Source organism: Pseudovibrio sp. Ad37, from assembly GCF_001623075.1.
Taxonomy (GTDB): Bacteria; Pseudomonadota; Alphaproteobacteria; order Rhizobiales; family Stappiaceae; genus Pseudovibrio.
Window position 1 is genome coordinate 1 of the sequence record NZ_LMCF01000007.1, and the last position, 53,856, is coordinate 53,856.

Annotated in this window: 51 protein-coding genes; 18 read left to right on the forward strand and 33 right to left on the reverse strand. The window is 50.2% G+C overall.

From position 1 onward, the window contains the following. From PsAD37_RS01345 to ffh, 8 genes are all read right to left on the reverse strand, one after another. A partial coding sequence (locus PsAD37_RS01345; RefSeq protein ID WP_153039659.1) for a helix-turn-helix domain-containing protein occupies positions 1-700 on the reverse strand: 700 nt, incomplete at its 3' end. A 476-nt stretch (positions 701-1,176) separates the two neighbouring features. Further along, a complete protein-coding gene (locus tag PsAD37_RS01350) occupies positions 1,177-1,503 on the reverse strand; it encodes a hypothetical protein (protein WP_063294618.1) in 327 nt (108 codons plus the stop codon). 707 nt (positions 1,504-2,210) lie between these two features. Beyond that, positions 2,211-2,672: a 50S ribosomal protein L19 gene (gene rplS, locus PsAD37_RS01360; protein ID WP_063286463.1), complete on the reverse strand. Its 462-nt coding sequence runs from the start codon at positions 2,670-2,672 to the stop codon at positions 2,211-2,213. A gap of 203 nt (positions 2,673-2,875) precedes the next feature. After that, a complete protein-coding gene (gene trmD, locus PsAD37_RS01365) occupies positions 2,876-3,580 on the reverse strand; it encodes a tRNA (guanosine(37)-N1)-methyltransferase TrmD (protein WP_063294620.1) in 705 nt (234 codons plus the stop codon). A gap of 110 nt (positions 3,581-3,690) precedes the next feature. Beyond that, on the reverse strand, positions 3,691-4,254 hold the full coding sequence (rimM, locus tag PsAD37_RS01370; RefSeq protein WP_063294621.1) for a ribosome maturation factor RimM: 564 nt from the start codon (positions 4,252-4,254) through the stop codon (positions 3,691-3,693). Positions 4,255-4,290: 36 nt separating this feature from the next. Continuing rightward, positions 4,291-4,680 (reverse strand): 30S ribosomal protein S16, encoded by a 390-nt coding sequence (rpsP, locus tag PsAD37_RS01375; protein WP_063294622.1) that lies wholly within the window; start codon positions 4,678-4,680, stop codon positions 4,291-4,293. Positions 4,681-4,701: 21 nt separating this feature from the next. Next, positions 4,702-5,019 (reverse strand): chorismate mutase, encoded by a 318-nt coding sequence (locus PsAD37_RS01380; protein WP_084407626.1) that lies wholly within the window; start codon positions 5,017-5,019, stop codon positions 4,702-4,704. Then, positions 5,020-6,576, reverse strand: coding sequence for a signal recognition particle protein (gene ffh, locus PsAD37_RS01385; protein ID WP_063294623.1), 1,557 nt, complete (start codon positions 6,574-6,576; stop codon positions 5,020-5,022). A gap of 386 nt (positions 6,577-6,962) precedes the next feature. On the opposite strand from ffh, the gene PsAD37_RS01390 reads away from it, so the two are divergent. Beyond that, positions 6,963-7,961 (forward strand): carboxylesterase, encoded by a 999-nt coding sequence (locus tag PsAD37_RS01390; RefSeq protein ID WP_063294624.1) that lies wholly within the window; start codon positions 6,963-6,965, stop codon positions 7,959-7,961. Positions 7,962-8,102: 141 nt separating this feature from the next. Further along, complete coding sequence (locus PsAD37_RS01395) at positions 8,103-9,023, forward strand: carboxylesterase (RefSeq protein ID WP_208991624.1); 921 nt, start codon at positions 8,103-8,105, stop codon at positions 9,021-9,023. Between the two features lie 62 nt (positions 9,024-9,085). On the opposite strand, the gene PsAD37_RS01400 is transcribed toward PsAD37_RS01395, so the two are convergent. After that, positions 9,086-9,763 (reverse strand): YggS family pyridoxal phosphate-dependent enzyme, encoded by a 678-nt coding sequence (locus PsAD37_RS01400; RefSeq protein ID WP_063294626.1) that lies wholly within the window; start codon positions 9,761-9,763, stop codon positions 9,086-9,088. A gap of 212 nt (positions 9,764-9,975) precedes the next feature. Between PsAD37_RS01400 and leuS the strand changes: the two genes are divergently transcribed. From leuS to holA, 3 genes are read left to right on the forward strand one after another with little or no spacing between them, the layout of a single operon-like run. Beyond that, on the forward strand, positions 9,976-12,588 hold the full coding sequence (gene leuS, locus PsAD37_RS01405; protein ID WP_063294627.1) for a leucine--tRNA ligase: 2,613 nt from the start codon (positions 9,976-9,978) through the stop codon (positions 12,586-12,588). Beyond that, entirely contained in the window at positions 12,575-13,186 is a 612-nt protein-coding gene (gene lptE / locus PsAD37_RS01410) for an LPS assembly lipoprotein LptE (protein WP_057463224.1), read from the forward strand. Before leuS ends, lptE begins: the two co-directional genes overlap by 14 nt. 7 nt (positions 13,187-13,193) lie before the next feature. Then, positions 13,194-14,234: a DNA polymerase III subunit delta gene (gene holA / locus PsAD37_RS01415; protein WP_063294628.1), complete on the forward strand. Its 1,041-nt coding sequence runs from the start codon at positions 13,194-13,196 to the stop codon at positions 14,232-14,234. 534 nt (positions 14,235-14,768) lie between these two features. Here holA and PsAD37_RS01425 read toward each other — a convergent pair. The 5 genes from PsAD37_RS01425 to mnmE all read right to left on the reverse strand — a co-directional run bounded on the left by PsAD37_RS01425 (position 14,769) and on the right by mnmE (position 20,801). Beyond that, a complete protein-coding gene (locus PsAD37_RS01425; RefSeq protein WP_057463221.1) occupies positions 14,769-15,668 on the reverse strand; it encodes a ParB/RepB/Spo0J family partition protein in 900 nt (299 codons plus the stop codon). Positions 15,669-15,775: 107 nt separating this feature from the next. After that, positions 15,776-16,603 (reverse strand): ParA family protein, encoded by an 828-nt coding sequence (locus tag PsAD37_RS01430; protein ID WP_063286220.1) that lies wholly within the window; start codon positions 16,601-16,603, stop codon positions 15,776-15,778. An 11-nt stretch (positions 16,604-16,614) separates the two neighbouring features. Next, entirely contained in the window at positions 16,615-17,235 is a 621-nt protein-coding gene (gene rsmG, locus PsAD37_RS01435; RefSeq protein WP_063294649.1) for a 16S rRNA (guanine(527)-N(7))-methyltransferase RsmG, read from the reverse strand. A gap of 46 nt (positions 17,236-17,281) precedes the next feature. Beyond that, a complete protein-coding gene (mnmG, locus tag PsAD37_RS01440) occupies positions 17,282-19,165 on the reverse strand; it encodes a tRNA uridine-5-carboxymethylaminomethyl(34) synthesis enzyme MnmG (RefSeq protein ID WP_063294630.1) in 1,884 nt (627 codons plus the stop codon). 286 nt (positions 19,166-19,451) lie between these two features. Continuing rightward, a complete protein-coding gene (gene mnmE, locus PsAD37_RS01445) occupies positions 19,452-20,801 on the reverse strand; it encodes a tRNA uridine-5-carboxymethylaminomethyl(34) synthesis GTPase MnmE (protein WP_063294631.1) in 1,350 nt (449 codons plus the stop codon). A 95-nt stretch (positions 20,802-20,896) separates the two neighbouring features. On the opposite strand from mnmE, the gene PsAD37_RS01450 reads away from it, so the two are divergent. Continuing rightward, a complete protein-coding gene (locus tag PsAD37_RS01450) occupies positions 20,897-22,903 on the forward strand; it encodes a thioredoxin domain-containing protein (protein ID WP_063294632.1) in 2,007 nt (668 codons plus the stop codon). Positions 22,904-23,038: 135 nt separating this feature from the next. Here the strand turns inward: PsAD37_RS01450 and PsAD37_RS01455 are convergent, their stop codons facing one another. The 10 genes from PsAD37_RS01455 to hemE form a co-directional block, all read right to left on the reverse strand. Continuing rightward, a complete protein-coding gene (locus PsAD37_RS01455) occupies positions 23,039-23,629 on the reverse strand; it encodes a GNAT family N-acetyltransferase (RefSeq protein WP_063294633.1) in 591 nt (196 codons plus the stop codon). Continuing rightward, the gene (locus PsAD37_RS01460; protein WP_084407627.1) at positions 23,622-24,212 is read right to left on the reverse strand and encodes a GNAT family N-acetyltransferase; all 591 of its coding nucleotides are present in this window, start codon (positions 24,210-24,212) and stop codon (positions 23,622-23,624) included. The genes PsAD37_RS01455 and PsAD37_RS01460 overlap by 8 nt, the downstream gene beginning before the upstream one ends. Further along, positions 24,197-24,454 carry a GNAT family N-acetyltransferase gene (locus PsAD37_RS29465; RefSeq protein WP_208991625.1) on the reverse strand — a complete coding sequence of 86 codons (258 nt, stop codon included), beginning with the start codon at positions 24,452-24,454 and terminating at the stop codon, positions 24,197-24,199. The genes PsAD37_RS01460 and PsAD37_RS29465 overlap by 16 nt, the downstream gene beginning before the upstream one ends. Next, positions 24,405-24,668, reverse strand: a complete 264-nt coding sequence (locus PsAD37_RS29470) for a GNAT family N-acetyltransferase (protein ID WP_208991629.1) — start codon at positions 24,666-24,668, stop codon at positions 24,405-24,407. The genes PsAD37_RS29465 and PsAD37_RS29470 overlap by 50 nt, the downstream gene beginning before the upstream one ends. 3 nt (positions 24,669-24,671) lie before the next feature. Beyond that, entirely contained in the window at positions 24,672-24,785 is a 114-nt protein-coding gene (locus PsAD37_RS28985) for a GNAT family N-acetyltransferase (protein WP_244272465.1), read from the reverse strand. 13 nt (positions 24,786-24,798) lie between these two features. Continuing rightward, on the reverse strand, positions 24,799-25,362 hold the full coding sequence (locus PsAD37_RS01470) for a GNAT family N-acetyltransferase (protein ID WP_208991626.1): 564 nt from the start codon (positions 25,360-25,362) through the stop codon (positions 24,799-24,801). Next, positions 25,355-25,945: a GNAT family N-acetyltransferase gene (locus PsAD37_RS01475; protein ID WP_063294634.1), complete on the reverse strand. Its 591-nt coding sequence runs from the start codon at positions 25,943-25,945 to the stop codon at positions 25,355-25,357. Before PsAD37_RS01475 ends, PsAD37_RS01470 begins: the two co-directional genes overlap by 8 nt. Before the next feature lie 126 nt (positions 25,946-26,071). After that, positions 26,072-27,337, reverse strand: coding sequence for a transcription termination factor Rho (rho, locus tag PsAD37_RS01480; protein ID WP_057463213.1), 1,266 nt, complete (start codon positions 27,335-27,337; stop codon positions 26,072-26,074). A 267-nt stretch (positions 27,338-27,604) separates the two neighbouring features. Then, positions 27,605-28,033 carry a protoporphyrinogen oxidase HemJ gene (gene hemJ / locus PsAD37_RS01485; protein WP_057463212.1) on the reverse strand — a complete coding sequence of 143 codons (429 nt, stop codon included), beginning with the start codon at positions 28,031-28,033 and terminating at the stop codon, positions 27,605-27,607. A gap of 32 nt (positions 28,034-28,065) precedes the next feature. Further along, positions 28,066-29,094, reverse strand: a complete 1,029-nt coding sequence (hemE, locus tag PsAD37_RS01490) for a uroporphyrinogen decarboxylase (protein WP_063294635.1) — start codon at positions 29,092-29,094, stop codon at positions 28,066-28,068. Positions 29,095-29,521: 427 nt separating this feature from the next. Between hemE and PsAD37_RS01495 the strand changes: the two genes are divergently transcribed. From PsAD37_RS01495 to dnaQ, 5 genes are all read left to right on the forward strand, one after another. Further along, on the forward strand, positions 29,522-30,370 hold the full coding sequence (locus tag PsAD37_RS01495) for a pyruvate, water dikinase regulatory protein (protein ID WP_082596851.1): 849 nt from the start codon (positions 29,522-29,524) through the stop codon (positions 30,368-30,370). Positions 30,371-30,431: 61 nt separating this feature from the next. After that, on the forward strand, positions 30,432-31,028 hold the full coding sequence (locus tag PsAD37_RS01500) for a Maf family protein (RefSeq protein ID WP_057463210.1): 597 nt from the start codon (positions 30,432-30,434) through the stop codon (positions 31,026-31,028). After that, a complete protein-coding gene (locus PsAD37_RS01505; protein WP_063294636.1) occupies positions 31,025-31,858 on the forward strand; it encodes a shikimate dehydrogenase in 834 nt (277 codons plus the stop codon). Before PsAD37_RS01500 ends, PsAD37_RS01505 begins: the two co-directional genes overlap by 4 nt. Next, positions 31,859-32,458 (forward strand): dephospho-CoA kinase, encoded by a 600-nt coding sequence (gene coaE, locus PsAD37_RS01510; RefSeq protein ID WP_063294637.1) that lies wholly within the window; start codon positions 31,859-31,861, stop codon positions 32,456-32,458. It abuts the gene before it with no gap. Between the two features lie 2 nt (positions 32,459-32,460). Further along, the gene (gene dnaQ / locus PsAD37_RS01515; protein WP_063294638.1) at positions 32,461-33,168 is read left to right on the forward strand and encodes a DNA polymerase III subunit epsilon; all 708 of its coding nucleotides are present in this window, start codon (positions 32,461-32,463) and stop codon (positions 33,166-33,168) included. Between the two features lie 48 nt (positions 33,169-33,216). On the opposite strand, the gene PsAD37_RS01520 is transcribed toward dnaQ, so the two are convergent. Continuing rightward, a complete protein-coding gene (locus PsAD37_RS01520; RefSeq protein ID WP_057463206.1) occupies positions 33,217-34,203 on the reverse strand; it encodes a D-glycerate dehydrogenase in 987 nt (328 codons plus the stop codon). A 249-nt stretch (positions 34,204-34,452) separates the two neighbouring features. Between PsAD37_RS01520 and PsAD37_RS01525 the strand changes: the two genes are divergently transcribed. Continuing rightward, positions 34,453-35,001 (forward strand): SH3 domain-containing protein, encoded by a 549-nt coding sequence (locus tag PsAD37_RS01525; RefSeq protein ID WP_063294639.1) that lies wholly within the window; start codon positions 34,453-34,455, stop codon positions 34,999-35,001. An 83-nt stretch (positions 35,002-35,084) separates the two neighbouring features. Here PsAD37_RS01525 and fabI read toward each other — a convergent pair whose 3' ends face one another. The 3 genes from fabI to fabA all read right to left on the reverse strand — a co-directional run bounded on the left by fabI (position 35,085) and on the right by fabA (position 37,796). Beyond that, a complete protein-coding gene (fabI, locus tag PsAD37_RS01530; protein WP_063294640.1) occupies positions 35,085-35,912 on the reverse strand; it encodes an enoyl-ACP reductase FabI in 828 nt (275 codons plus the stop codon). Between the two features lie 56 nt (positions 35,913-35,968). Further along, positions 35,969-37,186: a beta-ketoacyl-ACP synthase I gene (fabB, locus tag PsAD37_RS01535; protein ID WP_063286233.1), complete on the reverse strand. Its 1,218-nt coding sequence runs from the start codon at positions 37,184-37,186 to the stop codon at positions 35,969-35,971. 94 nt (positions 37,187-37,280) lie between these two features. After that, complete coding sequence (fabA, locus tag PsAD37_RS01540) at positions 37,281-37,796, reverse strand: 3-hydroxyacyl-[acyl-carrier-protein] dehydratase FabA (protein WP_057463202.1); 516 nt, start codon at positions 37,794-37,796, stop codon at positions 37,281-37,283. Positions 37,797-38,169: 373 nt separating this feature from the next. Here fabA and irrA point away from each other — a divergent pair, with 373 nt between their 5' ends. Further along, positions 38,170-38,601 (forward strand): iron response transcriptional regulator IrrA, encoded by a 432-nt coding sequence (irrA, locus tag PsAD37_RS01545; RefSeq protein ID WP_057463201.1) that lies wholly within the window; start codon positions 38,170-38,172, stop codon positions 38,599-38,601. A gap of 16 nt (positions 38,602-38,617) precedes the next feature. On the opposite strand, the gene nth is transcribed toward irrA, so the two are convergent. Continuing rightward, the gene (gene nth / locus PsAD37_RS01550; RefSeq protein ID WP_063294641.1) at positions 38,618-39,337 is read right to left on the reverse strand and encodes an endonuclease III; all 720 of its coding nucleotides are present in this window, start codon (positions 39,335-39,337) and stop codon (positions 38,618-38,620) included. Between the two features lie 100 nt (positions 39,338-39,437). On the opposite strand from nth, the gene PsAD37_RS01555 reads away from it, so the two are divergent. Both PsAD37_RS01555 and PsAD37_RS01560 read left to right on the forward strand, forming a co-directional pair. Next, positions 39,438-39,947, forward strand: a complete 510-nt coding sequence (locus PsAD37_RS01555; protein WP_208985905.1) for a DUF2244 domain-containing protein — start codon at positions 39,438-39,440, stop codon at positions 39,945-39,947. Positions 39,948-40,054: 107 nt separating this feature from the next. Next, positions 40,055-40,966 (forward strand): bifunctional helix-turn-helix domain-containing protein/methylated-DNA--[protein]-cysteine S-methyltransferase, encoded by a 912-nt coding sequence (locus PsAD37_RS01560; RefSeq protein WP_063291214.1) that lies wholly within the window; start codon positions 40,055-40,057, stop codon positions 40,964-40,966. Between the two features lie 80 nt (positions 40,967-41,046). Here the strand turns inward: PsAD37_RS01560 and trpB are convergent, their stop codons facing one another. Together trpB and PsAD37_RS01570 are read right to left on the reverse strand one after the other, a co-directional pair. Next, the gene (trpB, locus tag PsAD37_RS01565) at positions 41,047-42,261 is read right to left on the reverse strand and encodes a tryptophan synthase subunit beta (RefSeq protein ID WP_063294642.1); all 1,215 of its coding nucleotides are present in this window, start codon (positions 42,259-42,261) and stop codon (positions 41,047-41,049) included. A 15-nt stretch (positions 42,262-42,276) separates the two neighbouring features. Further along, positions 42,277-42,993: a phosphoribosylanthranilate isomerase gene (locus PsAD37_RS01570; protein WP_063294643.1), complete on the reverse strand. Its 717-nt coding sequence runs from the start codon at positions 42,991-42,993 to the stop codon at positions 42,277-42,279. 41 nt (positions 42,994-43,034) lie between these two features. On the opposite strand from PsAD37_RS01570, the gene PsAD37_RS01575 reads away from it, so the two are divergent. Beyond that, a complete protein-coding gene (locus PsAD37_RS01575) occupies positions 43,035-43,382 on the forward strand; it encodes an SH3 domain-containing protein (protein WP_208991627.1) in 348 nt (115 codons plus the stop codon). 60 nt (positions 43,383-43,442) lie between these two features. Here PsAD37_RS01575 and PsAD37_RS01580 read toward each other — a convergent pair whose 3' ends face one another. Together PsAD37_RS01580 and PsAD37_RS01585 are read right to left on the reverse strand one after the other, a co-directional pair. After that, a complete protein-coding gene (locus tag PsAD37_RS01580; RefSeq protein ID WP_063294644.1) occupies positions 43,443-46,997 on the reverse strand; it encodes a hypothetical protein in 3,555 nt (1,184 codons plus the stop codon). Between the two features lie 251 nt (positions 46,998-47,248). Beyond that, positions 47,249-49,531 (reverse strand): NADP-dependent malic enzyme, encoded by a 2,283-nt coding sequence (locus PsAD37_RS01585; protein ID WP_063294645.1) that lies wholly within the window; start codon positions 49,529-49,531, stop codon positions 47,249-47,251. Positions 49,532-49,671: 140 nt separating this feature from the next. Between PsAD37_RS01585 and mutS the strand changes: the two genes are divergently transcribed. Together mutS and PsAD37_RS27375 are read left to right on the forward strand one after the other, a co-directional pair. Then, positions 49,672-52,410: a DNA mismatch repair protein MutS gene (mutS, locus tag PsAD37_RS01590; protein WP_063294646.1), complete on the forward strand. Its 2,739-nt coding sequence runs from the start codon at positions 49,672-49,674 to the stop codon at positions 52,408-52,410. Positions 52,411-53,156: 746 nt separating this feature from the next. Beyond that, positions 53,157-53,856: helix-turn-helix domain-containing protein (locus tag PsAD37_RS27375; RefSeq protein ID WP_153039659.1), on the forward strand; the 700-nt coding region annotated here is incomplete at its 3' end.

Consider the following 53,856-nt stretch of genomic DNA (forward strand, 5'->3'; position numbering starts at 1 on the left):
CATGGATCAGGCGGACACCAAGATGAGCCAACCAGATCCGCAATGGTGTCCAACGCTGATCGGTAAGAGCAGTCCCCCATGGGGAACCGTTGTCAACCAGAAAGGCTCTCGGCAAGCCGTAGAGCTTAAAGCTCTCTTCTAAAGCCGTTTTAACTGTATTGGTGCGTTGGTCTGGGCAAGCCTTAAGGCAGGTCGCAAACCGGGAGTGGTCGTCGACAACCGTGAGAGGATGGCAACGAGTGTTATCTTCCAGCCTGATCCAACCTTTAAAATCCATTTGCCAGAGTTGATTAGGAAGAGGAGCTTCAAATCGCTGCCAATCCGGGGACCTTGGGGTTGATTTCGGTTCAATACGGTCATGGCGCTGTAAAATGGCGTGCACCGTGGAGCTTGCTGGAACTGTAATGCCTTTATGCTGCAGATAAGCGCGGATCTTTCGAGCACCCCAAGCCGGGTAAGTATCACGCACTGATAAAATCCTCTGCTCCACCTCCTGTGGTGAACGTCCAGGAGATGTTCTGGGCCGGCGGGAGAGATCATTCAAGTCTTCTCCCCCACGCCACCGCCTTAGCCATTTATAGCCTGTTTGTGGGCTGATACCGAACCGGCGACACAAGGCACGCCGATTAGCATTGTCCTGATCTGCAAGTCGGACAAACTCTTCTCGAAGTTTCATTGTTGAACACTCTTTCCAAGGCATCCCGGTCCCTCCCTGAATGCCATGTTAATGTGTCAACCATCTCTCCGAACACCTGTAACCTATGTCTCCGGTATGTACACACCGAGCCGGGATCCATAACCCCTTGCCTCAATCTTCCACTAAGGCACTCAATCAATCTCTAACACGGGGAGTATGGGTCCCGGGTCTCCGCTACGCTCTGCCCGGGATGACACCAATTAACTAAAGAGCAAGCCCACTTATCTGCGGGCAGATGATGAGCATCAGCCGAGAACTACGCCTACCACCTTCTCTTCACGTAATTCACTCATCGCCGTCCTCCCGGACAAGCAACGCGCAGATCCGGGACCCAGAGCCACACCCACAATCGCTTCTACTCAAACACACGAAGAGGCTGGCCTGCGGGCACACTTCGCCCGGCCGCAGACCAGCAGGACACTCATGAAGGGCTGTGCAAGGGTAGTTGAGGCAGCCCTTGGAGTGCCGTTCACAGTGATCTAATCAAGAGACACAATATTGGTTTCAACCGGTGGTGGAGAGGCGACGCTGCGTGTCGCGTGACTGGAAAATCCTTTAGGGAAGGACGTGCCAGACAACGCATCAGTTAAAATTCCGCAGGTCTTATCAAGTGCCTCTAGGCGGTCAGATAATGCATGGTGCAAAGTGAAGAGAACGTCACGCTCACTGCTGTTCTTCATCCGCTCGCTCAGCACCAGATGCTGCATATAAGCAAGGTTCTGAAGATCAGAAACAGCAAAGTTCACGTCATCAATTTCATTCTGAAGAGTATTTGTGGCGCCACAGGCGCATGCAGTGTCGTCCATATTCAAAGCCTTCTTTTCTGGCTGTTGAAGTTCCGCACGACAGATGAGCTTGTGACGGCCCGCTGGCGAGCGGGAGGTTCACAACCTGGAAAAGACAGGCGAGTTTATTCCCTCCCGAAAGAGGTGTTGTATTCACCGCCCTCCCGCTCATAGCAAAGGGTTTGCGCCCTCAGAAAAAAGGCACAAAAAATCCGCTAGTTGACGGGAGCGGTTACCGCTTTTCAGAGGTTGTGAAGCCTCACATATGAATGTGGAATGGAACGCACCACCTGTCAACGAAAAGTTGCAGGATGATAAGAAGGTGTTGCCGCAGGGATACGCTGGTGAGACCCCACCACCGTCATCCAGCACAAGCGTAGCGCGATGCGGCCACCATCAACTGTTCAGGTTTGGTAAGACATGCGAGGCGGGATCTGACCGCGTCACGATCTAAAGCCGTGCTGGGCTCTGATCTGGGACCCAACGACCTCCGCCTCGCTACCATTCAAGCACAAAACAAACACACAGGGATCCAGTTGAATGGCAAAAGCAAAAAGACAAGCAAGCAGCTATAAATTCGGGATCTTCGCTTAGGATGACACCGAGGGCGCTGCTATGCCTGAAGCCAACCAAACCGCAGAACCTGCAAAAAACCCGACCATGAACACAAAAAACCCCGCTGATTTCTCAGCGGGGTTTTAGAAACCATAGAGGCCGAAGAGTAAATCTTACTCTGCAGAACCTTTAGCTTCAGCAGCTTTTTCAGCAGCTTTTGCAGCTTTTGCAGCATTAGCAGCCGCACGAGCTTCTTCGTTAAGACGCTTTGCGCGTACGTTGGTAGCTTCAACGATACGTGCGGACTTACCGCGACGCTCACGCAGGTAGTAAAGCTTCGCACGACGGACTTTACCGCGGCGAATGATTTCCACGCCTTCAAGCATTGGGCTGAAGATTGGGAATACACGCTCTACACCTTCGCCGTAAGAAATCTTACGAACGGTGAAGCTTTCGTTGATGCCGCCGCCGGAGCGTGCGATGCATACGCCTTCGTAGGCCTGCACACGAGTACGAGTACCTTCGGTAACGCGTACGAGAACACGTAGCGTATCACCTGGAGAGAACTCAGGAAGCGTACGCTTCTCTTCGATGCGAGCCATTTCTTCGGCGTCGAGCTGCTCAATGATATTCATGGCAGTTTCTTCCATTTTAAATATTGGTCAGAGCGTCCCTCAATGGTCGAGCCACCGGGACGTGTTCACCAAACCTTGGCATTATGCCGGGAAGTGAAGTGGAACTAGGACCCTAGCGGCAAACGCCAGACAGAATCCACTCCAGTCGGCGCGGGTTTAGCCGATTTTTGTAGGTTTGTCATGAAAAAAGTGTAGAAAACCCGCTATCCACGGCTATTTTCAAGGTAATCCTTCCAAAGATCTGGCCGTCTTTCTTGAGTAATCTTTTCAGACATCTCAAGGCGCCACTGATCAATCAGTTTATGATTACCACTTTTAAGAATAGATGGGACTTCCTGCCCTTCAAATTCGACAGGCCGCGTATAATGTGGGTGCTCAAGTAAGCCATTCTCAAAGCTTTCAGATTCGCCGCTCTCTTTATTTCCCATAACACCGGGAAGAAGGCGGACAATGCTGTCCAAAACCACGTGAGCAGCAACTTCTCCTCCTGAGAGAATGTAGTCGCCAATAGACACTTCCTCGAGCTGGCGCCCTTCTATGACGCGCTCATCAACACCTTCAAAACGACCGCAGACGATAATCACACCCGGTCCATCAGCCAGTTCACGAGTTTTTGCCTGCGTAAACGGCTTTCCGCGCGGGCTCATAAGCAACCGTGGACGCGTATCCTCGTCCTCAGTCACATCATCAATCGCCTTGCCCAGAATATCAGGCCGCAAAACCATACCAGCGCCACCGCCAGCAGGCGTGTCATCAACCGAGCGATGCTTATCAGTCGCGTAATCGCGAATGTTGTTCGCTGTAAGAGACCAAGCTCCACGCTCCATCGCACGCCCAGACATGCTCATTGCCAGATTTCCCGGAAACATCTCAGGGTACAGCGTCAAGATGGATGCACGAAAGGTCATAGGATACCCGTTGCTCAAGTAAGGTCAGTCTCTGGAATGTATTTTGATGCACAAACTGCAAAAATCACACTGATGATCTCAGCAATGTCTGCATCTGATAATGCGAAAAATCAGCCTGCTTCTGGCTTAGAGCCATCTTCGGGTTCTTTTTCACCTTCATCATAAAAGCCTTCGGGAGCATGGACCTCCACATATCCCTCTTTGAGGTCAATGGTAGGAACAACAGCTTTTGTGAATGGGAACATAAGAGAATTGCCGCTCTTCGGGGCAACTTCAATCAAATCACCTGCGCCAAAGTTCAAAAGAGCCAACACAGTTCCAATTGCCTCACCCTTCTCATCAATGGCTTTCAGGCCAATGAGATCAGTGTGATAGAACTCGTCTTCGTCTTCTGTTTCAGGTAATTTTTCGCGAGCGATATAAAGCTTCATCCCGTTGAGGACTTCTGCTTCATTGCGAGTATTCACGCCTTCAAACTTGGTAACCACCACAGTTTTTTGAATGCGAGCCTTCTTAACTTTAAATTTGCGGCTACCGTCAGCACTTTCGAGCTTACCGTAATCGCCAAAAGAAAGCGGGTCATCACCAAATGGTTTGACCCGCACTTCTCCACGTATGCCGTGAGCAGCCCCGATCTGAGCCATTAGAATGCGGTCTTCAGGCTTGTTTGCCATTGCCGGCGTCTCCTTCTCAGATCGGGTATGCTTATATTATTCGGAAGCTGGTGCTTCAGCAGCTGCTTCTTCAGCAGCAGCTTTTGCTTCAGCTTCTGCAGCCAGCTTCTCGTCAAGACGCTCTTGAGCTTTCTTGCCGAGTTTCGCTTTGATTGGGTTGTTGCGTGGCTCACGCTTCATCAGGCCAGCTGCATCGAGGAAACGCAGTACGCGGTCGGATGGCTGTGCGCCGTGACCAAGCCAATGCTTGATGCGCTCTTCGTTCAGCTCAACGCGGTTGTCAGCATCTTTAGGAAGCATTGGGTTGTAACGACCAACGATTTCGATGAAACGACCGTCGCGTGGGGAGCGAACGTCTGCAATTACGATACGGTAGAAAGGACGCTTTTTAGTGCCACCGCGTGCGAGGCGAATTTTAGTAGCCATTGTTTATTTACTCCTAGGTATTCAGTCTGTGCTGTGTTCAGCAGCAATAGCTTCATGATGCCGAATGACTTCCTTCACGATGAAGTTCAGGAACTTTTCAGCAAAGTCAGGATCAAGATTGGCCTCGGCCGCGAGGCGGCGCAGACGCTCAATCTGAAGTTTTTCACGGGCCGGGTCAGCCGGTGGAAGACCATGGGTAGCTTTCAGCTCCCCAACAGCCTGTGTGCAACGAAATCGTTCAGCCAACATATGCACCAGAGCAGCGTCAATGTTGTCGATGCTGGAGCGAAGTCCACCAAGGATCGCCTTGGCTTCTTCAGTTTTGTCGATCTCGCCCAATTACTTTTTCCCCTTGCCGAGCCCTGGCAAACCAGATGCTCCACCAAGACCGGGCAATTTAGGGCCGCCAGCTCCTGGCAATCCCCCGGGAAGCCCACCACCCGGTAATCCTTTAGGCATTTCCATGCCGCCCGGCAGCTGACCGGATTTAGCCATCTGCTCAAGCGCTTTAGGGTCGATGTTCGGCATTCCGCCGCCCATGCCTGGCATACCGCCACCCATAGCGCCCATCATCTTGCCGAGCATGCCCTTGCCTTTGCCCTTACCCATGGCCTTCATCATATCGGCCATCTGGCGGTGCATTTTCAAAAGCTTGTTAACTTCAGCGACCTGCACACCAGAACCTGCAGCAATACGCTTTTTGCGGCTTGCTTTAAGCAGTTCAGGCTTGGCACGCTCTTTCTTGGTCATAGAGGAGATGATCGCCATCTGGCGTTTGAACATGTTCTCATCAAGGTTGGCGGAAGCAAGCTGCTTCTTCATTTTGCCAACACCAGGAAGCATGCCCATCATGCCGGACATTCCGCCCATCTTTTCCATCTGCTTCAGCTGTTCAGAAAGATCGTTCAGGTCAAAGTGACCCTTCTGCATCTTCCGAGCCATCTCTGCGGCTTTTTCCGCATCAATCGCTTCAGCAGCCTTTTCAACGAGCGAAACAATGTCGCCCATTCCAAGGATGCGATCAGCAATACGCTTTGGATGGAAATCTTCGAGCTCATCAGATTTTTCACCGGTACCAATCAGCTTGATCGGCTTGCCGGTAACAGCACGCATGGAAAGCGCCGCACCACCGCGGCCATCACCATCCATACGGGTGAGCATGATACCTGTGATCGCGCAACGCTCATCAAAGCTCTTCGCCAGATTAACAGCGTCCTGACCAGTCAGAGCATCAGCAACGAGCAGAACTTCATGCGGGTTGGACGCAGCTTTAATCTGCTCCATCTCAATCATGAGAGGCTCGTCAATGTGACCACGACCCGCTGTATCGAGCATGACCACGTCATAACCGCCAAGCTTCGCTGCATTCAGCGCACGCTTTGCGATATCAACTGGCTGCTGCCCTTCAATGATAGGAAGCGTGTCAATCTCGTTCTGCTCACCCAGAACTTTCAGCTGCTCTTGCGCTGCCGGACGGCGCGTATCAAGAGAAGCCATCAAAACTTTGCGCTTATCGCGCTGTGTCAGGCGACGTGCAATCTTGCCGGTTGCGGTGGTTTTACCCGCACCCTGCAGACCAACCATCATGATGCAAACCGGAGCCGGAGCATTCAGGTCGATCGGATGAGATTCCTCACCGAGCATCTCAATAAGCTGGTCATGCACGATCTTAACGACCATCTGACCCGGCTTAATGGACTTAACAACCTCTGCGCCAACAGCGCGGTGTTTCACCTTGTCGACAAAAGAACGCACGATCGGCAGCGCCACATCAGCCTCAATGAGCGCGCGGCGAACTTCACGCAGCGCTTCATTAACATCGGATTCAGAAAGCGCACCGCGTTTTGTGAGCTTATCTAGAATGCCGCCTAGGCGATCTGACAGATTATCGAACATGTCGTTCCTTTAAAATCTCGTTTCTGCACAAACACCTGAAGAAAACCAACTGGTGCCGTACACTCGTTCCTAGTGAATTTGGTGTCACCAAGCCAAAATTGCCACGGCAAATCGATTGCACATAGCAAAAAATCACCCGAGGGCGCAACGCGCTGTCGGGTGTTGACTTCTGGGATCTCTTTACACCTTTTCGGGTCCCAGTCAGTGGCTCCGGTCTTCACATAGAAGGAGTTAGGTCGGGTATCTACGAGAATACAGGTGCCGAGTCAAGCAAAACCGCCATTTGTTGGAGATTGTATAAGCTTGGATAAAAAGGAAAACTCAAAGATGCACCAGGTTTCCTGCCAAGCTGACTCACTATCAGCAAAAAAAGAGGCGATTTAACGATGCTGTTCCGAAAGAACTATCTGTTTTTGCTGTCTCTTATCGTCCTGATCATCGGCTTCCTGCTCTACTGGGCCAACACCTATGTGTCTCCTTCTATCACATTCAACCCAAGTGACATTGGCGAAGACCCTGAAGAATACATCGCACGGGTAGAAAGCCGCTTTACAGACATTAAGCCCGGTCTCGAAAAGCAAATCATCTGGCAAAACCCCGACACCAAGGTCAAAACCGAATTTGCCGTCGTCTACATGCACGGCTTTTCTGCCAGTAAAGATGAAATCAGGCCCGTTCCCGATCTCGTCGCCAGCTCCATTCAGGCCAACCTCTATTACACACGGCTTCCCGGTCACGCCCGTACACCTGCTGCTATGGGAGAACCGAATGTCGATGACTACTTCAATGCTTTGGCAGAAGCGCTCACAATCGGGAAAGCCATCGGCAACAAAGTCATCGTTATCAGCACCTCATTCGGAGGCTCTCTAACAGCATGGATGGATCTGACTGATCATTCTCTAAAAGAGGACATAGAAGCAATCGTCCTTATCTCTCCCGTTTTTGAACTGGCCGCAGCAGGAACCTCCCTGCTCACATATCCGCTTGCAGAGTACTATACCCCAATCATCGTAGGCCGTTATCGGGTTGCTGATCCGAATGCCAACTTTGAGGAGATCTACGCCTGGACCAACGCCTATCCGGCAACCGCCCTGCTTCCTCTTGCTGAAACCGTCAAACTCGTGGGCAGTCTGGATGCAGCAAACGCGACCATTCCAACCATGTTCATCTACGATATCCGCGACGAAACCTCAGATGAGCACACCACAGCGAAGTTCTTCGAAAACTGGGGCGCACCAAAGCACCGCCTCCTCATAACCGAGTCCGCAGGCAACCATCACGTCATCGCAGGCGACATCATCAATCCGGAAAACAACCTCCTCGTTTCCAACGGTATCATCGAGTGGCTTGGCTCCAGAGGCGTACCCACTGTCTACTCTCAATAAAACTTCCTGATGCTCTGATTTGATATTTCAACCCAAGCTGGAATAAGCTGGTGCCGCTAAGGAATAAAGGCCCCCCATATGCTCTTTCGATATTTTATCTTTGTAGTACTGATTTTACTCGTAGGAGGCACAATTGCCTTCATGACAGGCCCAAGAGAACCACGCGATACAGAGATCACCTTCAAACCCGAAATTATGGGTGATGACCTCGAAGTGTATCTTTCAGAGAGTGAGGCCAGGTTTCAGGATATTCGTTCTGACACGGCCAAAGAGATCATCTGGTTCAATGGTGAGAAGAACAGCAAAACACCTCTTTCTATAATTTACGTCCACGGTTTCTCCGCCAGCAAACACGAGATCCGCCCTGTACCGGACCGCGTTGCCAGTGAGATGGGCGCCAATCTTTTCTTCACCCGCCTGACTGGCCATGGTCGCTCGGGTGAAGCGATGGCAGAAGCCTCATTGAACGACTGGGTCAACGATCTCGCTGAAGCGGTCGAAATTGGCCGGCGTATTGGTGAGAAGACAATCATCATGTCCACCTCAACCGGTGGCTCACTTGCAGCTTGGCTCGCGATGCAGGACCACTCGCTGAAAGATGATGTGGCCGCGATGGTGTTTGTCTCACCAAACTTCGGTGTCAAAGCAGCAGGCGGCTTCCTGCTCGATATGCCGTTCGCAAGACACTATGTTCCTCTGATCATTGGCAAAACCCGCTCATCTTCTAAAGCACCATCTAAAGAAGAGCAAATGGGCTGGACCATCAGCTATCCAAGTGTAGCCCTCCTCCCAATGGCAACCACAATCTCAGTTTTGCAGGAACAAGACCCCGCAAAAGCAAGCGTACCTGCCCTCTTCATCTACAGCGAAAAAGATGAAACCATCGACGCAGCACTCACCAATGTCGCCTATGACAAATGGGGCGCACCAAAACAGCGCCTGCTTATCGAAAGCTCAGGTGACGATAACAACCACGTCATCGCAGGCGACATCATCAGCCCGCAAAACAACGATCTAGTGGTCTCCACCACAGTCCAATGGCTGAGCGATCAACTACTTTAATACAAACGAAAAACGGGCGAGAAGTTCCTCGCCCGTTCAAAACTCAACATTTTCAGTGATGCTTACTGCGAATAATCGCGCGCACCGAACACAGCAGAACCAACGCGAACGTGCGTTGCACCATGTTGAACGGCAATTGGGTAATCAGAAGACATTCCCATGGAGAGCTTTTCCAGACCGTTCCGCTTTGCGATTTTCTCAAGCAACGCGAAATGCATGCCCGGCGCTTCGTCAACTGGCGGAATGCACATCAGGCCTTCAATCTCCAGCCCATACTCATCACGGCACTTCGCGATAAACGCATCTGCTTCCTTTGGAGGAATACCAGCCTTCTGGTCTTCTTCCCCGGTATTAACCTGAATGAACAGCTTTGGCGCCTTGCCTTGCTTATCCATTTCAACTTTCAGCGCTTTAGCAATCTTATCCCGATCCACAGTGTGGATCACGTCAAAGGTCTGGATAGCCTCTTTCGCTTTGTTAGACTGAAGCGGGCCGATCAGATGTAACTCAACACCTTCAAACTCCTCACGAAGCCCAGGCCATTTGCCCATTGCTTCCTGAACCCGGTTTTCACCAAACACACGCTGTCCAGCTTCTAAAACCGGCTTAATCTCTGAAGCTTCGAATGTTTTTGAGACTGCAATCAACGTTACAGAGCCGTTCGGACGTTCAACATCCGCCTCAGCTTTTCCGATGTTTTCCTTAACCTCTTTAAGGCGAAGTGCAGCAGCGTCACTCATTCCTAACTCCAGCGAAAAATCCATATTGGAGACATGAAATGCGCTCCCTAAGGTCTAAATGCAAGAGTAGTTGCACTTCATTGAGAGATTTCTGACAAATCTTCTTGGTTTTTCCTCTGTCTACCGCTTGACCAAGCTGGCAATTTCTGGTGACAGTCCGAGCAAACCTAATTTGCTTGATCAGGGCAAAAATCAAACACACGGCGGAATAAATGGCTACGGATAGGTATAATGCACGCGCAACGGAAGCGCGCTGGCAAAAAGTATGGGACGAAAAGAACGTCTTCGAGACGGACAACGATGATCCGCGCGAAAAATACTACGTACTAGAGATGTTCCCTTACCCATCCGGTCGTCTACATATGGGGCACGTGCGCAACTACTCCATGGGTGACGTGGTTGCACGCTTCAAACGTGCACGCGGCTACAATGTTTTGCACCCGATGGGTTGGGATGCATTCGGCATGCCTGCAGAAAACGCGGCAGCTGAAAAAAAGGTACACCCAAAGGGTTGGACCTACGACAACATTGCAGCAATGCGCGGCCAGCTGAAAACAATCGGCCTGTCGTTTGACTGGAGTCGCGAATTCGCAACCTGCGATGAAAGTTATTACGCACAGCAGCAGGCCCTGTTCCTGGACTTCCTGGAAGCTGGCTTGGTTTACCGCAAAAACGCGAAGGTAAACTGGGATCCGGTCGACATGACCGTTCTGGCAAACGAACAGGTGATCGACGGCAAAGGCTGGCGCTCTGGCGCAGTTGTTGAGCAGAAAGACCTGACCCAGTGGTTCTTCAAGATCTCTGATCATTCCGAAGAGCTGTTGGAAGCAATAGACACTCTGACCGAATGGCCTGAAAAAGTTCGTCTCATGCAGAAGAACTGGATCGGCAAATCTGTTGGTCTGAAGGTCAATTTCGAGTTCACCGAAACCGCTCCAACCGGTGATGAGACTCTGGAAATCTTCACCACCCGTCCAGATACGCTGTACGGCGCGTCCTTCATGGGCCTGTCACCAGATCATCCGATCACGCAGAAACTGGCTGAAGACAACGCAGAACTGCAGGAGTTCATTGCTGAATGTCGCCGTATCGGCACGACAGCTGAAGCAATCGAAACCGCAGAAAAGCTTGGCTTCGACACTGGCCTGCGCGTCAAACACCCGCTGAACCCATCCTGGGAACTGCCAGTCTATGTGGCAAACTTCATCCTGATGGATTACGGCACAGGCGCTATTTTCGCATGTCCTGCACACGACCAGCGCGATCTGGACTTCGCTCACAAGTACAAACTGCCAGTCAAAGCAGTTGTGCTGCCAGAAGGTGAAGACCCGGCCACATTCGACGTTGGCACCGAAGCTTACACCGGCGAAGGCTCCATCTTTAATTCCGAGTTCATGGACGGCATGTCCATCGAGGATGCGAAGAATGCTGTTTCTGACAAGCTGGAAGCGCAAGAAGCCAAAGGCAAACAGCAGGCGCACCGCGAGACCAACTATCGTCTGCGCGACTGGGGTATCTCCCGTCAGCGCTACTGGGGTTGTCCGATCCCTGTCATCCACTGTGATGATTGTGGTGTTCAGCCAGCGCCAAAAGAAAGCCTGCCAATTGTTCTGCCGGAAGATGTCACTTTCGACCGTCCGGGCAACCCGCTGGATCGTCATCCAACATGGCGCAACGTGAAATGCCCATGCTGTGGCAAGGATGCTCAGCGTGAAACCGATACCATGGACACCTTCGTGGATTCTTCTTGGTACTTCGCGCGCTTCACTGATCCGAAGAACAGCAATCCGACCGATCCAAAGGTTGCTTCTGAGTGGCTGCCGGTTGATCAGTACATCGGCGGCATCGAACACGCGATCCTGCACCTGCTCTACTCCCGCTTCTTTGCACGCGCCATGCAGATCACCAAACATCTGGATGTGAAAGAGCCATTCAAAGGCCTCTTCACACAGGGCATGGTGAACCATGAGACCTACAAAGACCCTGATGGAAAATGGGTAACACCAGCTGAGATCAACATCATCAGCACCGAAGGCGACAGAAAAGCGGTTCACGCAGAAACCGGCGCTCCAGTTACCATTGGTTCCATCGAGAAGATGTCCAAGTCGAAGAAGAACGTTGTTGACCCAACCGACATCATCGACACCTACGGCGCTGATACAGCACGTCTCTTCGTTCTGTCTGACAGCCCGCCAGAGCGCGACATCATCTGGGCAGAAGATGGCGTAATCGGTGCATGGCGTCACGTACAGCGCGTATGGCGTATCATCGGTGAAGTCTCAGAAAAGACCGAAGCCAACATCACAAGACCTGCTGAGTTCAGTGATGAAGCAACAGCCCTGCGCCGTGCTTCTCATAAAACTCTGGCTGCCATCACAAAAGACTTTGATGGCCTTGGCTTCAACCGTGCTGTTGCCCGTCTTTATGAGTTCACCAACGCAATCAGCAAGGCGCTTCAATCAGACCTGTCCAAACCGGACATGGCATATGCTCTGCGCGAAGCAACTAGCTTCCTCCTGCAGCTCATGGAACCAATCACACCTCACCTTTCTGAGGAATGCTGGTCCATACTTGGCAATGAAGGACTGGTATCCACATCAAACTGGCCAGTTGTCCAAGAGGATCTGCTGGTAGAAAACACCATTACGCTTCCGATTCAAATCAATGGGAAGAAAAAAGGTGAGCTTTCTGTAGCAAGAGACTCTTCCAAAGAGCAGGTAGAAGAAGCTACTCTGGCACATGAGGCTGTTCAGAAAGCTCTGGATGGCAAGGCCCCACGTAAAATCATCGTGGTACCTCAGAGGATTGTAAATGTCGTTGTTTGATCGCCCTGCTAAATCAGGTCGCCCTTCCCGCCGGGTTCTACTCGGCGGGGCAACAATTGTTGCGGGTGCCCTTCTTCTTTCTGGCTGCCAGTTCCGTCCGCTCTATGGCGTTAGCCCAACGCTGTTAGGCGATGGCTCGGAGCAGACTCAGACCGTCCAGGCTCAAATGGCGGCAATTTCCATGAAGTTCCCAAGCTATGGGGATTCAGGGTCTATCAAGCGCATCAATCAGGTCCTGCGCAATCAGCTGATTTTCGCGTTCACCCGTGGTGGTGATGCTCTGCCGCCAAAGTATCGTTTGGAAATCCTGACAGACAAGCGCCGTGCTGAAGTGGGCGTTGAGCAGCTGGCCGACGTGCCAACCGCTTACAACATCACCGTCAACACCAGCTTTGTACTGGCAGATATCCAGACAGATCGTACGCTCTACACTGGCCGCTCCTTTGCCTCTGCATCCTTTGACTTTTCCAGTCAGCGCTTTGCAAACCTGAGAGCAGAACGAGATGCAGAAGACCGTGCTACCAAGGTTGTCGCTGCCGACATCAACACCCGCATAGCAAGCTTCTTTGCAACTCATCCTGTAGAGCCTGTAGAATAGGACCACTATGGTAGCCCTCAAAGCTGCTGAAATTGACCGGTACATCGCCAACCCGCCAGACTCTGTAAACCTCATTCTTGTTTATGGACCAGACGCCGGGTTGGTGAATGAGCGAGCGCAAGCACTCATCTCCAAAGCAGCCTCCGAGAATGATGATCCATTCTGCCAGGTCAAACTGGACGCTGCTGATATCGCTGCAGACCCAAGCAGATTGATTGATGAGGCACTGACTATTCCCCTATTTGGTGGCCGTCGCACAATCTGGGTCCGCGAAAACGGCACCAAGAGCGTGCTGCCTGCCGTCGAACCGCTTCTCAAAAACAACGACTTTTCTGCCTTCATCGTGATTGAAGCCGGAGACCTGAAAAAGACTGCAGGCCTGCGCAAAAAGATCGAAGCCAGCAAAACCGCTGTCGCCATCCCTTGCTTTGCAGACACAGCACGCGATGTAGATCGTCTGATTGATGAAGAAACCCAGTCAGCAAACCTGCAAATCAGCAAAGAAGCCCGTATGGCGCTTCACACTCTGCTTGGCGCTGACCGCATTGCTAGCCGCGGAGAACTCAAGAAGCTGTGCCTCTACGCGATGAATGACAACCGTATTGAGGTCCATCATGTCGAAGAGATCATCGGCGATGCTTCTGCATTCGCCATGGATGAACTAATCGATGCTGCAGCTTTGGGTGACACGATCACATTGGACCACGGCCTGGAGCGCCTCTCAGCCTCAGGGACGGACGTTGGCGTGATAGCCTCTCAAGCCCTCAGACACTTCCAAATGCTTCACCTGTGCCGTTTAAAAGCCAATCAACGCATTGCTGTAGAAGATGTTATTGGCGGCGTGCGCCCTCCGATCTTCTGGAAGCGCCGCTCGAAGATTGTCAGGCAGGTTGAGATCTGGAATGAAGACTTTCTGGAACGCGCTCTGACCCGTCTCAACGACGCTGTAAAAGAGGCGCGCTTCAACGCCAATCTCTCAACTGCGATTGTGTCTCATACCCTTCTGGCAATTGCTCAGGTAGCTAAAGCCTCAAACAGACGACGATAAACACGCGGAAGGTGGGTCGCCACCTTCCTCACAAACAACAACAATATTCGCATAAAGCGAAATCACAGGACTCCTATGTCTCACTCACTCATCCAATGGATCAGGCTGAAGTTCGCTCAACACGAACTTTGGGCAATCAACTTCGCGCTCCTGCGCCCTCAATTATCGCTTTTTGGAGCAGCATCATTGTGGGCCTGGATTTTCCCGCCATTGCTCAGCTTTGGTGTCTTGATCGGCTACCTCATGCAGAACTACGCGGTACTGGGATCAGTCATAAATCTGATCATAGGCCTACCCGCACTAATCCTCTTGGCTTATTGGGTTTTCCGTTGGTACTTCATTTGCCTGGGCTTGATGTTCGGCCGTCGCAATTTGGCTGAGAAGAAGAGAGCAGAAATCAGTGCACGCATTGAAAGACTGCTTCCAGTCATAAGCTAAATTCCAACTAAGAAATTCGTTTCTTTTCCGAATCTAAAAAGGCCGCGCCTCAGTTAAGAGACGCGGCCTTTTCTAAATTTCCGAAAGCAGAAACAATCAGTTCTGAATGCCCAGCAAGCGGCAGACTTCGTCCAGTTGCTCTACATTCTTGTACTTGATCTTAAGCTCACCGGTGCCCTTATCAGTCTTGTGAGCAATAGCCACCTTAAGACCCAGGCCATCGGCCAGACGCTTCTCTAAAGCGCGTGTATCCGCATCCTTTTCAGGCTTCGGAGCGGCCTCTTTCTTCTGGAACAAATCCGGGTTCTGAGCCAGACGCTCTGCATCACGAACTGTAAGCCCCTTCTCCACGATCAGCTCAGCCAAAGCCGCAGGATCTTCTGCAGTGATCAATGCACGTGCATGACCAGCAGTGAGAAGCCCTTCTGCAAGATAGTCCTTCACTGAGTTCGGCAGTTTCAGCAAACGCAGTGTGTTGGCCACATGGCTCCGGCTCTTACCGATAACCTTGGAGAGTTCAACCTGGCTGTAAGAAAACTCTTCGATCAGCTGATCATAACCCAACGCTTCTTCGATAGGATTCAGGTCTGCACGCTGAACATTCTCGATGATCGCAAGTTCCAGCGCTTCCTGATCAGTCACCTCACGGATGACAACAGGCGCATCATGCAAACCAGCCTTTTGAGCTGCACGCCAACGACGCTCACCAGCAATGATCTCGAAATGACCCGGCTTATTCGGACGAGGACGCACCAGAATTGGCTGCACAATCCCCTTCTGACGAACGGATTCGGTCAGGTTGTTCAGATCATCTTCTACAAATGATTTGCGTGGGTTACGTGGGTTCGGCTGAAGGTACTCAATCGGCACCTTCCGCACATCACGGTTACGTTCTGGAGTGGAGACAGCTGGCTCTGAGTTTACGTCACCCAACAGCGTTGCAAGGCCGCGCCCTAGTCGCTTATTGGTACGCCCTGCTTCCTCAGTTTTCGCCATTTCAATTCCACCTATCTACATTCTAGGAGCTCGGGAGTCAGCAGCCCCTTCCCGCACGCTCTGCGGGTCAAATAACAAATCTCTTTAAAGTAGAAGCGGCAACCAGATCAGGCAGCCGCCATCCGCATGTCACGCTCTCGCTGAATAATTTCGGAAGCGAGTCGTAAATAAGCCTGCGAACCGGAACACTTCAAATCATAAAGCAAAGCAGGCTTGCCATAAGATGGAGCCTCGGAAACACGTACGTTCCGTGGAATCACAGTCTCATAGACTGCATCACCCATCGTCTCACGCACATCCTGTACAACCTGACTGGAGAGATTGTTACGGCTGTCATACATGGTCAACACAATGCCATGGATGCTCAGCTCTGAATTGAGAGACTGCTTCACCTGCTCAACAGTGCTAAGCAGCTGGCTTAGACCTTCCAGAGCAAAAAACTCGCACTGCAACGGTACAAGAATACTATGAGATGCCGATAAGGCATTGATAGTCAAGAGATTTAACGACGGCGGACAGTCCACTAGAATATATGAATACCCTTGCGCCCTACCCATCTCAGCTGCCTGCGCCATACCTGAAATTGCATTCCGTAATCGGAATGTCCGGTCAGGTGCAGAAGAAATCTCCAACTCAACACCCAGCAAATCCATCGTTGATGGAGCAATCCATAAACGCGGAACAGCGGTTTCCAGAACAGTTTGCTCTAGCGTCGAATCTCCGCTCAAAACATCATAGGTAGAATATTCACGATCGACGCGATCAATCCCTAACCCCGTCGACGCATTGCCTTGCGGATCCAGATCAATAATCAGGACGCGTTCGCCAATTGCGGCAAGCGCTGTGCCAAGATTAATGGCTGTTGTCGTCTTGCCTACGCCACCCTTCTGGTTGGCGATAGTCAAGACACGTGGAGATTGCGGCAGTAAGCTCATCCGACAGCACCCTAGTTAGCGGTTTTCGGGTCGATTTTAGATAGAACCAAAACGCGACTTAGCGGATCTACTAGACTTACTTTTTCTACCAGATCAATTGACCAATCGGCAGATGCTTCTTCAATTTCGCGGCGAAAATCTTGACCTTTGTGGAAAACAGCAGTCGCGCCACGCTGTACAAATTGCGAAGAAAACCCGCAGAGAACCTGTAAAGAAGCTAGTGCACGCGCCGAAACACCCTCAATCGGAGCCTGCCAGTCTTTCGTAACGGCTTCGATTCTACCCGCATGAACTTTGACGTTACAGCCAGTCTCTCGGGCCACAGTCCGAAGGAAAGCAACTTTGCGCTGGTTACTTTCAACCATGTGCACAATGCCCTCTTCCCCTTCCTGCCTCAGCAACATCGCAGTCACGAGTCCAGGGAAACCTGCACCGCTTCCGAAATCAATCCAGGAGCGAGCATCCGGCAAATTACGCTGAATCTGAATAGAATCGGCCACATGCCGCATCCAGATATCGCTCATCGTAGATGGTGCGATTAGATTCTGTGCAGGCTGCCACTTGAGGACCAGGTCTACATAGATACTTAGACGCTCAAACGTTTCACGTGAAACATCTTCATACATACGCATGATAGGTGTAATCTGGCTGTAATCAGCCCTTGTTTCGAATGACATACTAAACAGCACCAGCAATCTTTTTGCCTGAGCGGCGAATATACGCAAGCAGCAAAGTCAGCGCCGCTGGGGTAATCCCATCCATGCGCGATGCTTGCCCGATGGTTGAAGGGCGCAAAGCTTCAAGCTTCTGGCGCACCTCGTTGGAAAGTCCGGTCAGTGAGGCATAGTCAATCCGCTCAGGAATAACCAAGTCCTCATCTCGTTTCAAAGCGGCGATATCAGCAGCCTGACGTTCCAGATAGACGGCATACATCGCATCTATAGAAACCTGTTCAGCACATTTGATATCGACATCTTTCATCTCATCAAAGATCTCAATGAGGTCTTCAAGAGTGATATTTGGATAGGCCAACAAATCAAAGACAGAGCGCTTCACACCATCCTGATTGATCGGCAAGCCATGCTTACGCCCTTCGTTGGGTGTAATTTTGACCGACTGCATCAAATCCTTGGTTTTCCGCAGTTTTTCCATCTTCGTTTCGAAAGCGACTCGACGCGTATCACCAATACATCCCCACTCAAGACCAAGTGGTGTGAGACGCTGGTCCGCATTGTCTGCACGTAGTGTGAGACGATACTCAGCGCGGGATGTGAACATGCGATACGGCTCAGAAACGCCCCGTGTGATGAGATCATCCACCATCACACCAATATACCCGTCAGCACGTCCAACAGTCACTGCAGCACCGTCCTGAGACGTTCTGGCTGCATTCAAACCAGCCAACAGCCCTTGAGCACCAGCTTCTTCATAGCCGGTCGTACCGTTGATCTGACCCGCGAGGTAAAGGCCCTTCTGCTTCTTCACCTCAAGCGTGTTTGTCAGTTCAGTTGGATCGATGTGATCATACTCAATCGCATAAGCCGGCTTAAAGTACTCAACCTTCTCCAAACCCGGAATGGTGCGCAGAAACTGGATCTGAACATCCTCAGGCAGAGAGGTAGAAATACCGTTCGGATAGACCGTCGGATCATCCAGCCCTTCAGGCTCAAGAAAGATCTGATGACCATCACGATCACCAAAGCGAACGATCTTATCTTCAATAGACGGACAGTATCGAGGACCCCTGCCCTGGATTTCGCCAGAATACATCGCTGAACGCTTAATGTTGTCGCGAATGATCTGATGCGTCTCTGGTGTCGTCCGTGTGATGTAACACGGCACCTGACGGATCTGGATTTTGTCGGTCAGTGTAGAAAATGGAATAGGCTCTTCATCACCTGGCTGCTGCTGAAGGATTTCCCAATTGATCGTGCGCCCATCCAGACGTGCCGGGGTACCTGTCTTCAAACGACCAAGACGCAGACTAATCTCTTCCAAAGATACAGACAAACCAAGTGCTGGCGCTTCACCATCACGACCCGCAGGAATCTGCTTATCGCCGATATGGATCAGACCACGCAGGAACGTGCCGGTCGTGATCACGACTGCCTTGGCCGAAACCTGACGACCATCACCAAGCACGACGCCTTTGAGGATATCGCCCTCACGAATCAGCGTGTCAGCTTCGCCTTCCACCACCTCGAGATTATCAATCGCTCTAATCTCAGCTTGCATCGCTTCGCGATAAAGCTTGCGGTCAGCCTGAGAACGCGGCCCTTGCACAGCAGGCCCTTTGCGGCGATTGAGCATACGGAACTGAATGCCAGAAGCATCTGCCACCCGGCCCATCAATCCATCCAGCGCATCGATTTCTCGAACCAGATGCCCCTTCCCCAAACCGCCAATAGCTGGGTTACATGACATCACACCAATGGTGTCAAAGCGATGAGTTATAAGCGCTGTATGGGCACCCATGCGCGCAGCTGCAGCCGCGGCTTCACAGCCTGCATGGCCGCCGCCAATCACGACAACGTCAAACTCAAGATCAAAATTATCAGACATTTCGGTCCTGCATTTCGCCCATCTAAAAACAGAGAAAGGACAAGCCACACTCTCTGCGAGCCTCTGGACCATATGAAGGCCGCAGATAAAACTTGGGGGAACTAGAAGGGCAACTACCTATTTTCTTGAAGACTTGATACAACAGGTCACGCGCTGGGTCAAAGAAAACAGCGCAGTGAGTCGCCAATGCCGCAGCATTAGTTATCCACGAGACTCACCAGCTTTTCCCCACTGACTCACGATTCCCAAAAAATGTTTCACGTGAAACATGGCACTTCTACATCTTTTATTTACCGACGCAGAAGTCACGGAAGATGACATCGAGCAAATCTTCAACGTCGATTCGACCTGTGATGCGCCCAAGCTGATCAGCCGCCTGTCGCAAATCCTCACCTCTCAATTCAATCGGAAAACCCTCCGCTTGAATACCGTGGTTCAGATCTTCGACACATTGGGTCAGATGAGAACGGTGACGCTCACGAGTGATAAGCGGGTTTTCAATCAACCCTATATTTCGTTCCGCAAACGACTCGAGGCTTGATAGCAGCGCATTCATGCCACCTTCTTCACGAACAGAAACATTGATCTCTTCTGTCGTTTCGAAGGAGTCATGATCAGCATCAGAGCCCAAATCACTCTTGGTATTAAGACGCCAGATCTCTGCACCATTCTTCAGCAAGCTCTCCGGCAACTCCTCAGCAGCCACATTAGGCGCATGTGTCCAGAGAATGAGATCAGCTTTTTCAGCATGGACGAGAGCACGGCGAATGCCCTCTTTCTCAATCATGCCAGCACTCTCACGGATACCTGCTGTATCGATCAACGTGACCGGATAACCACCAAGGTCCAGATGCACCTCAAGCACATCACGGGTTGTTCCAGCTTCAGGCGTCACGATCGCCACATCGCGCTGAGCCAACTTGTTCATCAAGCTGGACTTACCCGCATTAGGAGGGCCAAGCAGAACAACCTGCAGACCAGAGCGCAGACGCTCCCCTCTCCGCGCATCAGAAAGGTGGGCAACAATCTGGTCACGAAGCTTCGCCAACTCCACCCAGATTTCGTCAGCCACAGAATCTGGAATATCGTCTTCATCAGAAAAATCGAGCTCAGCCTCAATCATCGCACGGCTGCGGATCAACGTTTCGCGCCACTGCGAATAGAGGTCTCCGAGTGCGCCATCCATCTGTCGCTGAGCCTGCCGACGCTGCGCATCGGTCTCTGCATCAATCAGATCAGCAAGCCCCTCAACCTCAGTCAGGTCAAGTTTGTTGTTATGAAATGCCCGGCGTGTGAACTCACCCTGCTCAGCTGGCCGTGTCTTTTCAAAGCTGGAAAGCGCACGCAGCACCGCCGCAACAACAGCACGGCCACCATGGCAATGCAGCTCAACAGTGTCCTCGCCAGTAAAGCTTCCCGGGCCTTCGAACCACAAAATCAACGCATGATCCAGAACAGAACCATCTACAGGGTCCCATAATTTCTTAAGGCATGATTCACGTGAAACGGGGAATTTACCCTTAATCAGCTTTCTCAGGATTGGCCCGGACTGTGGACCTGATAAACGGATAACAGCAACGCCTGAAGGAAGTGCGCCGCTAGAAACTGCGTAGATGGTTTCCTGTTGTGTATTCATTCCACCCCCGGTTCTTTAACTGTATGATCTCGTATGAACTGCGTTAAACCTAGCCTTTACGCCAAGCAATACCTTGAACTCAGGATCACCTCTTTATGAGCAGAAATCGCTTAACGAACGCTTCAAGCCCTTACCTTCTTCAACACCAAAATAACCCTGTCCACTGGTGGGAGTGGAGTAAGGAAGCACTGGAAGAAGCGCAAAAAACAAACAAGCCAATTCTGCTGTCTGTTGGCTACTCCGCCTGTCATTGGTGCCACGTTATGGCCCATGAAAGTTTTGAGGATGAAGCAACAGCCGCTCTCATGAATGAGCATTTCGTCAACATCAAGGTAGACCGCGAAGAGCGCCCGGACATTGACCAGATCTATATGCAGGCTCTCCATATGCTTGGTCAACAGGGCGGCTGGCCACTGACCATGTTCCTCACGCCAGAGGGTGATCCATTCTGGGGTGGTACATATTTCCCAAATGAAGCACGACATGGCTCCCCTGCCTTCACGGATATCCTAACTGCAATTTCACAAAGCTTCATCGCTGATCGCGACACTATCGAAGAGAACCGGCAAGCCATCAGCCAGGCTCTCAACAAGCCACCATCTGAGTCCTCCCCACTTTCTGGCTTCCTGATCACCGCTGCCGGCAAGCAACTCTTCAACATGCAAGACGAGGAAGAAGGTGGCATGAAGGGCGCGCCAAAGTTCCCTCAGGCCTCCGTTCAGGAACTCATCTTCAGAACTGCCAAGGCGCAAAAAAACACCTTCATGCGTGAGCAGTTTTTGAAAACCACGCGAGCGATTTCGCAAGGTGGAATCTATGATCATGTGGGAGGTGGCCTGGCTCGTTACGCAGTCGACTCTATTTGGCTGGTCCCACATTTTGAAAAGATGCTCTACGACAACGCGCAGTTTATCGAGCACCTGTGCTGGGCTTATCAGGAAACGGGTGATGAACTGTTTCATATCCGAATCCAAGAAATCGTCGATTGGCTAGAGCGTGACATGAAGCTTCCCGAAGGTGGCTTCGCATCTTCCATGGATGCAGACAGTGAAGGAGTTGAAGGCAAGTTCTATGTCTGGACTTATGATGAGTTGAAGAATCTCGTTCCGGCAGAACACTTCGAACTGTTCTCTAATGTCTACGACGTCACCCCAGATGGAAACTGGGAAGGCAACATCATCCTCAACCGACGTCACTCCCCTGCTCTTCTGGAAGCAGCTGAAGAGGAAGCCCTGGCAACCTGCAGAGCAATCCTGCTGGAGCACAGAGCGACACGCGTTCCACCACACAAAGACGACAAGGTGTTAGCAGACTGGAACAGCATGCTCGTCTGTGCACTCGTAAAAGCAAGCTCTCTTGTTTCACGTGAATCTATGCGCACTTCCGCCAAGCAGGCATTTGCCTTCATCAAACAGCAAATGTTCCAAGATGGAAAGCTCAGCCATTCCTGGCGACAGGGTCAGCGACTGGAAGTCGGCTTTGCTTCTGACTACGCATGGTGTGCAAGAGCAGCTCTCGCTTTGTACAGATCGGAACCAAATCCACTTGAGAAGCAGCGCTACCTAGAACAGGCAAAAGAGTTCCTGAAGATTCTGAAGGAGCGTTTTGCACACTCTAATGGCGCTTTTTACATGACGGATAAGGATGCCGACGACCTCATCCTCCGCCCCTATCACGCCTATGATGAAGCAACACCAAACTACAACGCCGTAGCCGCTCTCGCCTTTTCAGAGCACTGGATCCTGACAGGTGACACATCTTCCCGTGACGTTGCAGATGGAACTCTGAATGCATTTGCAGCCGACGTTCCAAACAACATCTTCGGCACGGCATCATTGCTCACTGCACTCGATACTCGCACCCGCTTCAAGAAAGCTCTTGTCGTTCTGGGGACTGGTTCGGACGCGAATCTAATAACGCAGGCTCTGCATTCTCAAGCTGATCCTGCCCTCTATGTAGATGTTATTCCTGCTGGTGAAGCTAAGCCGATAGAGTTGGAAAACTCATCCTGGAACACGGATGAAACCACTGTCTTCATCTGCTCAGAAAAAGGATGCTCTCTGCCAGCGACAACACCTGAACAGGTGAAAGAGCAGATCTGATCTGCAAATAAATTAAACGCTGACTCACAGTTTCACGTGGGTCAGCGCTCATAAATATACTTTTGAAAACATAGGTGATTCACGTGAAACATCACATAATTCACAGATCACCCATGTTCGAGTAATCAATTAAGTTCAGCTCTTGGATACGCTTTCAAAACGATCCTTCGTCAAACGGTAAAGCACATGACGCACCAACGGGTGGTCATCTTCCAACATTTGATGATTGAAATCATCAGCTGGGTTCCTCGTCATCCCCAGCCGTTGCATCAGCTTTTGCGAACGCAAGTTTGTCTCCGTCGTGAAGCTGACGATCTCATCAACCTCAAGAGTTTCGAAACCGAATCCAAGCCAGATACGAGCTGCTTCCTGCGCTATCCCCTTCCCCCATGCATCTGGGATAAACCGCCAACCAATCTCCACACACGGATCAAACGGAAGTGGTTTTGGATAGGTCGGAATGTTCAAACCACAAAAACCCAGAAACCTACCAGAAGCCCGATCCTCAACAACAGGACATGCAAAACCCAGATCAGTCTGCTTAGCCATCATACGCTCAAGCATATGGGCACTCTCATCGCGAGACATCACATCTGGGAAAAACTCCATGACGCGCGGATCTGAGTTCATCGCATCCATACCGTCCAGATCACGCTCTTCCCACTTCCGCAACACGAGACGCTCGGTCTCAATACGTGGGCACTTATCAATTAATGTCTCAACCATTTTTCCGTTCCAAATACATCTTTTTTGAAAGCCTATACAAAACGTGTCGGCATAAAGGATGCTCAACAGGCACCCCAGGAAAATCAAAATTCTCAGCAGGGTCAAAGCTCATACCAAGCTTCTCCATCACCCGCCGTGAGTTGTGATTTTGAATAACGGTAAACGCAACAACTTCATCAAGTCCAAGAGTTTCGAATCCGAATCCAAGCCAGAATTTTGCTGCTTCTACCGCAATGCCCCTTCCCCACGCCTCGGGAATTAACTGCCAGCCTATCTCGACACAAGGCTCACATGGCAACGATTCACCATATGAAGGAACATTAAGACCACAGAACCCAAGGAAGTCCCCATTCTCTTTATCTTCGACGACAGGTAAGCAAAATCCATTTTCGTCCTGCCGTTGGATTGCTCGCTTTAAAGCCTCTTCACTTTCCTCAGCATTAGGCCTTTTACGGAAAAATTCCAAAACTCTGGGATCGGTGTTTAACTTGATCAGCCCATCCAGATCCCGCATCTCCCACTTACGAAGAACAAGGCGCTCAGTCTCAACACGTGGGCATCTATCAATCAATGTCTCAACCATGCACTTGCTCCCGAAAGCTTTCCCTTCAGAGACGATACAAAACATGCCGGCTCAATGCATGTCCCTCTTCGATCAAAGACCTCTGAAGCATCTCTGGTCATTCCCAGCTTCTGCATTACTCTTTCAGAACGCCAGTTAACGCGTGCGGTAAAACTCACGACCTCATCAAGACGAAGAGTTTCGAATCCGAATCTAAGCCAGATCCGCGAGGCTTCCTGAGCAATCCCCTTCCCCCCATACATCACCTATCAAACGCCATCCGATCTCCACACACGGGTCGAAAGGCAGCGGTTCTGGATAGGTCGGCACACCGAGCCCACAAAGCCCTAAGAACCTCCCTGACGCTCGTTCTTCAACAACTGGAGTACCAAACCCATACTTCACCTGCTTTGCCATGAGCCGCTCAAACATCCGCTCACTGTCCTGCCGGGACATCACTGCCGGAAAGAATTCCATCACCTATGGGTCTGCATTCATCTGAACAAGCCCCTCCAAATCACGCTCTTCCCACTTCCTCAAAATAAGCCGGTCAGTCTCAATACGCGGACACTTGTCGATGACCTCTTCAATCATAGCTCTGCCTCAATTACTTTTGTCGCGTCATTTTGTAGAGCACTTGGCGTTTAAGCCTGTGCCCATCCTCAAGCAGGGGATGCTCAAACTCTTCAACACGAACCATACCAAGACGCTGCATCACCTTCTCGGAGCGAGAGTTTTGCACGGGTGTAAAGCTGACAATCTCATTGAGTTGTAGAGTTTCGAGTCCGAATCCAAGCCACATTTGTGCGGTTTCCGTAGCAAAGCCCTTTCCCCACTCACTGCGTAGGAGCCGCCAGCCTATCTCAACGCAGGGACCAAATGAAAGATGATCCTGATATCCCGGAACCTTCAGCCCACAATATCCAAGAAACCGCCCACTCCGTTTTTTAGCGATAACCGAATAGCAAAAACCTTCCCGCTGTTGCGCCTCCATGTAACGCACCAACATCTTCTCACTCTCAGCACGAGACAGCACCGATGGATAGAACTCCATCACCCGCGGATCAGCATTCATTTCCGCAAGACCATCCAGATCAGTAAGCTCCCACTTCCGCAGCACCAATCGCTCAGTCTCAATACGCGAACACCGATCAATCGCGATATCAACCATTAGCTTGCTCACGGAACTGAGCTGCAGAGAGCCTGTACAAAACATGCCGGCACAAAGGATGGTCAACCGAAACATTCGGAAAATCAAAGTCCTCAGCAGGATCATGTGTCATGCCAAGCTTCTCCATCACTCTCCGGGACTTGTGATTTTGCACGACCGTGATGGCAACAATTTCATCAAGCTGAAGCGTTTCGAATCCGAATCCAAGCCAGAACCTAGCCGCTTCAACAGCAATGCCCTTTCCCCATGTCTCAGGGGTAAGCCGCCAACCAATCTCAACACAGGGCTCACATGGCAAAGGCCCACTGTACGCAGGAACATTGAGCCCACAAAAACCGAGAAAGAAACCAGTCTTTTTGTCTTCCACCACGGGAAAACAGAAACCATGCTTTTCTTCCTGCCTCATCATAATATCAAGAAACTGCCGCGCTTCATCTGGCGTATTCAAGGAGCGGAAAAACTCCATCACTCTCGGGTCACCATTCATGCGAATGACACCATCCAGATCCCGGTCTTCCCACCGACGAAGAACAAGCCTTTCGGTTTCAACACGCGGGCATTTATCCAGCAGCACCTCTTCCATATTCCCCTCCCCTCATTTCGTAATAGAATCCAACTATTAAAAGCGCCAAAAATTGGCTTAAAAAATAAAAAAAGCCCCGCTCACCGAATTGGCGAGCGGGGCCGAAAAATTCGGTAGGCAGTAAACCTAGGTATTCATAGAGTCGAAGAAGTCATCATTGGACTTGGTCTGACGCAGCTTGTCGAGCAGGAACTCAACAGCATCAACAGTACCCATCTGGCTGAGAATACGGCGCAAAACGAAAGTCTTCTTGAGCTTATCAGCAGGAACAAGAAGTTCTTCCTTACGAGTACCAGAGCGTTGAATATCAACTGCTGGGAAGACGCGCTTATCAGAGATCTTACGATCAAGGATGATTTCAGAGTTACCAGTACCTTTGAATTCTTCGAAGATAACTTCATCCATACGGCTGCCGGTATCAATCAGCGCCGTTGCGATGATGGTCAAAGAACCACCCTCTTCAATGTTACGCGCAGCACCAAAGAAGCGCTTAGGGCGCTGCAGGGCGTTCGCATCAACACCACCGGTCAGAACCTTACCGGAGGAAGGAACAACTGTGTTGTAAGCACGGCCAAGGCGAGTAATGGAATCCAAAAGAATAACAACGTCGCGACCATGTTCGGTCAAACGCTTTGCCTTCTCAATAACCATCTCAGCAACCTGAACGTGACGAGTAGCTGGTTCATCAAAGGTTGAAGATACAACTTCACCATCAACTGTACGTTGCATGTCCGTTACTTCTTCCGGACGTTCATCGATCAACAGAACGATGAGGTAACATTCAGGATGATTGGTGGTAATAGATTTCGCAATATTCTGAAGGAATACTGTTTTACCTGTCCGAGGGGGCGCAGTGATCAAAGCACGCTGGCCTTTGCCGAGCGGAGCTACAAGATCAATAATGCGAGAAGAAATATCCTTGGAGGTAGAATTCTCGATTTCAAGATTGAAGCGCTCATCTGGATAAAGCGGTGTCAGGTTATCAAAGTGAACCTTATGTCTCGCTTTTTCAGGGTCTTCAAAGTTGATTTTGTTGACTTTTAGAAGGGCGAAATAACGCTCACCTTCTTTAGGACTCCGGATCTGGCCTTCAACAGTATCACCGGTGCGCAGAGAAAAGCGACGGATCTGTGAAGGTGAAACGTAAATATCGTCTGGGCCTGGCAAGTAGTTCGCATCAGGAGAGCGGAGGAATCCAAATCCATCTTGGAGGACCTCTACGACACCTTCGCCGATGATCTCAATATCTTGCTCTGCAAGTCTCTTCAAAATCGCAAACATAAGTTCCTGTTTGCGCATGGTGCTTGCATTTTCAACGTCATGTTCCTCAGCAAAAGCAAGGAGTTCAGTTGCGCTCTTAGTTTTCAGGTCTCTGAGTTTCATTTCCCGCATCAATAGGGATCGTCTTTACTATGGGTTCTGGACTTGATTTAGCTTTAGAAGGATCAAGAACTTTCGAACACAAAACGTTAGGGGGGAATAGCAGCTCATCTAGATACGATATTTATCGACCTTCGAAAATCGCTAGGAGATCAGCGATCACATAAGCTACATCGTGAAGTTGCGGGGACAATAACTAATCGAATTGAATTCGGCAAGTGCTTATTGCCCACTAATTCTCCTAATTTTCCAATATTAAAATTCGAATGTTCGGATCACCTAGGGTTTAAAGATCACTAGGAACACAATTGCAACCATTAATAGTGTCGGTAGTTCATTAATAATTCTAAAGTAGCGCTCACTATTCTTATTTTGATCCTGCGCAAACTTAGTGACATGACGTGAAAGCATCACGTGATATATCGTCATCAGTATAACCAGTGAAAACTTCAGCATAAACCAAAGATCAAAATAAGCATCAAGCAGATAAACCAGCCACAAGCCAAAAATCCAGGTGGCCATCATAGATGGAGCCATAATCGCCTTAAGCAATCGGCGCTCCATGATCTTGAAGGTCTCGCTCTTATCAGAACCGATTTCAGCGTTCGTGTGATAAACGAAAAGGCGCGGCAAGTAGAACAATCCCGCCATCCAGGCAATCACAGAGATTATGTGGAGGGACTTCGCCCAGGAATATGCATCATCCATGATCCGCGCCTTATCTAATTCGCAGTGTCTGCTTACAGGCCTTTAACCCGCTTCACCATCTCAGCAACATGTTCTGGCGGAGTTTGCGGAACAACGCCATGACCAAGGTTAAAGATGTGCGGACCATTACCCAAAACTTCGAGAGCGTGATCTATTCCAGTTTCCAGCGCACGTCCACCAGCAACAAGGCGCATTGGATCCATATTGCCCTGTACAGGAACAATTTTCTGAATTTCCTGCGCCACTTCTGCCGGAACAGTCCAGTCCAGACCAACTGCATCAACACCAGTAGCTTCAACATAGCGCTTCAAGCGAGCAGCTGATGCTTTCGGGAAACCGATGATCTTTGCGTTTGGACGCTGAGCTTTCACACCATCAACGATCTTGCGGGTCGGACCAACAGACCACTGCTCAAAACCGATGTCATCCAGAACACCTGCCCAGGTGTCAAAGATCTGCAGTGCATCTGCACCACCATCAAACTGAGCCACCAGGTACGTGATCGAAGCTTCAACCAGCTGATCAATGAAAGCAGTCAGAAGCTCAGGATCCTGATAGGAGCCGATACGAGCGGCAAACTGGTCCTGGGTGGTATGACCAGCCACAGAATAGCAAGCGACCGTCCACGGGGCTCCGCAGAAGCCCAGAAGGGTGGTTTCAGTCGGTAACTCCGCTCTCAAACGCTCGACTGTGGCGATAACAGGAGCCAAATGCTCCATCGTCCTGGCTTGATCAAGCTTATCAACGAGTTCTGTCGAAAGTGGTTCGAGAACTGGTCCTCGACCCTCCTCAAAATTTACAGGGTAGCCAAGCGCATCTGGAATAACGAAGATGTCAGAAAATAGGATGGCAGCATCAAAGCCATACCGGCGAATGGGTTGGAGAGTAACTTCTGTCGCAAGATCGGTATTGTAGCAAAAGTCGAGAAAATTCGGTGCTTGAGTTCGTACAGCTCTGTACTCAGGCAAATACCGTCCTGCCTGGCGCATCATCCAGATTGGTGGGCGCTCTAGTTTCTCGCCTGCCAAAACGCGCATTACCGCTCTTTCATGAGATTCCATAAATCGCCTCTTTTTCCCAAGCCTGCTTAAAAAGAATCTTCTTATTTGGAAGTTTCTATTTCTATTAGTGAGTGAATAGCAGGGATCAATTTAATTCCACAATTCCTAACTGAGAAAACCCTAATAGGAAAAGTCACAGATCAAAAACAAGCAAGACTCTCAACAGGAGTCGAAAACAAATTGTTTTTTCTAAAGATTCAATAGGTTACAATCTGGAAAATAACCAAAGATCACAGTTTATCCCGTATGCTGTGCTGTGAATCTTTTGCGTGGGCAATGTGCAATCCCGTTTATCCAAGTCGTTTCGAAATCAGTATTCTCAAAATATGGAATTGTTGACGGATTAGGGTCAGCGGGCATTAATTTGAAAGCACAGTGAGATTTGGCTAGTTTTTCCAAGTCTCTTAGGAATGTTGAGGATGATACCTTGGGTAACCACTCTAACTACTTCCATTTACACATGGTTTCGGACTCAACAGGCGAAACTTTGATGACAATTGTGCGTGCTGCGACCGCGCAATATGAGAATATTCAGCCCATCGAGCATGTGTACCCGCTGATCCGGCATGACAAACAGTTGAGTAGAGTCCTGGAAGAGATTGAATCTGCACCAGGAATTGTTCTCTACACCCTTGTGGAACAATCCTATGCCCGCCGTCTGGAGCGTAAATGCCAGGATTTGGGGCTGCCATGCGTTAATGTTCTCAAGCCTGTCTATCAGGTCTTCCATAGCTATCTGAACGTCACAGAAACGTGGCGTGTGGGCGGACAGCACGTGATGGATGAGGAATACTTCCAGCGCATGGAAGCGATGAACTACACCATGCTGCATGATGACGGCCAAATCGCAGGGGCTTTGGACGAAGCAGACGTTATTCTTGTTGGCATCAGCCGAACCTCTAAGACGCCAACCTCTATCTATCTGGCAAATAGAGGTATTAAGGCGGCTAACATCCCGCTCATTCCCAATATGCGCCCTCCCCGTCAGCTCCTGAAAGCCAAAAGACCTCTCGTGGTCGGTCTGATGGCCACGGCCGAACGTATTCGGGATATCCGCCAGAACCGCATTTTGTCGCTGGATGCCAAAACAGACAACGACACTTATGTTGATCGAAAATCAATTGCTCAGGAGATTGCGATGTCGAAACGGTTGTGTGCTGAAAATGGTTGGCCGCTCATCGATGTAACGCGTCGCTCTATCGAAGAAACAGCAGCCGAGATCATGGATTTGCTCCGAAAACATAAAAATGAGCAAAAAGAGACAGAAGAATATTGAGAAGCATCGCGCTTTATCCCAATAAATAACACAAGAAATCCTCAGATTGAGAAAGCAGAGTATGACTCGACTGATTTTAGCGAGCGGAAGTAAAATTCGCGCGACACTCCTAGAAAATGCAGGCTTAATTTTTGATCGTATTCCAGCAAATGTTGATGAACGACAGATAGAAGAGCCATTGCTTTCCACTGGTGTGGATCCAGAAGTGATTGCAGCTAAATTATCCGTTGCGAAAGCGAAAGAAGTTTCCGCCCGAAATCATGGTGCTTATGTCGTTGGCGCTGATCAGATCCTGGCATTCGAAGGAAAGCGTCTCGTTAAGCCAGAAGATCTGAACGCAGCCCGCAAGCAACTCATGAGCTTTTCCGGCAAAAGTCACGCGCTTCATTCTGCGGCATGTGTTGTTAAAGATGGTGAAGTTGTCTGGGAAGGTATTTCGACGGCAATTCTGAATGTGCGTGAACTATCAGAAGATTTTTTGGATTGGTACATTGAGCGAACCGGATCCGAAATTCTCTCCAGCGTCGGTGCGTATCAATTGGAAGCTGAAGGCGTGCAGCTCTTTGATAAGATTGAGGGCGATTACTTCACAGTGTTGGGCTTGCCTCTCCTGAGCCTCCTCTCTTTCTTGCGCGAGATTGAGGTTTTGAAGAAATGAGGAACGCAGCTGTCACAGGACATCCGATTGGCCATTCAAAATCCCCTCTGATACATGGCTATTGGCTCAAACAGCACGGCATAGAAGGCAGCTACATTGCACAGGATGTACCTCCTGAGACTGCCGAAAGCTTTTACAGCGCATTGGCTGAGCATGGGCTTGTTGGCTGTAACGTGACAATTCCAAACAAAGAGCATGCGTATAAATCTGCTGAGAAGTTGGATGATGCAGCCAAAATGATTGGGGCTGTGAACACGCTTTGGTTGGATGACGCAGGTGTTTTGAATGGCTCAAACACCGACGGTCTTGGCTTTCTGGGAAATCTCGACCAAATGCTGCCCAACTGGGATAACAACGGGAATAAAGCCGTTGTTCTGGGTGCTGGTGGTGCCTCCCGGGCGATTATCTGGGCCTTACTGTCCAGAGGATACACAGAAGTGTATATCGCCAACAGAACACTAGAAAAAGCGCAGAAACTTGCAGATCATTTTGGCTCAAATACCATCGCAATTAAATGGGATAGTTTGGGGGAAAAGCTTGGAGAAGCAGATTTTCTGGTCAATACGACCTCTCTTGGTATGACTGGACAACCAGAATTAAACATTGATCTTGATAACCTGTCGAAATCGGCAGTTGTGACGGATATAGTTTACTCTCCGTTACGAACCAAACTGCTTCGTGATGCTGAGCAGCGTGGTAATGCGACAGTGGATGGTCTGGGAATGCTTCTTCATCAAGCTGTACCGGGTTTTGAAAAATGGTTTGGAGTTCGCCCGGAAGTCACCGACGAGCTTCGTGAGATGATCCTGAGAGAAATGGGACTTACCTGAATGGTTATTCTCGGTCTGACTGGCTCGATTGGAATGGGGAAATCAACCACCTCAAAGCTCTTCGCAGAGGCTGGAGCCGCTGTTTATGATGCAGATGCTGCGGTCCATGCGCTTTATACCGGCAAAGCTGTTGAACCCGTTGGCAGCGCCTTTCCCGGCACTGCTAAAGATGGCTGCATCGACCGCGAAGCCCTCGGTAAAATCGTCCTCCACGACAAAGCAAAGATGATGCTTTTAGAAAGCCTCATCCATCCGCTCGTTCAGGAAGTTGAAACTGAGTTTCTGCATCAAGCAAAATTAGACCGCCGTAAGGTTGTTGTTCTCGACGTCCCTCTCCTCTTCGAGGTCGGCAAACACAAGGCCGTTGATGCGGTCGTCGTGGTTTCTGCACCATATGATGTGCAGCGTCAGCGTGTTCTTGAAAGACCAGGCATGACAGAAGAGAAATTTGAGGCTATCTACGCAAAACAGTTAAACGACGCAGAAAAACGCAAAAAAGCGCATTTTATTGTCGACACTGGCCGAGGCGTTGAGCCGGCCCGTCGTGCAGTGGGTGCCATTATGCGCGCTGTGTCTTCTATCGCTTCTAGAACGGTGTAATTATGCGCGAAATCTCCTTCGATACTGAAACCACAGGCCTGAATCCGCTTGATGGGGATAGGCTGGTTGAAATCGGCGGAGTGGAACTCATAAATTTCATTCCAACGGGCCGCACCTGCCATCTTTACGTCAACCCGCAACGGGATATGCCAGAAGAAGCGTTCCGTATTCACGGCCTCTCTGCTGAGTTCCTCTCCGACAAACCGCTGTTTGTCGATGTAGCTGACGAATTTCTTGATTTTGTTGGAGATTCACGTCTGGTTATTCACAACGCTCCATTCGATATGGGCTTCATCAACATGGAGCTTGGGCGTTGTAATAAACCAAAAATCCCAAATACGCAGGTGCTGGATACTCTAAAGCTCGCCCGCAGAAAGTTCCCGACCGGATCGGTGTCTCTGGATGCTTTGTGTTCGCGCTACAGCGTGGATAACACAAAGCGCGTATACCACGGCGCGTTGCTCGATGCGGAACTGCTGGCTGAAGTTTATCTGGAGATGAACGGCGGTAAGCAGAAAAATCTTGGTCTGGTGCCAGACGATGAAGCGATCGATCTGGATAAACTCAATGATGAGCCCAAAAAGCGCGTCGCAGCCAAGCAACGCCCAAACTCTCTCTCCCCTTCCCTGTCAGAGGAAGAAATTGAGGCACACGCTAAGTTCCTTGCTGGAATGAAATCTGACCCTGCCTGGAACAAGTATCTGAAGTAGGTTCCAAACAAAAAGCGCTCCAGATTTCTGAAGCGCTTCAAACTGTTATCAGAGCATAGATGGCAAAACGCGATCCGGTGGACGATGCCCGTCCATAAAGGCTTTGATATTGATGATGACCTTCTCACCCATATCAATACGCCCTTCGATTGTTGCGGAACCCATGTGAGGCAACACAACCACCTTGTCGGATGCCACAAGCTTCGGGTTGATCGCAGGCTCGTGCTCAAACACGTCCAGCGCCGCCCCTGCAAGTTCACCTGACTCAATCTGACGGATCAGCGCGTTTTCATCCACGATCTCACCGCGAGCGGTGTTCACGATGTACGCATCAGGCTTCATCAGCTTCAAACGGCGTGCGGAAAGCAAGTGGTAGGTACCCGGCGTATGCGGACAATGGATGGAGACGACATCCATGCGCGCAAGCATCTGATCCAGACTCTCCCAGAAAGTAGCCTCCAGCTGCTCTTCAAGCTCCAGAGGCTCGCGAATTCGATTGTGGTAATGGATAGACATACCAAATGCTTTTGCGCGTCTGGCGACCGCCTGACCGATACGGCCCATGCCGATGATACCGAGACGTTTGCCCCAGATACGGCGACCAAGCATCCAGGTTGGAGACCAGCCGTCCCATTCCTTGTTCTCAATCTTCTTCATGCCTTCAGAAAGACGACGCGGAACAGCGAGAATGAGCGCCATGGTCATATCTGCGGTGTCTTCAGTCATCACACCAGCAGTATTAGTAACTGCAATACCGCGATTGTTGGCAGAGATAACGTCGATATTGTCGACGCCGTTACCGAAGTTGGCGATCATTTTCAGATTAGGGCCAGCCTGAGCCAAAACTGAAGCATCAATGCGGTCTGTAACAGTGGGGACAAGAACATCAGCAATTTTGACAGCTTCCACAAGCTCTGCCTGAGTGAACGGCTTGTCTTGCTCATTCAACCGTGTGTCGAAAAGCTCGCGCATGCGTGTTTCAACAACATCCGGCAGTTTCCGTGTCACAACCACAATAGGCTTCTTTTTTGGCATCGTCCCCGCCTTCTGTCAAAAATTCGAAGTTTTTTAACCCTGCCCTAATCACCATATGAGTCAATGACTCAAAGGTCTTACAGGTTGTCAAAGTTTCATTACCAAATGTTCCGGTGAAAACAAGACTTGTCAAACACGTCTACATCTAATAGCAGCCACTATCGGAAATCGCGAGATCTAAGGTATGATACTTGTGTCTCGATTTTAGTGAAAATTACGGATTAGCCTACGGGAAGTTTTGGTATCACTATGAAAAATAAAAGCTTTCGTACTCTTAGTGCCCTTGCAGCTGCTTTTCTATTATTCCTTTTTGTTTCCCCATTCGTAATCACCGCTCAGGCCCAATCTGCGGGTTCTGGTGTATCAGGTCTCCCAGTTCCACGTTTTGTCAGCCTTAAATCTGATAGAGTGAACGTTCGCAAAGGTCCAAGCAGAAACCACGACATTGGTTGGACTTTCGTTCGCAGCAGGCTGCCGGTTGAAGTCATTCAGGAATATGACGACTGGCGCCGCATTCGCGATTGGGAAGGCAAAGACGGCTGGGTTTTCAAAACCTTGCTGACTGGCTACCGCTCTGCACTGGTAACGCCTTGGCTGGGAAATACCGTTGAAACCACCCCTCTCCGCAAGCGGCCTGGCCCGAATGAAGAGATCATCGCGTTTCTTGAGCCTTTGGTTCTTGCTGGTGTTGTTGAGTGCACGGATGGTTACTGCCGCGTTTCCGGCAAAGATTTTGAAGGTTGGATTGATCAGAGCAGATTGTTTGGCGTTTATAAAAACGAGACAATCAATAATTGATCTCAGTTCCAACAACAGTTTAACGAAAAGCCTCTGAGGAAACTTGGAGGCTTTTTGCTATTCACCTGAACAATCAAAGAAATCTAGACAGTTTCCTTTTCTCGCATCAACTTGTCGGCAGTCTTCAACTCTTTCATGCGTGGCATAGAAACGATGTTGTAACCAGAATCCACAAAGTGAACCTCACCTGTCACTCCACCAGATAACTCTGAGAGAAGGTAGAGACCAGAACCACCAAGCTGTTCGGTTGTAACAGTCTGCTTCAGCGGAGAGTTTGCCTGCTGGAAGTTGAACATCAAGCGAGCGTCAGAGATACCTGCGCCAGCCAGTGTGCGAACAGGCCCTGCAGATATCGCGTTCACGCGGATACCCTGCTCGCCAAAGTCCATAGCTAGATAGCGCACAGATGCCTCCAGTGCGGCCTTGGCAACGCCCATGACGTTATAGTTTGGCATCACGCTGGTCGCGCCACCATAGGTCAACGTCAGAATGGAACCACCGTTCGGCATCAAGTCAGCCGCTCGCTTTGCAATCTCTGTGAAGGAGAAACAGGAGATCTGCATGGTGCGGGCAAAATTATCGCGGGTAGTGTCTGCATAACGGCCACGCAGCTCAGATTTGTCTGAAAACGCGATCGCGTGCACGAGGAAATCGATGGAGCCCCATTTTTCCTGGAGCTGAGAGAAAGCCTTGTCCACACTATCAATGTCTTCCACATCGCATGGAAGAAGCATGTCGCAGCCAACACTGTCTGCCAGTGGTTTTACGCGTCGGGCGAAGGCGTCACCTTGATAGGTAAACGCCATTTCTGCACCCTGTTCAGCAAGAGTTTTGGCTATGCTCCAGGCAATGCTGTGGTCATTGGCAACGCCCATAATCAGACCACGCTTGCCTTGCATAAGCTTGCTCATAGAGAACTCCTTTAATCAAAAAGCTAAAGGAGCTGAGCAAGCTCAGGACCTCAAACTCAGTCTTTGTATCGCTTAAACACGACGGTCGCGTTGGTGCCGCCAAATCCAAAGCCGTTTGAAAGAACGCAATTCAATTCTGCATTATCTACGCGTTCTCTTACGATTGGCATATCCTCAAAATCCGGATCTAATTCTTCAATATGAGCAGAAGCCGCAATGAAATTGCCTTCCATCATAAGCAAAGAGTAGATCGCTTCATGAACGCCGGCAGCACCCAAAGAGTGACCAGAAAGCGCTTTAGTCGCAGAAATTGGCGGAACCTTGTCACCGAACACGGCGCGGATCGCTTCAATCTCTTTGATGTCACCAACAGGCGTAGAGGTTGCATGTGGATTGATGTAGTCAATGTCACAATCAACGTCTTTAAGCGCAATCTTCATGCAGCGAGCTGCGCCTTCACCACTTGGTGCAACCATGTCGTGACCATCAGAAGTCTGACCGTAACCCACGATTTCTGCGTAGATTTTTGCGCCACGTGCTTTTGCATGCTCAAGTTCTTCAAGAACCAGCACACCGCCGCCGCCAGCAATAACAAAGCCATCACGGTTCTTGTCATATGGACGAGAAGCCGTAGAAGGAGTGTCATTGTACTTGGAAGACATTGCGCCCATAGCATCGAACAGGTTGGAGAGTGTCCAGTCCAGTTCTTCGCCACCGCCCGCAAATACCACGTCTTGTTTACCCCATTGGATCAGCTCATAGGCATTACCAATACAGATATTGGTTGTCGCACAAGCTGCGGAAATGGAGTAGTTGACGCCGTGAATTTTAAATGGTGTTGCAAGCGTTGCTGAGTTCGTAGAGCTCATTGCTTTCGGAACAGCGGTCGGCCCGATGCGGCGTGGGCCTTTTTCACGGGTGATATCCGCAGCTTCAACGATCGCTTTGGTGGATGGTCCACCAGAACCCATGATCAGGCCAGTGCGGTCATTGGTAACCAGATCTTCGGAAAGGCCAGCATCTTCAATGGCCTGCTCCATGGCAATGTAGTTCCATGCAGCACCTTCACCCATAAAGCGAGAAGTACGACGGCCAAGTTTTTCCAATGGATCCAGGGTAGGTGCGCCATGAACCTGACAACGGAAGCCGAGCTTCTCGTAGTCTTCAGCTGCAACAATACCGGATTTACCTTCGTAAAGGCTTGCTTTCACTTCCTCAGCATTGTTGCCAAGAGGTGAAACAATACCCATACCAGTAACAACCACACGCCTCATCTAAGGTCTCCCGTGGGTTAAGTGGTCCGTTCGGACCAAATTCTAAAAAAGGGTTCATCATTCCACATGACAAACCCTCGCATAATTTGATTACTTATTTTGCTTCGTCTTGAAACAGACCAACACGCAGGTCTTTCGCAACAAAAATAGTCTCGCCGTCAGCTTTTACCCAGCCATCAGCAATTGCCAGTTTCAGGCGGGAGCGCATAACGCGCTTCATATCAACACCGAATTCCAGCATTTTTACGTCAGGAGTAACCTGACCTGTGAATTTAACTTCACCGGTAGAAAGTGCACGACCACGACCTGGCTCGCCGAGCCAGCCAAGATAGAAGCCAGTCATCTGCCACAGAGCGTCCAAACCGAGACAGCCAGGCATAACAGGATCGCCCTGGAAGTGACATTCGAAGAACCAGAGATCTGGATTAATGTCGAATTCAGAACGAATTACGCCTTTGCCGTACTCGCCGCCTTCCTCAGAAATTTCGGTGACGCGATCAAACATCAGCATAGGAGGAAGTGGCAGCTGTGCATTGCCTTGGCCAAACAGCTCACCGCGACCACAGGCCAGCAGAGCTTCTTTATCGTAGCTTGAACGCTTCTCGTGCATTCTATTCCCGCATAATTTGTCGTTTGTTTGAGGCCAGAAAAACGTAGGGTTCACCTTACCTAAACGTAACGATGGTTCTAAGTATTAACTGTTCGGGCCTTCCTAGCACACGAGCCCGAATATCGAAAGAGCGATGTATGTGAGTTTGCGTGTGCTCAATGTACGCAGTTGTGTTAAACTTATACTATTCTTATTATTGTTATAAGCAGTCCGGTTAATCCTGCTTGGTTTTAGCTTGATGTATCAAGGGTTATGCTCCCTTATATTGAGAGGGCTTGGGTGCAGGTCAATAGGTTGCTTTTAATCTAATGCTGGTAGAATTGGTGCGTAGGTGTTAAAACATCAGCACCCTAAAGAACTAAAGTAGGAAAAAATGAGCTCGCAGATTGCTAACGAACATCAAGATGTAACAGGGATGCTAAGAGACGCAGGTCTGCGCCCTACACGTCAGCGCGTAGCACTGGCTGAGCTTCTTTATTCTCAGGGTAATCGCCACATCTCGGCGGAAGTCCTTCACGAAGAAGCTATCCTTGCGAATGTGCCCGTCTCTCTGGCGACAGTTTACAACACACTTCATCAGTTCACTGAAGTTGGTTTGCTGCGTGAAGTTGCTGTTGAAGGAACAAAGACTTACTTCGACACCAACACTTCTGAGCATCACCATTTCTTCCTGGAAGATGAGAACCGTGTAATCGATATTCCAGACAGTGGCCTGACATTAGACAACTTGCCAGTCCCACCTGAAGGAATGGAAATTTCCCGCGTGGAAGTGGTTGTTCGTCTCCGTAAAAAGCAGATGCATTAAGAGCCTCTGCTTTTTCTCAGGCAACTTCTTTCAAGACTTTCTCTTTGCTTTTGCAAAGATCATAGATGATGCAGCGATCGCACGCGGGCTTGCGCGCCTTACAGATGTAACGGCCATGTAGGATCAGCCAGTGGTGTGCGTGTTGCATAAAGTCTTGCGGAATTATCTTTTCCAGTTTCAACTCAACATCCAGCGGTGTTTTGCCGGGGGCAAGCCCTAACCTGTTTGCAATCCTGAAGAGATGCGTGTCTACCGCAATCGTAGGCTGCCCAAAAGCAATATTCAGTACCACATTTGCTGTTTTACGGCCAACACCCGGCAAAGCTTCCAATTCTTCACGGGTTTGCGGAACCTGCCCACCATGATGCTCAATCAGCATTTGTGAGAGCAAAAACGTGTTCTTTGCTTTGTTTTTATAGAGCCCGATTGTGCGGATCTCTTCACGGATCTTATCTTCTCCAAGAGCAACCATCTTCTCTGGCGTATCTGCAATCTGGAAGAGATGTTTCGTTGCTTTGTTCACCCCGGCATCTGTTGCTTGAGCGGAAAGCACAACAGCAACCAGCAGCGTGAACTCGTTGGAATGATTAAGTTCCCCTTCCGGTTCTGGATTGTCTTTTTCAAATGCCGCAAAGATTTCGTAGATCTCGGCTTTAGAATACCTTGATCTGGAAACCGGCTTTTTGCGTGTACTTGAAGAAGATGCAACCTTCTTTGTTTTGGTAGCGTCAACCATAGGACTCTCGAAGGAAATAAGTGACTTTGCGTAGGCTATGAAAGCTCTATACTCTTAAGCGATAAAGAGTAGCAATGAAACAGAGTGCGAAATAGCACCAATGCCCCATGATCTTCAAAAGCGGGAGCCTTATCCCCCTTTCTTTCAGGCTGTTCTAACCCCGCATCGCTCACTGTCCCGCCGAGGCGTGAACATCGTTCTTTGGTGCGCTGGCTTGATTGCTGGCTTTTATTCGCTCGTGCTTGTTCTGATGGGATTATGGCCCGCACCTATCCTGCTATCATTACCTGTTCTCTTTCTCTGGCTCGCGTTCAGGCACAACTTTGCGACGGCCGAAACCTATGAGGAAATCAGCGTTTCCCCGCTTGAGGTTAGATTGAAACACGTCACGTACAAAGGCGACGTACAGGAGTATGTGCTCAATCCGTTTCACATGAAACTCCAAATCGAACGGGATGATGATGTTGGAGTTACGCGCATTTTGGTGCGTTCTGATCAACTTTTCCTCATTGTTGGTGCGTTTTTGAACCCGGATGACCGGACAAGTTTCGCCTCTGCGTTTTCTCAGGCAATCCACTCCGCACGCAATCGTGGGTTTGATCACGCCTAAGCCTGAGATACTCTGTTCCCATGTACTCGCGTTTCGGGTGGCTCTCAGGCTGAGGATCATTTAGATTCCACTCAATGAGTAACGAAATCTAAGAGCCGTGAATCAAGATGTTTAATGCAGCCAATCTCGCAAATGGCACGTTTGTAGAAGACAGTTCTGCTCTTGAGGACTATCGCGTTGTCCAGAAAACTCTTCAAGGCATCTCCGAGAATTGGAGGGAACAACCCTCCCTTGAAGAGCTTGCCTACAGCGTCGGCCTTCAGCCAATTCAGCTTCAACGGGTGTTTTCAAGATGGGCAGGCATTACACCCAAGCAATTCTTGCAAGCCATCACCATCGATCACGCACGCGCTCTTTTGCAAGATTCTGCCAGTATTCTGGAAGCCTCGCTCGAAGTTGGCCTCTCAGGCCCTGCCCGTTTGCATGACTTGTTTGTGACCCATGAGGCGATGACGCCTGGCGACTACAAACGGCGTGGTGCAGGCGTAAAAATCAGTTGGGGCTTTCATCCCTGCCCGTTTGGGATCGTCCTGCTGATGGTAACAGAGCGTGGTCTGGCAGGTCTTGCTTTTGCCGATGCCGGCGAAGAGGCAAAAGCACTTACTGACATGAGCGAACGCTGGCCAGCTGCTGAGTTTGAAGAGAACCAGCAACTCACCGCTCCTTACGTCTCCCGCATCTTCGAACCAAATAAGTGGAAGGAAGATCAGCCGCTTCGTGTTGTCTTCATTGGTACGGACTTTGAAATCCGCGTGTGGCAAACACTTCTGAAAATTCCTTTAGGCAAGGCTACCACATATTCGGAGATCGCGAATAACCTCGGCAATCCCAAAGCCTCACGTGCTGTTGGAACAGCCGTTGGAAAGAACCCGCTGTCCTTCGTCGTTCCGTGTCACCGCGTCCTCGGGGCAAAGGGTAATATGTGTGGTTACCATTGGGGCATCACTCGTAAACGCGCCATTTTGGGCTGGGAAGCTGGCGTTTCCGGCGTTCTGGATGGCATTGCTGCCACGGGCTAATCGTTTCACGTCCGATTCAATCTCAGGCAACAAAAAAGGCGAGCACAAGGCCCGCCTTTTTCATTTGAAAACCAAATGATTTACAGGTCAAATCCAAGGATCTTGCCAACGGTAAAGACGTCTTTATCACCACGACCACAAAGGTTCATGACGATGACTTGGTCTTTATCCATCTTCGGCGCCATCTTAATAACCTGCGCAAGCGCATGGCTTGGCTCCAGAGCCGGAATGATGCCTTCAACACGGGTCAGCATTTGGAATGCATCCAAAGCTTCCTTATCGGTTGCAGGCACGTAGTTTACACGGCCCGTATCCTTCAACCAGGAGTGTTCTGGGCCAATACCAGGATAGTCCAGACCAGCAGAAACGGAATGTCCTTCAAGGATCTGTCCGTCATCATCCTGCAGCAGATAAGTGCGGTTGCCATGCAAAACACCCGGCTTACCTGCATTGAGTGACGCGCAGTGCTCTTCACCCTGAAGGCCTTTACCACCAGCTTCAACACCGTAAATCTCAACGGATGGATCGTCAAGGAACGGGTGGAACAAGCCAATCGCATTGGAGCCACCACCAACAGCAGCAACGAGAGCATCTGGCAGCTTGCCTTCTGCTTTCATCAGCTGTTCTTTGGTCTCTTCCCCAATCACAGACTGAAAATCACGAACCATCTCTGGGTATGGATGCGGGCCAGCAGCTGTACCAATCAGGTAATACGTTTCTTCCACGTTGGTCACCCAATCACGCAGCGCTTCATTCATCGCATCTTTAAGAGTACCAGCACCCGCTGTAACGGGAACAATTTCAGCACCCAGCAGTTTCATGCGGAACACGTTCGGCTTCTGACGCTCAACGTCGGTCGCACCCATGTAAACAACGCATGGCAAACCAAAGCGAGCACAAACTGTTGCTGTCGCAACACCATGCTGACCAGCGCCGGTTTCCGCAATGATGCGGGTTTTACCCATGCGCTTGGCAAGTAGGATCTGACCAATACAGTTATTGATCTTGTGAGATCCTGTATGGTTCAGCTCATCACGCTTAAAGTAAACCTTTGCACCACCCAGCTCTTCAGTCAGCCGTTCAGCGAAATAAAGTGCAGATGGGCGACCAGTGTAATGGGTGTTCAGGCTCTCAATTTCAGCAGCATAAGCAGGATCAGCCTTGGCGTCACTGTAAGCCTTTTCCAGATCCAGGATCAAAGGCATGAGCGTTTCAGCAACGAAACGACCCCCAAAATCACCAAAGTGGCCGCGATCATCCGGACCGGAACGCAATGTGTTGGCTTGCTGGTTCATTAACTCTTCCCAAATTCACTCGGCAACGCTGCGCACTTCATGCACAAAAGCCTCAATCAACTCGATGTCTTTAACGCCCTTCTCGCGTTCGACGCCGGAGGAAACATCGACATCGCTCACTCCAGAGATAGCCAATGCCTCTCGGACGTTTTCAGGGCTTAAGCCGCCAGAAAGCATGATAGGCTTTCCAAGTTCTAGGCCTTGTAGCAGTTTCCAGTCGAAGCTGACACCATTTCCTCCCGGAATATCGGAATTTTTTGGTGGCTTTGCATCAAGAAGAAATCGATCTACATGCGGAACATAGGGCGCAAGTGCCTCCACGTCTTCTGCAGATGAAATCCCGCAGGCTTTCATCACAGGTAGACCAAAAATCTCCCGAATTTCGGCACAGCGCTCAGGGCTTTCACTCCCGTGCAGCTGCAAAACATCTGGCGCGATGGTGTCGACAATTTCCTTAAGGCCTGCGTCATCCATATTCACAGTAAGCGCAACAATCTGCGTTTTGCCGCGCACATGATCTGCCAGCTCTTTGGCTTTAGCCATCGGAACATAACGCGGACTTTTCGGAAAAAAGACAAATCCGATCATATCGACTTGTTCTTTCGTAACCGCGTCTGCAGTTTCCTTTGTAGAGATGCCGCAGATTTTTATCATAGCGGAAGAGACCATATTTGCACCGTGTTCAAGCAATACCAGAATGACCGTTAGACCAAAATTATCGGGGTTTGTCACCCTGTTCTGGTCATTTATGGAACCTCAACTGGACGGGACCAATGAGAATATCTGGAGTTTATCGCGATCATCTGATGACCCTTGGTATATGTGGAGCACTCGTTGCTTTTGCAAGCAGCGCCCCAGCACAGACAGTCTACCAGCACCAGCCACAAGTGCCCGTCGGGTTTAATCAGGCATGCGCCGGCACGTATGCAGTTAAGCCATTGAAGTCAGGCGTGCTTAACCTCCGTACCGGCCCTGGAACCAATTACAACGTCATTGGCCGCGTCATTCCCAATCAAGCAATCAACATCGCCGACTGCAAAGGCAACTGGCTCGGCATCCGCGACGCCCAAACCTCCGAACAAATCGGCTGGGTCCACAAAGGCTACATGCAACGCGTCTAAGTGATGGAGTGAACCGTAGAATGCAATGCATTGGACTGTTCACTCCTTAAGCTACCAGAATTACAGCGCTACCTGTTTTTCAAAATGAATTACTGGCAAGCGTGTTCTAGAAGACTTGATATGGTTTAGGCAGTACTCAACCGGATCCATCTTCGTTGCTGCGGAGCTGGTGCTATTCACCAAATACCAATCCCCTTCTTCCACTTGACGGAACGCTACATAATGTCCGCCGATATTAATCACGAACCGATCTTCACCTGAGTTGACCACATGGCTAAGCAACTCGCGGGCAATATCCTCTTCCGCAGGTGTCTTCGTGTGCTCAATATAGGTAATTTGCGGATCCGGCAGGCCGAGCTTTTGCTGCTGCGCTTTCAACAACTCAAGCCCCACATCTGCAATGCTGCCTTTGTTGCTGATATCCTGAAGCGGATCAGTCTTGTAAAGTTTCTTATATTCTTCTGTCGCTACCTCACGAGCGAGCTTTTTCGGATTCTTCCTGTGTTCTCTCTGCAAAGTTTTTACGTCACGTTTAAGAACACCTGAAGCGTACCGAATGAACTCTTCATCGGTCTTGCTTTCATACGCTTTCAAATGGTTGACGAGGCTCGCATCCAACAAGTCATTTTTGTCCGTTGCTTGGAACCCGAGGCAGGCATTAATGGCATGCTTCAAACAGAACTGCCCTTCCTGAACCTCGCAGAAGAACTGTGGATCTTCGCCACTCGGTTTCTTACGAGCATCTACATTATTGCGGACGCCCGGTGCACGGTTGGTGTATTTAACCTGAATCTGGCGTTTTTCATCTGCAAGCATTTGCAATTCTGCCTTTGCACGGCCCAGTGTTTTCAGGATCTCGTCAATCTGGCCGGTCTGGCCCATTTGTGCCATTTCTTTCAGCTGCGCAATCGCGAGCCTTACAAAGCTTGCTTGCTCATCGAAGATCTTCAACTTTGCTGGATCTTTCACATACTTGCGCATTGCCGAAAGGTTGGAGACGAACTTCTCTGCGTCTTTCAAAGAAACTGTGGGGGCGGCATCAAGTCGGGCCTGTTTGGCTGCTTCTTGCCCTTGTTTGCGTTTAGCAAGTTCTTCGGCGTTTTGCGCTCTTGCACGATTGAGAATGTTATTTAACTGATCTCGGTGTTCCTCAAGAGACGCCATTACAACTGATAGCCCATCCAACTGATTGGCATTAATGCATCTTTTTGCTTCAGGCATTGCGAGTTCAAACAGAATCTTAATAGTTTGAAACTCAGTCTGCAGAATAGGGTCTGTGATCAGTAGTTCTTGTCGCAAGAAAACACTCTTGCTGGCGTCCAAAGATTCATATTGCTTCAGATAGTCTTCGTGCGATTTGCTAACTTGCATAACCTCAGGAGCACGGGTCTGTTTGTCTGGTTGTGCTCTCTGCTTTGCATAATCCTCAATGTTGGCGATTAAGCTTTCCAGCTCAGATAGCCTGCTTTCAGCGTCCTTGAGACGGTTTTCTTGTATTAAATGTTCTGTTTGGCTACTGAGCTGTTCCCATACCATTTGGTAGGTCAGGAACGTATTTTGAAGAGATTGATCAGGAAGCTGAGGGTTTCCTGCCATGGCCTTGTCGTAACGCCCAACAAGTTTTTGTAGCTGGCTCTGACAAGTGTTTAACGAAGCTTCTAGAACTGGATCAGGTTCTGATTGCCCTCCTTGCTCCTCTTCAGGCTGAGGAGTGGATGAGAGAGCATTTTGAACGCAATCTTCTAAATTTTGGACGACATTCTCAAAATCCTGCAGTCGTGTTTTTGCGTCCGCTGCATTGCCGCTGGCAATTAGTGCATCAATCTGACTCTCAAACTCATCAGAAATAACTTTGAATGTCAGGAATTCATCATGCTGAAACTCCTGCTGAAATTGAGGGTTCTGTGCCGCTGCACTCGCTCGGCGGGCGGCAAGTTGATCCAGCTGCCTCTTGCAATCTGCCAAGGCGGCTCTCTGCTCATCTTCAGTGGATTGCAAAGTTTCAGGCCCTGGTTCAACGATCTTTAGTTCTTCCTGATGATCCGAAGAAACCCCATCTTGGTTTTCAGGTGCTGAATGCGCAGACTCCAGAAATGCAATCATTGAATTGATTGCATCCTCACAAGTAGTGAGTTTGCCCCGTGCCTCCTGTAGTTTTCTATCCGCTACATACTGTAGCCCTTCGGTGATGTAAGCTTGAGCTGCACTGCTGTACTGAGCAAAGCTGTTGGCAAGAGCAACATCTTTAATCTCAGCCCCTGCCTTCAAAATTTCATTGAGGTTTGCTTGAGCCTCATCCAAAGATCTCATGCAGTCAGAAAGAGCTTTATTCAGCACATTTTGAGCTGCATTCTTCGAAGCGGAGTTTGGCCGCGACCGTCTTCCTGTCGGTTGATTAGTTGCTTGTTGTGTTGCAGCTTCCTTTGCGCTGACCACGCAATCTATCAATGCTTCAGTTAAGTTCTTAAGCGTCGCTAAATTGGCTGCAATAACTTCTTCAGAGGAACGACCATGACCTTCAATGAGATCCTCTGTCTCGGCTAGCAAGCTGATAGCAACTTGATAGTTCTTTTCAAAATCCCGTTTAAGAGCTTTGTCAGGAACTTCATTTGCCTGCTGGTAGTAGGCTTGAATTTCAAAACGTATCGACTTCAGTTGAATGCTAAAGCTTGGATCAGCTGGCACAAACTTGATGTAGCTCTCTGCTTTCTCAACCAGATTACTAAGGACTTTCAATTCTGCCTGACAGGAATGAAGTTCATGTCGTTTAAGCAAGCCCTCAATCTGCTTAATCTGCTCTTTTGCTTGCTTTGAAGAATCCGAGAACGCTTTTTGCTCCTGTGGGGATTTAATGGTTTTGCGCAGCCCCTTGGCTTCCGAAAGACGGGTATTAGCGTCTTTAATAGCCGTTTTAATATTTTCAGTTTCGCGAACAATCTGCTTCTGCATTTCAAGTACTTGCTGGACGCCTTGTAATTGCGCTTCCGCATCAAAAAGCCTCTGATCAGCGCCCGCCGTATCTCCGCTTTTTACTAGGTTGGTGACGTATGTCATTGTTGAAGCTGCTTGCTTGAAGAGTTGATCGAACAAGGTTTTTTGATCTTTTGAAACGAGTATTTTCCGCTCCGCCTTGTATCCTTTCAACTTTGCTGAAAATTCTGTTGCACGTTGTTGCAGAGCTTTAAGTGGATCAACGTGCGGTGCTGTGCTTTCAGCGGTTTGCTTGCCATCGATGCCATTTTTCTGCGGCTCGGAAGCCCGACTCTTCCCTACTAAAATTCCGACACCATCAACGAGTGCTGCGATGTCATCCAGTGTGCTATCCGCATCAAGAAAATCGCCAGTTTGCAATAGATAGTCTGCATTCTTCATGCGGCTTTGAGTTTGCTCGCAAAGACTATCAAACGTTAGCGTCTGAGCATCTGTTTGGAGAGTGGATTTTAGCGCCTTGTAGCTCTTGAGTTTTGCTTTGTATTGGGCAGCACGATTTTTGCAATGAGCTGCAATCGAGGCAGGTGTTGGGTCGCCGTCATATGCATCAAACGGCCATGAGTTTTGCTTATAAACCTTCTGCGCCCATTGGTACTCAGTAACTTCGAGCGTACCCTTAACCATAGATCGACTCCCAACTTTCCCAAGCCCTTAAGGCTATCAATGTCGGGTCCAACAATATCTACAAACACGTACCCAATTCGCATGCATTTAGGTGGCAAGGTGAAGAGAGGTTTGAGGCTATGCTGCTATTTTTGAGAGATCTGTAATTAATATAATTTCTGCCAAATAGAAATGTAGTTCCATCAGACGCTTAGGGAATAAAAAAGCGCCGCAGAAGCGACGCTTTTCTTGGTCTCACAATTCCGTCAGGCCTAGGTGATGTTGTAAGCCGCAATGGCTGCCATATTGAAGATCTCACTATCCTTAGCACCCATCGGTACAATCTGAACCGGCTTGTCCATGCCAACCAGTAGTGGGCCAATAAGCGTTGATCCGCCAAGCTCTTCCAACAATTTTGTCGCGATGGAAGCGGAGTGGAACGCAGGCATAATAAGCACGTTTGCAGGTCCATTCAGACGGCAGAACGGATAAGCCGCCATCTTCTCCATGTTAAGTGCAATATCTGCACCCATCTCACCATCATACTCAAAGTCCACACGGCGACGATCAAGGATCTTGACGGCTTCCTGAAGCCGTTCAGTTCGCTCACCTTTCGGGTGACCAAACGTGGAGTACGCCAGCATAGCAACGCGTGGTTCAGAACCAAGACGGCGGGCAACATGCGCTGCTTCTTCCGCAATATCCGCCAGTTCCTCTGAGGTCGGCATGTCATGAACTGCCGTATCGGCCACAAGAACTGTTTTGCCGGGTGTCACCACAAGCGAAACGCCAATCACACGGTGCCCCGGTTTGGTATCGATGCAGCGGCTGACGGTTTCCAGTGCAACAGAATAGTTTCGTGTTGTTCCCGTTACAACGCCATCAGCATCACCGCGCGCAACCATAATGGACGCCCAGTAGTTACGGTCATTGTTGACGAGACGCTGACAATCACGTTGCAGATAGCCCTTACGTTGCAAGCGAGAGTACAGATATTCCGCGTAATCCGCATTGCGGGTGGATGAACGCGCACTTTCAAGGCGAATGCCCGGGCGGTTTACATCAATACCGGCAGATGTCGCATTGGCGCGGATCTCATCTTCACGGCCAACAAGGATCGCTTCGCCCAATCCTTGCGCAACAAAGGCGGAAGCTGCGCGAATAACCGCTGGCTCTTCCCCTTCCGCAAACACAATGCGCTTCGGGTTTTGACGTACTTTGGAGATGATCCGCTGCAAAGTGCCGGCAATCGGATCACGGCGACCCTGCAGCTGCGCAACATACGCATCCATGTCCACGATTGGGCGACGTGCCACACCGCTGTCCATCGCAGCCTGTGCAACTGCTTGAGGAATACGGGAAATCAGACGAGGATCAAACGGAACCGGAATGATGTATTCGGGACCGAAACGAGGACGGCTGCCACGATAAGCTGCTGCCACTTCATCAGGAACATCTTCACGAGCCAGCTCTGCAAGCGCTCGAGCGCACGCAACTTTCATCTCGTCATTGATGGTTGTTGCATGAACGTCCAGCGCACCGCGGAAGATATACGGGAACCCGAGAACGTTGTTCACCTGGTTTGGGTAATCAGAACGACCTGTTGCAACAATCGCATCCGGACGAACTTCCTTGGCTTCTTCTGGTGTAATCTCAGGATCCGGATTCGCCATCGCAAAGATAATTGGGTCCGGCGCCATGGTCTTCACCATGTCAGGCGTCAAAGCACCCTTCACGGAAACACCAAAGAACACATCAGCACCATCCAGCGCGTCCTCAAGAGTGCGCTTGTCAGTCTTTACAGCATGCGCACTCTTCCACTGGTTCATCCCAGCTTCACGCCCCTGATAAATCACACCTTTTGTATCGCAGAGAAGGACGTTCTCATGCGGAACACCCATCGCTTTAACAAGCTCGATACAAGCAATGCCAGCCGCGCCCGCGCCATTACAAACCACTTTCACATCTTTGATGTCGCGATCTGTCATATGAACCGCGTTGATCAAGCCCGCTGCTGCGATAATAGCTGTGCCGTGCTGATCATCATGGAACACCGGAATATCCATGATCTCACGAAGACGCTGCTCGATGATAAAGCAATCTGGCGCCTTGATATCTTCCAGGTTGATGCCACCGAAGGAAGGGCCGAGGTGCTTTACAGAGTCGATGAACTCCTCAACGTCGGCAGTGTCCACTTCAAGGTCAATGGAATCCACATCCGCAAAGCGCTTGAAGAGAACTGACTTGCCTTCCATCACCGGCTTGGAGGCCAATGCGCCAAGATTCCCGAGGCCAAGAATTGCAGTGCCGTTTGAGATAACCGCAACCATGTTGCCTTTGGTGGTGTAGTCGTAAGCCTTGCTTGCGTCTTCTGCAATTGCCAGCACAGGAACAGCAACGCCAGGAGAATAGGCCAGGCTCAGGTCGCGCTGAGTGGCCATTGGCTTGGTTGGCGAGATTTCAAGCTTGCCCGGTTTGCCTTCGTTATGGAAAGCTAACGCGTCTTGGTCAGTAAAGCTGACCTGCGAGCTTGCTGTTTTATCAGTGGTTGGCATGTGAAAAATTCCTCACCCTCAAGCGCAGTGTTCTTTTCAAATATCACTGGACGACATTATCCCCGTAAAATCTCGTTCTCAAGCTGTGAACTAAACTGACACGGGTGAAACACATAGAACCATTTGCTAGTGTCTGCGCCATGACTACAGCAGATATTGAAAAGCCTTCCCCAGCAAAAGGCCGCGTCACACCCATGATGGCGCAATATATTGAGATTAAGACGGCAAATCCGGACAGTCTCCTGTTCTACCGAATGGGTGATTTCTACGAGCTGTTTTTTGAAGATGCAGAAGTTGCATCTCAGTCTCTCGGAATTACGCTCACCAAACGTGGCAAGCATAATGGTGATGATATTCCCATGTGCGGCGTTCCCGTGCATGCAGCTGATGATTATCTGCAAAAACTGATCGGCCTTGGTCATCGTGTTTCCGTCTGTGAGCAGACTGAGAACCCGGCAGAAGCCAAAAAACGTGGCTCCAAATCTGTAGTTCGCCGCGATGTTGTGCGTTTGGTGACACCCGGCACCATCACGGAAGACCGCCTTCTGGATGCCAGACGAAACAACTTCCTTGCCTCGTTAGCGCGGGTCAAAGGCGGAAGTGCGGCTGACGGAAACCTCTACGGCCTCGCCTGGATTGATATGTCCACGGGTATGTTCCGTGTGGCTGAAAGTGATGACGTGCGCCTTGCTGCTGATTTGGCGCGCATTGATCCATCAGAACTGGTGCTTGCTGACGCACTTCTTCAGGAAACCGAATTGCGAGCGACAGTTGAAGGACTTGGCGCGGCCCTTTCTCCTGTACCCCGCACGTTCTTTGATGGCGCAAATGCTCAGGATCGTCTATCCACCTACTTCTCCGTGGGCACACTGGACGGTTTCGCCAACTACACCCGTGCTGAGTTGATCGCAGCCAGCGGCATTCTGGCCTACATCGACAAAACCCAGCTCGGCGAGCGCCCTCCTCTGGATCCGCCGGTTAAAGAAGCCGCTGCTGGCCAACTGCTGATTGATCCGGCAACCCGCGCCAACCTTGAGCTGACCCGAACCCTTTCCGGCGAGAGTCGTGGCAGCCTGCTGTCTGCCATCGATAAAACCGTGACCGGAGCTGGTTCTCGTCTGCTTGCTAGTCGTCTTTCAGGCCCCCTTACGGATCCGGAACAAATCCGCTATCGTCAGGATACCATTGCATTCTTTGCGTCCGACACCATGCAACGCGAGGATATTCGCTCGCTGCTGAAGTCCGCGCCGGATATGTCTCGTGCACTGTCGCGTCTTGCTGTGGATCGCGGTGGTCCGCGTGACTTGCAGTCCATCGCGTCTGCAATGAAGTCTGCGCGAGAAATCGCAGGTCTGCTGGCCTCTGGCGGTGCCTTCCCTCAGGAAGTTGGCTTTGCCGTTCAAAAGCTGGAACAAGCACCGCATGCGCTGGGTGAAAAGCTTAGCGTCGCAATTGCGGAAGAGCCGCCGCTTCTCAAGCGAGACGGTGGTTTCATTGCGCATAACTATCATCCAGACCTTGATGAGCTCAAAGCTCTTCGTGACCAAAGCCGAAAAGTCATCGCACAGATGCAGGCGGATCTGGCTGAAGAGCTTGGCATTCGCTCACTGAAGATCAAGCACAACAATGTGCTTGGCTGGTTCATGGAAGCGCCGACCGCGCAGTGTGATCCGATGAAGGATGATCCTGCCCGCTTTATCCATCGTCAGTCCATGGCTGGCGCCATGCGCTTCACGACCACTGAACTAGCTGATCTGGAAAGCAAAATCGCAAGTGCAGGTGAACGTGCCCTTGCGATTGAGCTGGAAATTTTCAGCGAGCTGACCAAAGCTGTTGTTGAAGCCGGTGGCCAGATCAAAGCAGCAGCTGAAGCTCTCGCAATTTTGGATGTTTCAACCTCTCTCGCGGTTTTGGCGGAAGCGGAAAACTACATCCGTCCAATCGTTGATGGTTCGCTCGCCTTCACAATTGAAGGTGGCCGTCACCCGGTGGTGGAGCAAGCTCTTCGCAAATCTGGCGAACCATTTGTGGCAAACAACGCCAACCTCGGCCCGCAGGAAAGCTATGAAAACGGCCAGATCTGGCTGATCACTGGTCCTAACATGGCCGGTAAATCAACCTTCCTGCGCCAAAATGCATTGATCGCTGTGCTCGCTCAAATGGGTAGTTTCGTTCCTGCAACGACTGCCCACATTGGCATCGTGGATCGCTTGTTCTCCCGTGTTGGTGCGGCTGATGACCTCGCCAGAGGCCGTTCAACCTTCATGGTTGAGATGGTGGAAACGGCTGCTATTCTCAATCAGGCAACGGCCCGCTCTCTGGTTATTCTTGATGAAATCGGACGCGGAACGGCGACTTTTGACGGTCTTTCCATCGCATGGGCTGCCATTGAGCATCTGCACGAAACCAACCGCTCTCGCTCGCTGTTTGCGACGCATTACCATGAAATCACAGCACTTTCGCAGCGCTTGGAGCGTCTCAACAACGCGACTGTGCGTGTGAAAGAGTGGAAAGGCGATGTTGTATTCCTTCACGAAATCGTCGAAGGCGCTGCTGATCGTTCCTATGGTATTCAGGTTGCAAAACTTGCTGGTCTGCCGAAGACTGTTGTCAGCCGCGCGCAAAAGATCCTGACTCAGCTGGAAGAGCAAGACACCAAAAAGCCTACTGAGACGCTTTTGGATGATCTGCCGCTCTTTGCATCCTTCTCGCAACCACTGGAAACCATTCCGGAGCCGGAAGAGCAAGAGGAAGTCTTTGTTTCCAATGAGCTTGTTGAACTTCTGGAGACCTTTGATCCTGATGATATGACACCTCGTCAGGCTCAGGAAGCGCTCTATGCTCTCAAGCAAAAGCACAAAGAGCTCAGCTCAAACTGAGTTGAGTACTGAAAGCGCAAACAGTTTTAACACCGCTGGAGATTTCCGGCGGTGTTTTCATGTGAAACCCGATAGTCGGGATGAGCAAGGCGGCAGGCAATACCTGCGCTATTTATTAGTAATGTTTCTTCGGCATCAGCTACACGCCTTGCCCAGGCTTTCTTTTAATGAACAACGTCGCCTCTTTTGCCTATAAGGCACGATAGCCGGTTTCCCGGAAAGACAGTGGCTTATCCAGACACGTTTCCATGCCCAAACAGTTCCTCCGTCTTTGACAAACACATCTGCAAAAGCAGGTTTTACTGCCGGTACATCTGCATCCGTCACCGCGTGATACCCTATAGTCCTGGGCCCTTCCCCTCAAACCATGCGGTCACGTTTGAAGTTCGGTTCACCGGACCACTGAAAGGTGCGTTACGTCTTCCAATAGCCCCGCCCAACCTACGACAAACTGACGGTCACTCCGCCAGCAGCCCGTTACGTAGGCATAGGTTCAGAGTATGGGAGGAATTCAGAAGGGGAATAAGTTTTTCTGCAACACCCCACCCCTCGGTGTCATCCCGGGCAGAGCGTAGCGGAGACCCGGGACCCATACTCCCCGTGTTAGAGATTGATTGAGTGCCTTAGTGGAAGATTGAGGCAAGGGGTTATGGATCCCGGCTCGGTGTGTACATACCGGAGACATAGGTTACAGGTGTTCGGAGAGATGGTTGACACATTAACATGGCATTCAGGGAGGGACCGGGATGCCTTGGAAAGAGTGTTCAACAATGAAACTTCGAGAAGAGTTTGTCCGACTTGCAGATCAGGACAATGCTAATCGGCGTGCCTTGTGTCGCCGGTTCGGTATCAGCCCACAAACAGGCTATAAATGGCTAAGGCGGTGGCGTGGGGGAGAAGACTTGAATGATCTCTCCCGCCGGCCCAGAACATCTCCTGGACGTTCACCACAGGAGGTGGAGCAGAGGATTTTATCAGTGCGTGATACTTACCCGGCTTGGGGTGCTCGAAAGATCCGCGCTTATCTGCAGCATAAAGGCATTACAGTTCCAGCAAGCTCCACGGTGCACGCCATTTTACAGCGCCATGACCGTATTGAACCGAAATCAACCCCAAGGTCCCCGGATTGGCAGCGATTTGAAGCTCCTCTTCCTAATCAACTCTGGCAAATGGATTTTAAAGGTTGGATCAGGCTGGAAGATAACACTCGTTGCCATCCTCTCACGGTTGTCGACGACCACTCCCGGTTTGCGACCTGCCTTAAGGCTTGCCCAGACCAACGCACCAATACAGTTAAAACGGCTTTAGAAGAGAGCTTTAAGCTCTACGGCTTGCCGAGAGCCTTTCTGGTTGACAACGGTTCCCCATGGGGGACTGCTCTTACCGATCAGCGTTGGACACCATTGCGGATCTGGTTGGCTCATCTTGGTGTCCGCCTGATCCATG

Excerpts from the sequence above, each read along its gene's own strand:
- hemJ (WP_057463212.1), bottom strand. The coding sequence starts at position 28,033 with ATGGATGATGCATATTCCTGGGCGAAGTCCCTCCACATAATCTCTGTG.
- PsAD37_RS01585 (WP_063294645.1), bottom strand. The coding sequence starts at position 49,531 with ATGCCAACCACTGATAAAACAGCAAGCTCGCAGGTCAGCTTTACTGAC.
- trmD (WP_063294620.1), bottom strand. The coding sequence starts at position 3,580 with ATGACCTTTCGTGCATCCATCTTGACGCTGTACCCTGAGATGTTTCCG.
- holA (WP_063294628.1), top strand. The coding sequence starts at position 13,194 with ATGGTAGCCCTCAAAGCTGCTGAAATTGACCGGTACATCGCCAACCCG.
- PsAD37_RS01505 (WP_063294636.1), top strand. The coding sequence starts at position 31,025 with ATGAGGAACGCAGCTGTCACAGGACATCCGATTGGCCATTCAAAATCC.
- nth (WP_063294641.1), bottom strand. The coding sequence starts at position 39,337 with ATGGTTGACGCTACCAAAACAAAGAAGGTTGCATCTTCTTCAAGTACA.
- PsAD37_RS29465 (WP_208991625.1), bottom strand. The coding sequence starts at position 24,454 with ATGTATGGGGGGAAGGGGATTGCTCAGGAAGCCTCGCGGATCTGGCTT.
- dnaQ (WP_063294638.1), top strand. The coding sequence starts at position 32,461 with ATGCGCGAAATCTCCTTCGATACTGAAACCACAGGCCTGAATCCGCTT.
- PsAD37_RS01560 (WP_063291214.1), top strand. The coding sequence starts at position 40,055 with ATGTTTAATGCAGCCAATCTCGCAAATGGCACGTTTGTAGAAGACAGT.
- PsAD37_RS01470 (WP_208991626.1), bottom strand. The coding sequence starts at position 25,362 with ATGGTTGATATCGCGATTGATCGGTGTTCGCGTATTGAGACTGAGCGA.
- mnmE (WP_063294631.1), bottom strand. The coding sequence starts at position 20,801 with ATGAATACACAACAGGAAACCATCTACGCAGTTTCTAGCGGCGCACTT.
- PsAD37_RS01475 (WP_063294634.1), bottom strand. The coding sequence starts at position 25,945 with ATGGAAGAGGTGCTGCTGGATAAATGCCCGCGTGTTGAAACCGAAAGG.
- PsAD37_RS01460 (WP_084407627.1), bottom strand. The coding sequence starts at position 24,212 with ATGGTTGAGACATTGATTGATAGATGCCCACGTGTTGAGACTGAGCGC.
- PsAD37_RS01525 (WP_063294639.1), top strand. The coding sequence starts at position 34,453 with ATGAAAAATAAAAGCTTTCGTACTCTTAGTGCCCTTGCAGCTGCTTTT.
- PsAD37_RS01555 (WP_208985905.1), top strand. The coding sequence starts at position 39,438 with ATGCCCCATGATCTTCAAAAGCGGGAGCCTTATCCCCCTTTCTTTCAG.
- trpB (WP_063294642.1), bottom strand. The coding sequence starts at position 42,261 with ATGAACCAGCAAGCCAACACATTGCGTTCCGGTCCGGATGATCGCGGC.
- PsAD37_RS01395 (WP_208991624.1), top strand. The coding sequence starts at position 8,103 with ATGACAGGCCCAAGAGAACCACGCGATACAGAGATCACCTTCAAACCC.
- PsAD37_RS01580 (WP_063294644.1), bottom strand. The coding sequence starts at position 46,997 with ATGGTTAAGGGTACGCTCGAAGTTACTGAGTACCAATGGGCGCAGAAG.
- mnmG (WP_063294630.1), bottom strand. The coding sequence starts at position 19,165 with ATGTCTGATAATTTTGATCTTGAGTTTGACGTTGTCGTGATTGGCGGC.
- PsAD37_RS01520 (WP_057463206.1), bottom strand. The coding sequence starts at position 34,203 with ATGCCAAAAAAGAAGCCTATTGTGGTTGTGACACGGAAACTGCCGGAT.
- mutS (WP_063294646.1), top strand. The coding sequence starts at position 49,672 with ATGACTACAGCAGATATTGAAAAGCCTTCCCCAGCAAAAGGCCGCGTC.
- hemE (WP_063294635.1), bottom strand. The coding sequence starts at position 29,094 with ATGGAATCTCATGAAAGAGCGGTAATGCGCGTTTTGGCAGGCGAGAAA.
- fabA (WP_057463202.1), bottom strand. The coding sequence starts at position 37,796 with ATGCACGAGAAGCGTTCAAGCTACGATAAAGAAGCTCTGCTGGCCTGT.
- PsAD37_RS01455 (WP_063294633.1), bottom strand. The coding sequence starts at position 23,629 with ATGGTTGAGACATTAATTGATAAGTGCCCACGTATTGAGACCGAGCGT.
- PsAD37_RS29470 (WP_208991629.1), bottom strand. The coding sequence starts at position 24,668 with ATGGAATTCTTTCCGGCAGTGATGTCCCGGCAGGACAGTGAGCGGATG.
- lptE (WP_057463224.1), top strand. The coding sequence starts at position 12,575 with ATGTCGTTGTTTGATCGCCCTGCTAAATCAGGTCGCCCTTCCCGCCGG.
- PsAD37_RS01575 (WP_208991627.1), top strand. The coding sequence starts at position 43,035 with ATGAGAATATCTGGAGTTTATCGCGATCATCTGATGACCCTTGGTATA.
- leuS (WP_063294627.1), top strand. The coding sequence starts at position 9,976 with ATGGCTACGGATAGGTATAATGCACGCGCAACGGAAGCGCGCTGGCAA.
- fabB (WP_063286233.1), bottom strand. The coding sequence starts at position 37,186 with ATGAGGCGTGTGGTTGTTACTGGTATGGGTATTGTTTCACCTCTTGGC.
- PsAD37_RS01500 (WP_057463210.1), top strand. The coding sequence starts at position 30,432 with ATGACTCGACTGATTTTAGCGAGCGGAAGTAAAATTCGCGCGACACTC.
- PsAD37_RS01390 (WP_063294624.1), top strand. The coding sequence starts at position 6,963 with ATGCTGTTCCGAAAGAACTATCTGTTTTTGCTGTCTCTTATCGTCCTG.
- coaE (WP_063294637.1), top strand. The coding sequence starts at position 31,859 with ATGGTTATTCTCGGTCTGACTGGCTCGATTGGAATGGGGAAATCAACC.
- ffh (WP_063294623.1), bottom strand. The coding sequence starts at position 6,576 with ATGTTCGATAATCTGTCAGATCGCCTAGGCGGCATTCTAGATAAGCTC.
- rho (WP_057463213.1), bottom strand. The coding sequence starts at position 27,337 with ATGCGGGAAATGAAACTCAGAGACCTGAAAACTAAGAGCGCAACTGAA.
- PsAD37_RS01430 (WP_063286220.1), bottom strand. The coding sequence starts at position 16,603 with ATGAGCTTACTGCCGCAATCTCCACGTGTCTTGACTATCGCCAACCAG.
- rplS (WP_063286463.1), bottom strand. The coding sequence starts at position 2,672 with ATGAATATCATTGAGCAGCTCGACGCCGAAGAAATGGCTCGCATCGAA.
- PsAD37_RS01450 (WP_063294632.1), top strand. The coding sequence starts at position 20,897 with ATGAGCAGAAATCGCTTAACGAACGCTTCAAGCCCTTACCTTCTTCAA.
- rpsP (WP_063294622.1), bottom strand. The coding sequence starts at position 4,680 with ATGGCTACTAAAATTCGCCTCGCACGCGGTGGCACTAAAAAGCGTCCT.
- irrA (WP_057463201.1), top strand. The coding sequence starts at position 38,170 with ATGAGCTCGCAGATTGCTAACGAACATCAAGATGTAACAGGGATGCTA.
- rsmG (WP_063294649.1), bottom strand. The coding sequence starts at position 17,235 with ATGCGTATGTATGAAGATGTTTCACGTGAAACGTTTGAGCGTCTAAGT.
- PsAD37_RS01350 (WP_063294618.1), bottom strand. The coding sequence starts at position 1,503 with ATGGACGACACTGCATGCGCCTGTGGCGCCACAAATACTCTTCAGAAT.
- PsAD37_RS01425 (WP_057463221.1), bottom strand. The coding sequence starts at position 15,668 with ATGGCGAAAACTGAGGAAGCAGGGCGTACCAATAAGCGACTAGGGCGC.
- fabI (WP_063294640.1), bottom strand. The coding sequence starts at position 35,912 with ATGAGCAAGCTTATGCAAGGCAAGCGTGGTCTGATTATGGGCGTTGCC.
- PsAD37_RS28985 (WP_244272465.1), bottom strand. The coding sequence starts at position 24,785 with ATGATTGAAGAGGTCATCGACAAGTGTCCGCGTATTGAGACTGACCGG.
- PsAD37_RS01400 (WP_063294626.1), bottom strand. The coding sequence starts at position 9,763 with ATGAGTGACGCTGCTGCACTTCGCCTTAAAGAGGTTAAGGAAAACATC.
- rimM (WP_063294621.1), bottom strand. The coding sequence starts at position 4,254 with ATGGCAAACAAGCCTGAAGACCGCATTCTAATGGCTCAGATCGGGGCT.